Below are 57,671 nucleotides of genomic sequence, written 5' to 3'. Positions count from 1 at the left end.
AAATACTAGCTTTAAATTTGGAAAGTGAGCTAAAAATTCAGCAGATACAACCGGCTTCGATACCAATATGACAATATCAGGATATGTATCTATTAATTGCTTATCAACTGTGATGATCGACGCTGAAAATAAGGCTTCATAATGTGCTTTTTCTTTTTCTGATAAGTCATGCATGATTGCAATCATCTTTAATTACCTCCAAATTATGCCTGCTTAGGCAACAAATGACATTAACGACTCATGCCTATCACCTCTACTTTAGCATGAGCTTGTCAATAGTTTACCATATTCTGACTGCATATGCTTGTCAGGGTGACATCCTATTCGTGGTACATCCAGGGGGAGGATGAACCTGATTATGGCATCAAGTAAGCAAATAACGCTGAGCTATTCGCCTAACTCCTGAATCAAGCCACGCGATGCAACAGGAGTTGAAAAGACAATCTGTGTTTGTGTCTGACCAAACTTTTGTAGTAACCCTATGAAGCCATCTAATTCATCTGTGCTCGGAAAGACAACTTTTAGTAACATCGAATACGGCCCTGTAACACAGTCACACGCCAATACATTAGGACAAGCCTCAATAAATGGATAAAAGGCTGGTTTATCTGTTGGTTTGACTTCTAAGCTCACGTAAGCCTTAATATGATAGCCCATTTTTTTATAGTCTAAAATGCCTTGATAGCCCTGTATAATCCCTTTTCTCTCTAAACGCTGGAGTCTAGCTGATACTGCTGGAGAAGAAATAAAGCAGGTCGCCGCAAGATTTTTTAAAGACGCCCGTCCCTCTTTTTGCAATGTATTTAATAGTGTCATATCGATATCGTCCATATCACCCGTCGCTTTCCATTTTTCGCTTATTTTTTCTTGATTACCTAAAGCTATTCTATCATAATCCAAGCTATAACTTTATTTTCTTAATCAAAAAATACGATATACCGCATTTAGGTCAGCATTTCACTTAAGCTATTGTGACAAACTAGCTGGTATGATAAGCTTTACTCTATTAACTAAATAAACCAAACCTGATAGGGAGACAATTATGACGAGAATTGAAAAAGATAGCCTAGGCACAAGAGCCATTCCTGTATATGCTTACTACGGTATTCATACGCAAAGAGCTAGCGAAAATTTTAAAATCAGTCATCAAAAAATGCACCCCTTGCTGATCAAAAATATGGCTAAAATAAAAAAAGCAGCGGCAATTAGCCATCAACAGAGTAAAGAACTTGATGACCATAAAGCAACTGCTATGATTCAAGCTTGTCAAGATATCATTTCTGGAAAGTTTGCCGATCAATTCATCGTAGATGCCATACAAGGTGGTGCAGGGACTTCAGCAAATATGAATGTCAATGAAGTGATTGCCAATCGGTCACTCGAGATACTTGGTGAAACTCTCGGAAATTATGCAATCATCAACCCTAATGATCATGTCAATCAATCTCAATCAACAAATGACGTCTTCCCGACTGCAGGCAAAATGGCAATTCTAGAGTCACTAGTCCCACTAGAAAACGAACTTCATAAACTAGCTAAAGCGCTTGAGCAAAAATCAGTCGCATTTCAAGATGTGATCAAGGTTGGTCGAACACAACTACAAGATGCATTACCACTGTCATTGGGTGATACCTTTGGTGCTTACCAGCAGGTGATTGCGCGTGAATATCACAGAATCATCTCAGTTAGGTCTGAACTTACAACAGTCAACTTAGGCGGGACTGCTATCGGAACAAGCATGAACGCATCTCATTACTATCTGGATCATGTCGTGCCCATCCTCAACCAAGATTTTTTCATACCACTGAGGCAAGCAGATAACTTAATAGACGCAACACAAAATTTAGATGGTTTCATGCAAGTATCTGGACGACTAAAAGGTATCGCTACGACTATCTCAAAATTAGCAAATGATCTGCGCTTAATGTCAAGTGGCCCACAAGCTGGTTTATCTGAAATCCAGTTGCCTGCCAAACAAGTTGGCTCGTCTATTATGCCTGGTAAAATTAATCCGGTGATTCCGGAGATGGTATCACAAGTCGCCTTTCAAGTAATTGGCAATGACCTTACCGCAACTTTTGCCATTGAAGCTGGACAACTTGAGTTAAATGCTTTTGAGCCAATATTATTTCAAAACATATTATCATCCATTGATTTATTAACCAATGCGATTCGTACCTTGACAACGCATGCCATACAAGACTTACAGGCTAATAAAAGTCAGTGTTATGAGAGCGTGATGTCAAGTGATCTCATGATCACAGCGCTTGCACCATTTCTTTCCTATGCCACTGCTGCAAGCTTAATCAAAGAAGCACGTCTAGCAAAATGCTCTGTGCGAGAATTAGCATTTAAAAAGCAAATCCTACCCGTTGCACAATTGGAAGGCTTACTGAGCATCGATTACTTAATTAAGAAACCCGAGAAACTAGCTATCTAAGTAGACAAAAAGAACGCCTAATCTAGACGTTCTTTCTGTGATAAAAAACTGTTGGAAAGGTATCAGCTTATTTAGCTTTACGTAAGCTACCAAAGATAACACCTGAGAGTACTGCACCAATTGCGATTGCAATTAAATACATGATTGGGTTACTTGTCAAAGCAACTACGAAGATACCACCGTGAGGTGCCATTAATTTGATACCAAGGGCACCAACTAGACCACCTGTTACAGCAGAGCCGATAACAAATGATGGAATCGCACGAGCAGGGTCAGCCGCACCAAATGGAATCGCACCCTCAGTAATAAATGAAAGTCCCATAACAATATTTGTTAAACCAGAGTTTTGTTCTTCTTTAGTGAATTTATTTTTGAAAAGTAATGTTGCAACGAATACTGCAAGAGGCGGTACCATACCACCTGCCATAACAGATGCCATTACGATAGAGCCACCACTTGCTACAGTTGCAGCAAGTGTACCAGTACCAAATACGTAGGCTGTTTTGTTGAATGGTCCACCCATATCAATCGCCATCATACCACCAAGAATGGCACCAAGCACAACTGCATTTGCACCAGAAAGGCTGTTCAGGAAGTTAGTAAGACCACTGTTGATTGCTGCCATTGGAATATTGACAAACAACATCAGGAAACCAGTTATCAACACACCTAGTACTGGGTAGATTAAGATGGAAATAATACCGTTAAGTGAACGTGGCACATTTGAAAAGATTTTTCTTAGGACAAGAATCACACCACCCGCAAGGAAACCACCTACGAGCGCGCCTAGGAAACCTGATGGAACACCAGCAAGTGCCAATGTTTTGTCACCGCCACTAGCAAATGGTATTTTACCAAAAGCTAGGCCATTTGACGCAATCGCACCAGCTACAAAACCAGCTACAAGACCTGGTTTTTCAGCAATAGAGTAGGCGATATAACCTGCAAGAACTGGTAGCATGAAGCCAAATGCTGCACCACCCATTTGTTTGAAGGTTGAAGCAAGTTCATGGTAGCTACCTAAGTGGCTTAATTGATCTTTTGGTACACCCATGGCATTATCAATCAAGAATGCGATTGCAATTGCAATCCCACCACCGATAACGAATGGTAACATACTAGATACACCACTCATCAAGTGTTTGTAGAAAGCTTTACCAAGACTAAGTTTAGCTTCTGAGCTGTCTTCTGTGCTTTCTCCTGTTGCTTTATAACGTGGTAAATTGCCAGATACTGCTTGATTGATCAAGTTTTCTGGCTCACGAATACCCGCTGCAACTGGTTTAGAAATCAATGGTTTACCGTCAAAACGTTCCATCTCAACCGCTTTATCAGCTGCGATGATAACCCCTTTTGCTTTTTTGATGTCATCAGCTGTCAATCTGTTACCAACACCAGATGCCCCGTTGGTTTCAACTTTGATGCTAACACCCATTTCTTTAGCTTGTTTTTTAAGTGCTTCTTCAGCCATATAAGTATGGGCAATACCTGTTGTACATGCTGTTACGGCAACGATAAAGTCTTGATCAGCATTTACTGGTGTGCTAACTTCTTCTACTGCATCTGCTTGGGCAGCATCAAATGTCGCAAGTACATCTGCTGATGTTGTCTTCGTACGAAGTGCATCCGCAAATCCGTCTTTCATAAGATACTTAGATAGTTCAGCAAGTGCTGCTAAATGCGTATCATTAGCCCCTTCTGGAGCAGCAATCATAAAGAATAAATCTGTTGGCTGACCATCAAGTGATTCATAATCAAGACCACCCTCTTTTTTAGCAAATAAGACAACGGCTTCTTTTACAGCTGTATTTTTGCTGTGAGGCATCGCAATACCTTCACCAAGTCCAGTAGACGTGAGCGCTTCACGAGCCAGAATACCAGCTTTAAATTGCTCAAAATCAGTCACATAGCCTGTATCGACTAATTTTTGAACCATTTCTGAAATTGCACCTGCTTTATCAGTTGCAGAGAGCGATAGAATCATCGCGTTACTTTGTAACAAATCCTGAATTTTCATAAGAAAACCTTTCTAAATATACCTGTAATATAATTACAACCCTTAACGTTCTTCAACAACGACTTGCTCGGAGATTTCTTGAATAAACTCAGCAGATGCTAAATCATCAGAGAAAGCTGTCGCGGTACCACATGCGACCCCTTGTCTAAATGCTTTAACTGCATCATGTGATTTTGCAAACTCACCTACGAAACCTGCGATCATCGAATCACCAGCACCAACAGAATTTTTAACCACTCCTTTAACTGCTTTGGCAAAGTAAGTCTTGCCATCTGCGAATAGTAATGCGCCATCTCCGGCCATAGAAATCATGGCATATTTAGCACCATCACTTAACAATTTATGACCATAAGGAATGAGCTCCTCAACAGTCTCGAATTCAACACCATATATGGCACCAAGTTCGTGATTGTTTGGCTTGACAACCAATGGTTGATTGGCCAGTGATTTAACCAATACATCACCTTCGATATCAATCACAAATTCTGCACCTTGTGCTTTGATTTTATTAATGACATCTAGATAAAAGTCTTGACCTAAACTGGCCGGAGCTGACCCAGCTAAGACGACGATATCTGAAGGGGTTAAGACAGCCAATTTTTCAAAGAACTGAGCGCGTTCCGCTTCTGAAATCTGTGGTCCTGCGCCATTAATTTCACTCTCAATATCTGATTTAATCTTCACGTTGATACGTGTATCAGATGCAATATTTACGAAGTCTGTAACGATTGCTTCAGCTTCTAACTTTTCCTTAATGAAATCCCCTGTAAACCCACCAAGAAAGCCAAAAGCTGTCGAATTAGAGTCAATACGTGCTAAGATACGTGAAACATTAATCCCTTTACCACCTGGGAATTTATCATCACTTGTCATCCGGTTGACTTCCCCAACCTTGAACTCTGGTAGTCTGACTAAAAAGTCGATAGATGGATTAAGTGTTACTGTGTAAATCATTGATTTCCTCCGTTATAATGTCAATACTCTTGTCAAATTCTGCAAATTTTGCAAAATAGATTTTTCCTAATTTTGAACTGTCTGCTAGAATAAATTTTTCTTTTGACTGCCCTAGCACAACACGCTTGACTGTCGCTTCTTCTTCATCTGGTGTCGTAATGCCACCATCTCGTGAGATACCGTTTGCCCCGATAAATGCCTTACTAAAATTAAAAGACATGAGTTGCTGGACTGCAAAATTCCCAGTGACTGCATCAGTGGTAGGTTTAACTGCACCACCAATGATAATTGTTTTAATTTTCTTATCCATTAAAGCAGAAGCAGTATGTACTGAATTGGTGACAACTGTCAGATTGTCAAAATCAATCAAAAACTTGGTCATCATCGCCACGGTTGTCCCAGCATCCATAAAAATAACATCATCATGTTTGAGTTTACTAACCGCTTTTTGTGCAATTCTAAGCTTATGTTGCACATTTTTAACCGATTTCTCAGCAACATCTTCTTCATAGCGCAGATGTGATAGACTTTCTGCACCACCATGTAGCCGTCTCAGCTTTTGAGACTTGTCTAGTTCAGTCAAATCACGTCTAATCGTAGACTCACTCGTCGCTAAGACCTGTGACAGCATCTCCAACGTGACGTAGCCTGACCGATCTACAAGGTCTAAAATTTTTTGTTTTCTAGCATTTTTTAGCATGGTACTCCCTTACGATTAAGGCATCTCTAAATTCAGAGAGTTCTGATTAGCGTTATTGTCTTTTAAAAACTTGCTACTGTAACCGTTTGCATTTTTAATTATACAAGCATTAACTATCATTGTCAAGCATTTTCTATCAAAAACTTTCAAAAAAAAGAATTATCTTTCATTTATTAAAATTTGACTAATATTTCCTTAATGAAACATTAGTCCATTTGGCAATCAAAATGACTAAGGGGATCTATAATACCTACAGATACCCTTATGCTTCAAAGTTTATATTAAAGTATATCTGTCATAGACCTGACTTGTTTTTTACTTTTTTCACCTTTTTCTGATATAATATAACTGTTAAGCGGAGGTGGCGGAATGGCAGACGCGCATGCTTCAGGTGCATGTACTCGAAAGAGTGTGAGGGTTCAAATCCCTTTCTCCGCATGGTCAATATAAATAAGGCACATCACTTTCATGTATGTGCCTTATTTTTTTATAAAAAAATGCCTTATCGAGTTAATATCTCAATAAGGCATTTCAATTATTTTTATTTTGTATAGGCTTCAACTAAAGCAGCTACTTCTTCCAAAGTACCACATTCAGTCAAGGCTTTGTTAGCTAATTCTTGCATCTTAACAGTGTCAAGACGTTTCATCAAGCTACGTGTTTGTAGGATTGATGTCGCTGACATTGAAAATTCATCAAGTCCCATACCCACTAGAAGTGGTACAGCGGTTTGATCACCAGCCATTTCGCCACACATACCTGCCCATTTACCTTCAGCATGCGCTGCTTTGATCACATTGTTAATCAAGCGCAAGATTGATGGGTTATAAGGTTGGTAGAGGTAAGCAACTTGTTCATTCATGCGGTCAGCGGCCATCGTATATTGGATGAGGTCGTTTGTACCGATAGAGAAGAAGTCAACTTCTTTAGCGAATTGGTCAGCTAGCATTGCTGCAGCTGGAATTTCGATCATGATACCAACTTGAATATCATCAGCAACAACAACACCTTCGCTGATCAAGTTAGCTTTTTCTTCATCAAAAATCTTTTTAGCTGCACGGAATTCAGTTAGCAAGGCAACCATCGGGAACATGATACGTAATTGACCATGAACTGAGGCACGAAGCAAAGCACGCATTTGCGTACGGAACATCGCGTCCCCACCTGCAGATAGGCTGATACGAAGCGCACGGTAACCAAGGAAAGGATTCATTTCTTTTGGTAGATCGAAATAAGGAAGTTCTTTATCTCCACCGATATCCATCGTACGCACAACAACTGGTTTACCATTCATGCCTTCGAGAACTGCTTTATAAGCATCAAACTGCTCGTCTTCAGTCGGGAAGTCTTGTGAATCCATGTAAAGGAATTCAGTACGGTAGAGGCCAATCGCTTCACCACCATTTTCGTTTACACCAACAACATCTTTAGGTGTACCGATATTAGCTGCAAGCTCAAAGTGTTTGCCATCAGCAGTGCGTGTTTCAGCATCTTTAAGCAATGCCCACTCAGCTTTTTGATCTGCAAACGTTTTACCAGCAGCAATAAAGTCTGCTTGTTCAGTTTCAGTCGGATCAATAATCACTTCACCTGTGATACCATTAACAGCCAAAAGTTGACCATCTGTCACGAGTGTTGTAATATTATTTGTACCAAGAACAGCTGGGATTTCAAGCGTACGTGCCATGATTGCTGAGTGACTTGTACGACCACCAATATTTGTGATAAAGGCTTTAACAAATTTCTTGTCAAGTTGCGCTGTATCAGATGGTGTCAAGTCATGTGCAACAACAATCACTTCCTGGTCAATTGTTGCTGGACTAGGTAGTTTTTTACCAAGAAGGTTTGCAAGCACACGTTTTGTAACGTCTTTAATGTCTGCTGCGCGTTCTTGCATGTATGGATTATCTTCCATACCTTCAAAAATGCCGATAAACATGTCTGTTACTTCTTTGAGCGCTGTCTCCGCGTTTGTTTTCTTAGCACGGATAGTTTCTTTCATTTGACCGATCATTTCTGGATCAGCCAATACCATCAAATGTGCATCAAAAACTGATGCTGCTTCGTTTCCAAGACTATCTACGGCCTTTTCGCGGATAACGTTAAGCTCGCCTGTGCTTGCCTCTAAGGCAGTATCCAAGCGAGCTTCTTCGTTGTCAGTATTTTCGACAGTAACTGTCTCAAATGACAAATCCGGTTGAACCAGTAGATAAGCTTTGGCAACTGCGACACCGCTAGATGCGGCAATACCTGTAAGCTTCTCTGCCATGATTATTCTCCAGCCAATCCTTCTTTAGTCATTGTTTCGCTGATTGCTGCAATTGCGTCGTCAGCGTCAGCGCCTTCTGCTGAAATTGTAACGTCAGCGCCTTGACCAACACCAAGTGACATAACACCCATGATTGATTTAAGGTTAACTGATTTACCTTTATATTCAAGGTTGATGTCAGAAGTGAATTTTGAAGCTGCTTGAACAAGCAATGTTGCTGGACGTGCGTGGATACCTGTTTCAGCTACGATGTGAAAATCTTTAGATGCCATGATTGCATTCTCCTTAGTTTTTTTCGAATTATTTTCTGGCTTGCTAAAAAGCAAAGCCATAACAACATAAGTTTATCACAAAATGAAAAGGTTTGCAATCATAACGTAAGATTTTTTTGTCTTATGATATCTGCACCTTAAAAATCTCTTCGATATCATCAGACTGCAGACAAAAGGGAAAGCCCTTTTTTATTTGTTCAATGTCGTATAGATTTCATTTACCAACGCTGCTGTTTTATCCCAGCCTAAGCATGGATCAGTAATCGACTTCCCATAAACTTCAGGCGTGTCCTGGCGACCATCCTCAATATAAGATTCAATCATGAAGCCACGGACTGTTTGTTTGATTTTGTCATTCCAGTCGCGGTTGATTAAGGTTTGGCGAACAATTCTGATTTGCTCCATGAATTGTTTACCTGAATTATCATGATTGGTATCAACCATGATAAATGGATTTTGAAGGCCTAATTTTTCATATTGGGCGATTGCTTTTAAGAGATTATCGTAGTAGTAATTTGGAACGTTTTCTCCGTATTCATTTGTTGCACCACGTAAGATAACATGGGCAAGCGGATTACCATCTGTATCAACTTCTGAATTACCATATAGGAAATTTTGTTTATTTTGTGCTGCATGAACAGCATTGAACATCACATTAAGATTTCCTGATGTTGGATTTTTCATACCCGTTGGCACATCAATCCCTGAAGCGACAAAGCGGTGTTCTTGATCTTCAACAGAACGTGCGCCAATTGCATGGTAACTCACTAAATCATCTACCATATGTAAGTTAGACGGGTAGAGCATCTCATCTGCCGTTGTCAAACCAGTTTGTGTAATGACTTTATAATGTAAATCACGAACTGCATGGATACCATTAATCAAATCAGGTAATTTCGACGTATCAGGTTGATGCATCAACCCTTTATAGCCGTCTCCATTTGTTCTTGGCTTAGCAGTGTAGACACGCATGACCATAAAAATCTTGTCTTTTACTGCTTCTTGTAAGGCAGCCAAGCGGTGGGCATAATCTAGTACAGCCGTCTCATTATCTGAAGAACATGGCCCAATAACGAGTAGGACACGATCATCTTCACCCTTGATGATGCGCATCAATTCAAGGTCTCGTGCCTCTTTTTTAGCTAATGCGTCATCCGTTAATTTAGCATGTGTTTTAATTTTAGCGATATCGATCGCACTACCTTTTTGATGAATTCCCATTTATCTATTTCCTTCTTATATTTACAAAATTCTGACAAGTAAACCTAAATAAAAAGCTGAAGTAGACTCCAGTTTTCTATAACGGTGCTGATTAAGGACACTGATGAGGCCTATTAGCCTCAGAGTGTCTCATATATTTCATTAATCAATGCGACTGTTTTATCCCATCCTAAACACGGATCTGTGATTGATTTGCCAAATACAACTGGCTCATCTTGTCGGCCATCTTCTAAATACGATTCGATCATAAAGCCTCGAACATATTTATGAATAAGCGGATTCCACTTGCGATTAATTAACGTTTGGCGAATAATTCTGATTTGTTCCAAATACCGTTTCCCTGAATTATCATGATTCGTATCGATCATAATAAATGGATTTTGAAGTCCCATCTTATCATAGCTAGCAATCGCATCTAATAAATTATCAGTGTAGTAGTTCGGAATATTTTTGCCATACTCGTTTAAGGCACCACGTAAAATAGCATGTGCTAACGGATTACCTTGTGTTTCCACTTCTGTTCGGTTAAACAGGAAATTCTGTGGTGATTGGGCAGCATATATGCCGTTAAACATCACACTAAGATTACCAGATGTCGGATTTTTCAGACCAACTGGTACATCAATCCCTGAGGCAACAAACCGGTGTTGTTGATTTTCAACTGACCGTGCACCAACAGCGATATAACTCACTAAATCGTCTACAATACGCAGGTTTTCAGGGTAGAGCATTTCGTCTGCGGTTGTTAATCCTGTTTCAGTAATCACTTTATAGTGTAATTCACGAACAGCCTTAATGCCATTTAGTAAATTCGGTTGTGCCGTTGCATCAGGCTGATGAATCAAGCCCTTATAGCCATCCCCATTTGTACGTGGTTTTGCTGTATAAACGCGCATCACCATGAAAATTTTATCTTTCACTTCTTCTTGAAGTTTAGCTAAGCGATGTGCATAGTCAAGCGCTGCTGCTTCGTTATCAGAAGAACATGGCCCAATCACGAGTAAGATACGGTCATCTTCTCCCTTGATAATGGCTTCGAGTTCGCGGTCACGACCTGCTTTTATCGCTTTAGTGGCTTCAGAGAGTTTACCCAACTCTTTGATATCTGCTATTTCTAGTTTTTTAGAGAGCGCTTTAAATGTCATATTTTTACTTTCAATTTTAAAATAATGTGAATAGGGTTAAACTGTTCTCATTCGACCATGACAATTCTTGAATTTCTTCCCAGAACCACATGGACAAATCTCATTACGTCCAACATTTGAAAAATCAAATTCAGACTCAGCAACTTGCTCTGATCCGACTGTCGTCAAGTTTTCTAGGGAAGCTGTCGTTACGACTTTAGGCGCATTATCTTGTTGGACTGCTGATTGTGGATGAATTTGCGCTTTCATCATTAATCGTGTCACTTCAAATTCAATCGCACCAATCATGTTATTAAACATCGAAAATGCTTCTTGTTGATATTCAACCAAGGGATTATTTTGGGCATAACCACGGAGGCCGACACTTTGACGCATTTGGTCCAATTGGTCAATATGGTCTGACCAATTGGTATCAACTGTCCTAAGAATAACGGCTTGTTGGAAACTCAATTGACGTTCTAAATCAATTAGTTTATCCATTTGTTGACCATAAACGACTTTGACTTTGTCAAAAATTAAGGCCTTGATTTCATCTAGGTTCAAGCTCTCAAGTTCAGTTGCTGTAATCGCACCATCTGATAGTAAGTTACTTTCAACTTGAACGATGAGATCCTGCATACCAGCTTCATCTAATTTACCTAGTGGCGCCTGACCAGCAACTAATCTATCGATTGTTCTATCAAACATGCCAAATAGGTATGGTGTCAAATCAGTTTTAGCTGTAATCACTTCATAACGTTGTTTGTAAACAACCTCACGTTGCTCACGAATGACATCATCGTACTGTAGGACTTGCTTACGAGAGTCATAGTTATTCCCCTCAACGCGTTTTTGTGACGCTTCAATTTGATTCGTGATCATACGAGACTTGATAACCGCATCTTCACCTTCAATTTTGAAACGGTCTAAAACAGCTGCAACCCGTTCACTACCAAAACGACGCATGAGGTCATCTTCCAATGATAGATAAAATTGTGACACACCTGGGTCACCTTGACGACCTGAACGACCACGTAACTGGTTATCAATACGACGGGATTCATGACGCTCAGTCCCGATAACAGCAAGACCACGATAGTCAGCTTCTGGGTGATCAACAACACCAGCACCGAGCTTGATATCCGTACCACGACCGGCCATATTGGTCGCGATTGTTACCGCACCGTTTTGACCAGCATTCATGATGATTTGCGCTTCTCTAAAATGATTCTTAGCATTTAAGACTTCATGTGGAATTCCTGCTTTAACAAGACGTTTAGAAATTAACTCTGATGTCTCCACACCGACTGTACCGATCAGGATAGGTTGTCCTTTTTCATGACGATCTTTTACATCTGCTACGACAGCGGCGAATTTAGACTCGATTGTTGGATACAACAAATCGGAATGGTCAATCCGAATAACTGGCATATTTGTCGGAATCGGAATAATTTGCATATTATAAATTTCGCGGAATTCTTCAGCCTCTGTTTTACCAGTCCCTGACATCCCTGCCAATTTTTTATACATACGGAAATAGTTTTGATAAGTAATAGACGCCATCGTTTTAGATTCATCTTGAATCGGAACAGCTTCTTTGGCTTCAATCGCTTGGTGAAGGCCATCAGAAAAACGTCTACCTTCCATAGCACGACCAGTAAATTGGTCAACAATCAACACTTCTTGATTTTCATCAACCATGTAATCATAGTCAAGTGACATGATATAATTGGCACGTAACGAATTATCCACATAGTGTGTCAAGGCTGCATTTTCAAGATCATAAAGGTTATCGATAGCAAAGAATTTCTCAGCTTTATCGATCCCCTCTTCTGTCAAGCCAATCGTTTTAGACTGTACATCAATCTTATAATCGTCGCCTTCTTCATAGTCTTCACGACCATTTAGTTGTTTAACAAACTGATCCGCACGATAATAAAGTGCACTTGAACTTTCTGCCTGACCCGAAATAATCAAAGGTGTCCTGGCTTCATCAATCAAAATCGAGTCAACTTCATCGACTAAGGCAAAATTAAGCGGACGTTGTGACATCTCTTCAAATGTCGTTACCATGTTATCACGTAGATAATCAAACCCTAACTCTGAGTTAGTCGAGTAGGTAATATCACAGGCATAGGCTTCCTGTTTTTCAGCAGGAGATTTAGTTGAAGAATTAATACCGACTGTAAGGCCTAGCCAGTTATAAAGTTCTCCCATCTCAGTCGCATCACGTGCAGACAGGTATTCATTTACAGTTACAACATGGACTCCCTTACCAGCTATCGCGTTCAGATAAACAGGCATGGTTGCAGTCAAGGTTTTACCTTCACCAGTCCGCATCTCAGGCACATCGCCATTATGTAAGACAATACCACCCATGATTTGAACATGATAAGGAAAAAGACCTAGCACACGTTTCGCACCTTCACGTGCTACAGCAAACGCTTCAGATAGCAACTCATCTAATGTTTCCCCAGCTTCATAACGTGTTTTAAATTCTACTGTTTTCGCTTGGAGGACGTCATCCGGTAAACTTGCATAATCTGCTTCATAAGCCTCAACTTTTTCAGCCATTTTATGTAGTTTTTTTAACTGTTTTTTATCATTTTCAATTATGTTTTGAATAATGTTTGCCATTTTTTCTCCTAGATAGTTGTAACCCCTGTTCTAAAACAGGATACTTCCTTTAATTCTACCATTTTATTAGATTAAGTTCAAACACAAAATAGGCAATCCTCACGTAAAAAGCTATTGTTTTATAAAAATGACAGAAAACAGATAGAAAGAGGCCCTGATAGGATAGTACCTATTTAATGGCATATAAAAAAACCGCCTGAGCGGATTTTTAAATAAATTAATTTGGGTAAATATAAGTCACTGAGCCATTACCAGTAGTTGTTGGATTAAACGCCGGACGGTGGCTGCCTAACGACATATTGCCAGCGTAATTTGATTCAATTACTTCAATGTTACTACCTTGTACACTTGTTACGTAAGCAACGTGACCATAACCACCATCATCAGGACCACCACTCCATGAAGCGATTGCACCAACCTGTGGTGTATAGCCTGTACGGAAACCTGCGGCTGCTGCTGAAGAAGCCCATTGTCCACCATTACCCCAGTTATTACCAGCCCAAGGCGCTGCAATTTTAGCACCCCAAGTACACTGACCAACAGGATATGTATTCGCTCCGCCACCACCATTTGGTTTTGGTGTTGGTGTTGGATTCGGTGTTGGTGTTGGTGCAGGATTCGGTGTTGGTGTCACTGGAACTATAGCTGCTGGCGTATTACTACCACCAGATGCTTGACTTGCTGCTTGAGCTGTTGAGGCTGTCACTTGATCAGTATAGGCTTTTTCAGCTGCTGCTGCTTGAGTTGCTGCTGCTTGTGCTGCTGCTTTTTGCTCTAAAAGTGATGATTTTTCACCTTCAGCAGTTGCACGCTCTGCAGATAAGTTCAACTGAGACACTTTAAGCTCTGCTTGACGTGTATTAAGTGTCTTAGCCTGAGTATCCATTTGGTCTTTTAACTTATAGCCTTCATCAACTTTTGCTTGATTTGATTTAACTGTTTTGACTAAATCAGCTTTCGCCGCTTCTTGCTGTTTCAACATGTCATCATTCGCTTTGACAATCGTTCTCATCGCTGAAATACGTGTCACTGCATCTGATAATGATTTAGAACTAACAACAGCATCTACATATGATGTTGCTGCACCATCTGTTTGAGCTGAGCGTGCTTGTGCTTTAAGAGACTCGTCACGTTGTGCAATCTCTTTGGTCAACTCTTGCGCTTTGGCATCTAGTTTTTTAGACTCATTTAGTAAATCTTCTGTATCTGATTTAAGTTTTGTTTGTTTTGCTGTCAACGTATCAACTTGTGCTTGAATACTCGTCACTTCTGACTGAGCTGTTGTTTCAGCACTCTTCGTCGAGGCAATTTTTGCATCTTGACTGGCGATTTTTGTATCTGTATCATCTGCAGCAACGACGATCGTAGTTGACACAGCTGATAATATAACTGTCGACAATAAGATCGTCGAGATTAGGCTTTTTTTCATATTAAAGTTATTCTCCTCCAAATATACGGTACAATTAGCTTCAAAATTAATTATACGCTTTCATTAGTCGTATGATGTTACAATACTATTACATTTTTTTATATGGCTGTAATGTTCTTTTCCCTTTTGTCACACCATACAATTTCTCTAGTGGAAACTGCAGTATAACAGCAAAGCAGACATTTAAAATGAGACTTGGTGCCATCTCATAGATGATATAATTTCCAAAATTAAACGTTGCCAGTTGAAATAGCAACATGATAGCTGCTGAGAAAAACTCAAAAGCGGTCACGATAATAATAATTGTAAAAATACGGGTTAACCGATTTTCAAACACCGTTTGTCTGATGTTATAGACAAATAGCACAATTAACGGAAACAACAAACTTGCAATCCCATAGACACCTACATAGTAGCTGTCATATACCATACCAATTATGAAAGCAATCAAGACCATATACCGATAGCTATGCTGTAGAATACTATAGGTCAGAAATATTAAGAATAAACTAGATGTTACTGTCATATCTGTGCTACTGAGCGCCTGTGTGATATGACCATCAACTAGCATAAGGCCTAGTAATATCAGGGGCGTGAAAAATTGAAACGAGAATCTACTCACACACGTCCCCCCTCGCTTAGATCACCATCATGCCTATATATATCAGAGAGTCTAGCGTTAACTCTTTTTAGCATCTATTATCTCCTTAAATTACTGTTCCATTCACAACTACACTCAATTCTTATCACTGCTACAAGCATCCCAAAAAGTTAAGTTATTACATCATAAATTATATCTAGAAAAGTATCACTTACTCAAGTATAGCATTTCTTATTGTTTTTTTCTATTGCTACTTTTTGTTGTCCCCCTCTGAATGGTAGCACTTTTTTAAAAAAAGACTCTCCAGACAAGCTAGCATACAATGTAAAATCTAAAAAAACTAGCACTTTCAAATTAGCTAGTTTTTTACTATAAAATGCCTGATCACTCGTCTGAGTTAGTTTCATTTAAACCACGTTTGATAACAAAAACAAACTGAATATTATCAAAACGTCCTGTTGGCTTGACATAGACTTGACGATCTATCCCTTTAGTGTCTTTATTTTCACCAATGATTTCACCGACCGTTAGGTCTGCTGGTGAATTGCCACCAAGTCCTGACGTCATCACCGCATCCCCCTTATTAAAGGTCATATCCGATGACATTTGACTGACGATAAATGCGTTTTGTTGTGCATCATAGCCTGTAATCAACCCATAAGCTGGATTATTTGCTGAACCGAGTCTAACTGGAATTTTATTTTCCAAGGCCTTATCAGATGTCAAGAGTGCTACTTTTGCTGTTGTTTTATTGACCTGAACGATACGACCAACAACGCCACCATTGCTCATGACAATCATATCTTCCTTCAAACCATCTGACTTGCCTTTATCGATTGTCATAACATCATGCCAAGCATTGGGCGTTCTGACAACGACATTTGATGAGATTTTGTCGTAGTTTGTCAGTGTGTTTTCTAATGCAAGCGCTGATTTTAATGCCTTGTTCTCAGCCTTTAAACTGCTAAGTTCAACTGATTCATCCGTTAATTTGGAAACTTGTTTACTCAGGCTAGCATTTTTTTCGTATGTTGTTAACAAATTACTGACATCACTCATCTTGTCTTGAAAAAAATCAAAAGGAATGGCAATCACTTTATCAAGTCCACCTACTGTACCATTAATAGCTAAACTCATAGCTGATGGCGTTTGTTTTGCCTTATAACGCTGTGCTGACACCATGATTGCAACACAGGCACTAATGATCATGATCAGTGCTATGATGATGATTTTACTAAAGTTTATTTTTTTCACTATCTTACTATCTCCACATTGATTGATGAAACTAATCTATCTATTAAACGCTAAGCACTGATGCATGCGGGTTGCTAAAGCTTACCCAGGATACATCACAAGTAGGTCAACTCTATTTACTATCGCCAAATCGTCATGTTCACTTAACTTATTTTATTTTATCAAAATTTGGCAAAATTTGATAGAATAGAGATAAGAAAATTAACGGAGAAAAAATATGATTCCAACTTTTGGCAACAAACTTGACAATGTAGATTATCAAGCACGTTATGGTGTCTATGGTATCGTCGCACGACACAATAATACCGAGATTTGTCTCGTGCAAGCACCGAATGGTGCTTACTTTCTACCTGGTGGTGAAATTGAACTCGGCGAAGATCACAAAAAAGCACTACATCGAGAATTGCATGAGGAGCTGGGCGCTAAGGCTAAACTGGGTAAATTTTTAGGACAAGCAGATGAGTTCTTCTACTCATCTCATCGGGATACCTATTATCATAATCCTGCCTATATCTATGAAACAATTGGTTATGAAATCTTAGGTGCACCATTAGAAGATTTTAATCATATCGACTGGTTTCCTGTCGATCAAGCTATCTTAAAACTTAAAAGAGGCAGCCATAAGTGGGGCGTAACAACTTGGCAAGACTACCTCAATTCACTATAATCAAAAAAACTGTCGGTCGACAGTTTTTTTGATTTATTTTAGTGCTTCTTATAAGCTAACGTATAGAATAAGGAAATCAAAATAGCCCCACCTACAATATTCCCTAGATAAACAGGGATGAAATTACTAATAAAGTCTACCCAAGTGGCATGTCCCATAAAAATCATAAAAGGAATTAAAAAACTATTTGCCACACTATGCTGGAAGCCAATCGCCACAAAGGTCATGACTGGAAACCAGATCGCGAGTATCTTACCTGAAAAATCTTTAGCACCATAACTTAACCAAACAGCCAAGCCTACAAACCAGTTACAGCCAATTCCTGAAAAGAAAGAGGTCAAAAAATTAGCAGTTAGTTTACCTTGTCCAACATGAAGCGCCTCTTTTAGGGCAGCACCAGACGTCAAGGTCCCTGCTAGCACACCGAATGCGTAAGCAACAAAAATTGCACCGACTATATTAGCTAGGGTAATCACTAGCCAGTTTTGCAAAAGCTCAGATAGGGTGACCCGTTTTTTAAAATAACCGACAGCAACTGCCATCATGTTACCCGTGATCAACTCACCCCCCGCAAGTAAAATCACGATTAACCCAACTGGAAAAACAGCTGCACCTGCAAGGCCGCCGCCTACCCGTAGATAAGCCAAATAGCCGAGTGAAATCATCGCGCCACCGATAAATCCCAAAATCATTTTGGTAAGTAGCGGTTTGTTGACTTTAACGACAGCAGTTGCCGCAGTTTGTTCTAAAATCTCTTCCGGTGTGTACATAACCCAAGTATACTCTTTTCTATTCATAAAATCGGCCAACCTAAAACAGTTGCACTTAGTGCTCATATCAGATTATTTTGGCAGCGTAACATGCGCACAACTGCACTATTTTAACCCAATATTTCTGTTAGACCTCTTGTCTCAAACCCAATTTTACCTTATTTTGGAAACGATTACAAGTTATTTTGTGATTATTTTCACACCTTCGCTAGCACTACCAACAATTACTTTTTTGACCATGCCATTAAAGAGACCATGCTCTACGACACCAACTGTTTCATCTAACAAGTTAGCCAGACGTTCGGGATCTTTTATTTCTGCCAAATGCAGATCAATAATATGATTACCCATGTCAGTTACCACAATCTCGCCACTTGCATCCACACGAACAACCGGGTTAAAGCCTAGCTTCTCAAATAGGCGAAACACCTGTCCATAGCCAAATGTCACAACCTCGACTGGTAATGGGAAGGCACCTAGATGTGTCACCATTTTAGCATCGTCTACGATCCAAATATAGTCCCGACTATAAGTGGCAACGATTTTCTCCATCAAAAGGGCAGCACCACCACCTTTTATGCCATTAAGTGCAAGGTCAACTTCATCAGCACCATCAACCGTTAAGTCAATGGCATCCACGTCATCAATATTCTTTAGGGCGATCCCAAGACGACATGCCTGCTCACTTGTGACACTTGACGTCGTGACCCCTACAATCTGCAAGTTTTCTTCGGCAACACGTCTGCCAAGCTCAGCCACAAAAAATGCCGCTGTAGACCCTGTCCCTAGGCCAACAATCATCCCGTCCTTGACAAATTTGGCCGCTTCAACACCAACTAATTTTTTTATATTTTCCATAAGCTCATTATAGCAAAAAGACTTAATTTAGGTAAGCTAAATTAAGTCTTTTATATCCCTATAAATACTGGGCGTATCTTTTGTTTTTATCTATTGTTGTAAGAGATCAAACTGCGATTGATAGAGGTGGTAATAATTCCCTTTCAAGGCCATCAAGCTATCATGATTACCCGATTCTTGAACCCCTCCTTTATCAATATAAAAAATACGATCAGAATTTTTTATGGTTGATAAGCGATGCGCGATGATAAAGGACGTCCGGCCAACCAATAGCCGATCTAGCCCGTCTTGTAACAGACTTTCAGTCTTTGTATCGATACTTGATGTCGCTTCATCCAGAATTAAAATTTTTGGATTGGCTAAAAGTGCACGTGCAAAGGAAATTAATTGTCTTTGACCAGCAGATAAGGTACTGCCGCGTTCTTTCACTTCCGTATGGTAACCATCTCTTAATTCCACGATAAAGTCATGGGCACGGACGACTTTAGCTGCGGCAACCACTTCTGCTTCACTCGCATCTAAGCGACCATACCGAATATTTTCTAAGACTGTCCCAGAAAAGATGAACGTATCTTGTAGCATGACGCCCATTTGTTGTCGCAATGACGTTAAGGTAGCACGACGAATATCGACACCATCTATCAAAATCTCACCGGCATCAATATCATAGAACCGACTGAGTAAGTTAATCACAGTCGTCTTACCGGCACCTGTTGGCCCAACCAAAGCGATCGACTCTCCTGGTGTCACATGAAACGTAATGTCCTTTAAGATTTCTTTGCCTGACTCATAGCCAAATGTCACATGATTAAAAGTAACATCTCCCTTAATAGGTGGTAAGACAAAGGCATCAGGCGCATCCTCAATCTCAGGTTTCACATCCAATGTTTCAAAAATCCGTTCTAAATAAGCTGTTGCTGTAATCAGGGAATTATAGAAATTGCCGATATTAATCACTGGATCCCAAAAGTTCTTGATATAGCCAATAAAAGCAATTAAGGTACCTGTCGAGACCTCTACACCTAACTTTTTAATGCCGATGAAATAGATGAGACAGGTTGTCAAAACTGAAACAGTTTGCACACCTGGCCATAAAAGAAACTGGATATAAATTGCTTTCATCCAGGATGTCCGATATCCCTGACTGACATCAGAAAAAATATTGAAATTTTCATTTTCACGTGAGAATGACTGTGTCACCTTGATTCCTGAAATACTTTCATGGATGTAGGCATTCATATTAGATTGCTTATTACTCAAGTTTTGATAGGCCTTACGCTGGGCATTCTTGATCAGCATGACAAATACAAACAAAACAGGTAGCAAGGCTAAACTGTATAGCGTTAACTTAAAGTCGATGGCAAACATGAATAGCAAGGTCACGACCACACTCAACATATCTGAGATGAGGTTGATCAAGCCATTTGACAATAAATCACTTAAGGAGTTGATGTAGTTGACCACGCGAATTAAAACTTTACCATGGGGACGACTATCAAAGTAAGCGAAGGGTAATTTCTGTAAATGCTCGAAGATATCTGAGCGCATATCTTTTAAGACGTCCTGACCAAGTACCGTGATTGTTCGAATCCGGTAGCGCATGCACCAACCTGTTACGATGACAGATAATGTAAACCCGATTGCCAAAAGTCCTAGCATCCCTAGATTTTTTTGGGGAATGACATCATCTATCACTAATTTAGTGAAGAACGGTCCTAACATGGCTGCGATATTGGCCAGAAAAATAACCGATAATGTCCGATAGACTGTTTTTTTATAGGGCACGATATAGTTAAACAAACGTTTAAAATGTGCAGCATTAAAGGATTCTTCCAGGGTTTCATCGACGTCAAATTTATTTCTAGCCATTAGCTACCTCCTCCCATTTCTATCCCAAAGTTACCGAGTTGTTTATTATAGACATCATAATAATAGCCTTTTTTCGCCAAAAGACTGTCGTGTGTCCCACGCTCTACAATTTTACCATGTGCCATGATAATAATTTCGTCAGCTTCTTTAACAGATGACACACGGTGGGCGATAATAAAGGTTGTCTTATCAGATGTTATTTGGTCTAACTCTTCTTGAATTCTAGTCTCTGTCTCCATATCAACGGCTGACGTTGTATCATCTAAAATCAAGATTGCTGGATCTTTCATCAAGGCACGCGCTAAGGAAATACGTTGCTTTTGACCACCAGATAAGCCAACACCTCGTTCTCCTACAATCGTCTCATAGCCTTCTGGCATCTGCTCAATAAAATGATTGGCATCTGCTATACGCGCCATTTTTCTGACCTCATCACCATCTGCACCTGGTACACCAAATGCAATGTTTTCTGCAATCGTATCAGAAAATAAAAAGATATCTTGCATGACCAGTGCGATATGGTTGCGGAGCTGTCTGACATGCCACTTTCTAGCATCAACACCATCCAGTTTCACCACACCAGAAGTCGGATCATAGAAGCGGGCGATAAGATTAACTAATGTCGATTTACCAGACCCTGTTTCTCCGAGGATACCGATTGTTTGACCAGGTGCGGCCTTTAGAGAGACATGTGATAAAACCTCTGTTTCTGGATCATCAGCAAAATGAAAGGACACATCCTCAAAATCAACATAGCCTTTTAGCGTTTTCGCTGATTTTTCAGATACAAGTGGAATTTTTGTTTCTGAGTCTAACATGTCTCGAATTTTAAAGGATGACGCAACAAATCGTTGGACATCATTGATCAGCCAACCACTCATCCGCATTGGCATATTAATCATCCATAAAACACCGTTAAAGGTAACCAGATTCCCTAGGGTCATCTGACCATTAATCACGAAGTAGCCACCTAAAACAAGCGTAATAATGGCTAGACAGCCTGCCAGAGAGTCTAGAATCGGTAAGTATTTTCTAGACACCTCAGCTGAATCGATGTTACGCTGTCTAAAGTCATCATTGTGGGCATTAAATTTCTCGATTTCAAATGCCTCACGTGTGAATGCTTTGACCACTCTATTGCCACTAATATTCTCCTCCACCATGGAGTTGAGCCTAGAAAAACTCTCACGAATTTCATAAAACAGCGGACTTGCTTGACGCGACATCCTGCTGGTCAGATAGGCAATCAAAGGGGTAACCGCAAGTAGGGCTAACATTAACCGCCAATCAATACTTGCCATCACAACCACTGCTGCGATGAATAATAAAGCATTTTCCAATAAGGTATAAACAACCCACGAAACAAAGTGACGAATGGCATCCGTATCACCTGTCATACGTGCCATAATATCCCCTACTCGCGTTTGATTAAAGAAACCAAAATCCATCTCTTGCAACTTAACATATAAATCCTCACGGATTTTATAAAGTGTATTTTGACCAATCACTTCAAACAAAATCTGATAAGCATAGCGCAAGATAATTCGAAAAACGGTTATCCCAATCATGCCACCTAGAATCGGGAGCAACCACTCTGTTTTCCCTTGATCAATCACGACATCAACTAACTCGCCCCCAAGGAGCGGGAAAATAATAGACAAACCCGACACGATAGCCACGAGTAACACTGCTAAGACGATCCGCCATCTGTAAACTTTGGCATATTGCCAAACCCATTTAATACTATCCATAATACCCCCTCATACTGCCTAATTATGTTGCTTAACTCTAGCTTAAAACAAGTCTCTTCAAAAGAGAATGGTCTTTATTGTCAAAATAGATAGACAAAGTTACCCTACTTACGATTACAAAAAATATGATAAAATAGGCCTATTGACCTATCAAATTACCCCTAACTGAATACCTCATTGCCATCGTAAAGGGAGTCATTATGTTACAGCTAAATACGAAAACGTTCAATCCTGAAATTTTATATGTTTTTGATTATGAAAACATCGGCCCAACTACTAACAAACATCATTGCCATGACTTTTTGGAACTGTCTATTGTGCTAGATGGTAGTGTAGACTATGTGATTGGTGATCAAAAAACGCGCATACCAGAAAAAACACTCTTACTATTTAATCCTGGTGTCTATCATCACGAATCCTACGAAACTGGTATGTCTGCAACACAACTGCATATTGGTTTTCGAAACCTGACACTGCATGGTGTGCCACGTGACCGGTTTCCGTTCACCTCTTCTATTATCAAGTTAACTGACTTTGAAACCCAGTTTTTTGATGTCTGTCAGGCTATCCTGCTAGAAAAAGCGACCGCTTATCCTGGATACGATTTGATGATTAAGGCTCTCGTCATGAAATTAATTGTCCTTATCTTACGAGACTCAGCCACTAGCCAACTTGAAACCAATGCACTCAAGTTATCTTATGAAGCACAAGAGAAGCAAATCATGATTGAGCATATCATCGACTACTTGGAAGCGCATCATGATGAAGAGGTGTCCTTATCTACTTTGTCACAAACACTCTATATGAGCCCCACCTATATTTCTCGGGTATTTAAAGAAGAGACTGGCGAATCTCCGATTAATTACCTGATCAAAATTCGCTTAGCCCGTGCCAAAGCTTTACTAAAGAGCAACGCTAACATTACCGTTAAGGAAGCCGCAAATCAAGTTGGCTATAGCGATGCTTTCTACTTCAGCAAGCTCTTTAAAAAATATTACGGCAAATCCCCGTCCACTTTGCTAAGACGACATAAATAGCCTGTCTATCAGACAAGGCTATTTATTTACTCATATTTTCCGGCATTTGCACGAGATACTTTGCGTACGCGACCTTTAATTTTCTCAGTTTGGAGCGCTTTTAATACCTTACTACCATTGCCATTTAGAATCTCAACAAAAGTAGACACTTCCACGATAGCAATCACACCGATATCATCACCACTAATACCAGGAATACTAGTAATGGCACCGACCACATCACCTGCTCGTAATTTTGTTTTCTTACCTGCATTGATATGGAGTTTCATGATTTCATCTTTAAAGACTGTATTCTTATCTGTTTTCAAGACGAGTTCTCTATTTTGTTTAGCGATAAACGAAGGCAGACGTTTATCAAACAGGCTAACGCTTGGTAACTGCATCTCTGTTATGGTCGCATCAATCCCCGCTTGAACCTGCTCGATTTTAGCAAAATCACTTCGTTGTGCTGCACTAACCAATGAAATTGCTTGTCCCGTTTTTTCGAAACGCGCCGATCTTCCGATACGGTGGGTATAGGCATCAGGATTATCAGGTAGATCATAATTATAGACAACCGCGATATCTGCGACATCTATGCCACGCGCTGCGACGTCTGTCGCAATCAAATAACGGAAATAATTATGTTTAAAATCATTAATCACACGCGTTCGATCGCGTTGCTCCATACCACCATGCAAGGTTTCATTTGGCACTTTTTTCTGCTGTAAGTAGTCTGAAATGGCATCAACTGCAGCTCTGGTATTGGCAAAAATAATAGCCGAGTCTGGATTTTCCATCACCAATAACTGGTATAGATTTTCTAGCTTATCTTCCTTGTCAACTAAATAGAAAGTTTGCTCAATTCGTTTTGATACAGCATTGGTCGCCTTAACCTCAACCAAGATCGGATTTTTTACATAGAAATCCGCGACATCTCTAACTGCCTTCGGTAAAGTCGCTGAAAATAGGGCGACCTGAGGTTTGCTTGGCAACTCTTCAAATATGGCATCAACCTGATCCATAAAGCCCATGCTGAGCATCTCATCTACTTCGTCAAGCACAACAAGCTTAATTAAGTCTAACTGAATCGTCCCTTGCGCGATATGATCTAATAATCTACCCGGCGTCGCAACGACAACATGCGTTCGTTCTTTCAAATTACGAACCTGTGCTTGAAAAGATGAATGCCCGATCAGCGTTTCAACTTTTATCCGTTTGAAACGTCCAACATTAAAAATCTCCTCACTGATTTGCGAGGCAAGTTCACGTGTCGGTGCAAGCACAAGTACTTGCGGGCGACGTTCTTCCCAAACTACTGTTTCAACGATTGGTATGGCAAAAGCGGCCGTTTTACCACTACCCGTCTGTGACTTAACAAGTAAGTCATGTCCCGCTGTCAATTCTGAAATAACAGCTTCTTGTACCTCGGTTGGTTGCGTATATCCTAGAGCAGTCAGTGCCTGCTGTGTTTTTTGGCTTATATTTAATGTATCAAATGTCTTCATCTTGTGATTATACCATGTAACCCCACCAGACCGCAATAGGTCTCACGAAAGGCGGTAGGATGAGAGTTCTTAAAAAACGACCTCCATAGATTTAAACCAAAGAATGGTTTAAACGCAACTCTTTTTTCAGGCAAGGTGCTTTAGACCTAGTCAAATGTAATAATAGATTCGGTCTATTTTGATCATCTACTTCTTTTCTGCTATATCACTTTTAAACTTTAACGCGATACTATACACTTTTAAGCTGAGCCTTGTTTAATTCAGTTTATTCTAATTCCCCTTAAATTTTAGGGGGAGGGATGATACGTGCACGTGATACATTTGGTGAGTCGTCCCCTACCACAGATTACCTTGCATTATATTTAGGGCAAACCTTTTTCGACCGGAGTATCTACACCTTTCCAAAACCTACCGTGAGAAAATAGGTACGAGGTAACGACAAACTTTGCAATAGAAACAAAAGATGACTTTTCTATACTGTTACTGGCTTTTTAGCTTATTTTACACTAAAATTAAGTTAGCATAAAAACGTTACAATAGAACAATCAATATTAATAACGGAGGTGAATTAAAAAATGATACAATTCGAACGTAGGGGCATTCAAATTATAGACTTTATTTTATTTATTATATTTTGTTTATTTTGTATTATTTGCTATATGACTTCAAACAGTTTTTATTTTTTTGTAGGTGATGTTTTTTTGACCATTATGGTTTTTATAGATATTGATATCATTAAGATAAAAAAAATACATAAATTAAACGATGAACAACTAAGAGAGATTAACTATATGCTTACAAAAAAAAGAAAATTTTTAACAATAAGGAAAATAGGGAAATATACAAATTTAGGATATGGAAAATCACAAATAATATACAAGCAATTAGTTGTAGAAGGCATAAATACTTGACCCATACAGGCTAAGATCAATTTTTATCTCATTATAATCTTGTCAATTATGATCAAAGAAACACCTGCCCTACTGGTTTTTATGTTAGGTTCATTATGCCCAAAAATGTAATAGATTACAAAGTCAATTTACCATAATTTAGTATTTTGTAGTCCTGTCACGCGCGTGATCACAATTTTAATAACAAGGAGAAAATAAATGACAACTATAGATAAAAAAGTAACGGCTAAAGTTGTAATCGTGACTATTTTAGGTGTAATAGCTGTTTTACTTGTGCCTATGTTATTGAGTTACTTTAATTAATTCTATTACCGTATATGTGTTCCCAGTCACTAAAACTGGTAGAAAGAAAATATCATGGATAACTTTTACTTAATCATGTGGTTTATATCGTTAGTTCTCTGTTGGATTGCATTCTGGAATGATTGGAAAAACCTATCAAAATTTCAGAAATGGGCGCTTACTTTTAGCTTAGCAATGTGTTTAATTGCTATTTCTCAAACGTGGTTATCTTGACATAAAAATTTAAAACTATGAACACATTAAAAAAAATTTATAATAGCGATTTATACACCTTCGTAATCGTTATATTAGCGCTTTTTTCGCTCTTTGCACCACTTACAGATAGACAAGATTTATATATTGATGTCATTTTTATAGTAGATCTCTTATTATCAACCCTTATTTTTATTAAGTACTTTGATAACAAATCATACAAAGCATATTTTAAACATCATATTTTTGATATTATTTCATGTATGCCTATACAATTTTTAGGTATTTTTAAAACATTTAGATTGGTAAGACTGGTAAGAATATCACGACTTTTCAAATTAAGTCGAACAACTAACCTATCCCGTAAAATTACGATATCTAATCTGTTCAAGTTTGATACATTTAAAGAACTTTTTATCTATTTAACTATCTATCTGATTGCTAGCGCTTATATTTTTAGGGAAATCGAACATGTCTCTATTTTAAATTCAGTTTATTGGGTTGTAACTACAATCACAACAGTTGGTTATGGGGATATTACACCAACTCATGATGTCACAAAAATATTAGCAATGTTCCTGATGGTAATCGGTGTTGCAGTAATGGGATATGTTAACGGTGCCATAATTTCAGCGGTCATGAGCCCATATAAAAAGTAACTAGCACGCGCGTGAACATGATCTTAATAACAAGGAGAAAATAATTGGTAACTGTAAAGAAATACTTGACAGTTCGAAAAGAGGACAACCGTTACCGTGTTACCTTAAATAATACTAAGTTAGATATAATTTACCTATCCATACAACTAATAAACTGATTAACTTTCTATGTGATATACACTATATCTCATTTCTCATACCTCAATTGCCATGCCTGACAATAGGACAAGAGAGAATATGAATATAAAAGAAGTCACAAAAAAAGACGGTACAATGATGTACCGAACTAATTTTTATCTTGGTGTAGATAGGTTGAAGGGAAAAAGTTATCTTTGATAGTTATAAGCTAACTGTGAAAGTTAAGAGTAGCTAATAACTTCTTAAATGTCATACTATGCAAGGTATTATCAATCAGTTGGCTAGATATACTAACTAAAATTTTTGGTTAGTATTTATATAAGTGAAGTCTTTCAATTTTTCACTTATATAAATTTGAAGCTGAACCTTACTATGACTCAGATTATTTTCATGAATAACATTTTTGAATATAAAATAAAATCTACCATTTTTGATAGATTTTTTTATATTGACTATTTTTTGAGTTTATCAACTTGTTTTCACTCTCATACCAAAATATAAATAGACATCACCTTATAACAAGTGAACTGGTATCTCATAATAAATACTCTTTTGAGATTATTATTTCTTATATTTCAACATAGTTATTACACTCAAAATAAATAGGATACAACTGCCAAGTACTCCGTATACTAATGATGCCCCTTGATTATCACCAGTTTCAGGCAATTTATCTTTGTTATTAGTACTTTCTGGAGGAGTTGAAGAATCCGACTTAATAACGTCTTGATTTTGAGTATAAATATAAGTCACTACTTGATTTTGCGATAGAAACTGCCCACTTTTATTCCCTTGAATCTCTTTAAAGGTATAGCCAGAAATATTCTTCTGTTCAGTATCATAAGCATCACCTATATTACCGGATTGGGTAACATCATCTGAAATAGGAATACCATTTATATCAACATACTTAGAAGTAACATTCCCACCAATAACAGGATTTTTAGTATATATATATGTCACTACTTGTTCTTCTGCAGTAAACTGTCCGCTCTTATTCCCTTGGATATTTCTAAAAGTATAACCAGAAATAGCTTTCTGCATTGTATCATATAAATCATCTATATTACCGGATTGGATAACATCATCTGAAATAGGAGTACCATTTATATCGACATACTTAGAAGTAACATTCCCACCATTAACAGCACTTATAGGATTTTTAGTATATATATACGTCAGCTGTTCAACTGAATCTTTTTTAAAAGTTGTAGGATTGGGTTGTGAAACCAACGTGTATCCTTCAAATTCCCTAGGGCTAGAGGGAATCAAATCCCCAGACTCTCCAATAATGGTTGGAGAAGATAATAATTCTATGTTCTTATCTGTTTTATAATGTATTACAGCACCTGGACTATCTGAATAATACGCCCAAGCAAAGTTAGCATTTCGTGGCAAAATATCTAAAGGTTGGAGAGCATAATTATTACCCTGAACCTCATAAGTTGGACTAATCTCTTTTTTCAAAACCGTTTGAACAACATAGTAATTAAAATAGTACATGCTATTATCGATAGTTATCGTTTTTTGGGGTATAGGAAGTCTAACAGGAGACTGTAAACCAGGACCAACGAGTGTATTAGGCCCAGTCAGGGAGCCAGCATTAGTAATAGAATTACCTGAATCATGAGTAAAGTAAGCATTCGTAGAAGTAGATAAACCGAAGTAATCAATTTTGCCATCTCCATTTTGAACTAAATCCATTGGAATAGACACAGAATAGTCATTTGTAACATTGTTTATCTTTAGTATTCTCCCAAGAACATTTGCTTTTTCTGATGATCTAGGAAAATAGGCACTAACAGGATAATCATAATTAAAATTTTCATAATTAATGACATCTCCATTCACCTTTTGCACAGCAAAAAATGTAAAGCAAACTGCAAGTATCGGTAACAGTAAAAAAATTTTTTTCATAACAAATACCCCCTTTATCCTTTTCTAATTATCACATAATAATCTAATATAGTCAATGTTATATAAGGGGTGTATATAAGGCCTAAGCTTAATGAGTACTAGCTGATATACAAAATATGCAATGATCAGATAGCGGTTAAAAAAGTGTTGCCGTATTATTATTGATATCATTCATAAAAATTTTTAACTATTTACTATACCAATAGTACTATCTAAAGTATCTATGATTTAGATTAGACAAAAAATAAGAGCCTTCAATTTTTCTTACTGATAGACTTTTTTATCATAACATTTCTCATTTTTTCCGATATCAGCTTTCTTAAATTACAGCAGCATGAATTCACTTATTGGCGTCAAAAATAGCCGCTATCAACGATAACGACTATTACTATTATTTAGTTTAGGCTATACCTTTGCTTACAAGTTTAGGCTAGAAGTTCTGAAATGGCCTCAGTTACAGGAGTTAATGCATGACCAAGCAAGGTTTCAAAATCAGTACTTGTTACGTCAAGCTCGCCAGCTGAAATATCTGATTGGATGGCCGTTACAATCCCAACTACTTCATCTGGTAAACCAGCAGACACTAAGGCTGCTTTGTAATCAGAGATCGTCATTGAGACCACATCGATCGTTTTACCAGTCGCAGTTTCCAAGGCTTGGTGCAAATCAGCATAGCTTAAACGGGGGCCAGAAAGTTCATAGATATGGTTATCATCGAAAGATTGGACAAGCGCTTGTGCTGCTGCTTCAGCGTATTCTCTTTTCAAGGCCCAACCCACTTTACCTTCACCGCCGGCATAGACAAAGCCTTTTCCAGCAATGGCATCCTGGAAGATACTGAGTTCATTTTCCAAGTACCAGTTATTACGCAAAATCTTATAAGTTAGGCCAGATTGTTTAATCATGGCTTCTGTGGCGATATGGTCAGGTGCCAGTACCGAATGAGACCCCTCAGCATTTGCTAGGCTGGTGTAAACAAGATTTGCAATACCAGCTGCTTTAGCAGCTTCGATGACATGCTTATGTTGCAATTCACGGCTCACGGCTTGACCGGGTGCACCAGAGACAAACATGAGCGTTTCAATCCCAGAAAAAGCCGTAACAAGACTCTCTTTATCTGAATAATCGCCAATACGCACTGCATAGCCTGCTTCAGCAAAAGGCACACCTTTTTCTTCTGAACGCACTAATACTGCTATCTCACCATGAGAAACTGTTTTAGAAAGTGCTTTTAAAACACCATTACCAAGTCCACCTGTTACACCAGTAATTAAATAAGTCATCTGTTAGTCTCCTTTTATTAGTTGTAACTTTTTTAGTTACTTCTTGTCTACATGATATCAAAGGGATAGCGTTCTGTCAACAATTAAGGTTTTGATAACTAAAAAAATCTAGCACACGATTTATTTGACGTGTACTAGACTTGATCTATTATTTTTTCCTGAGCATTGTGAAGGAGGTCTGCGACTGTCTTATTTTTAAGGTAGGTCTCGAGCGCAAGTTGCGCTTGTAGCAGATCATCGTCAAGCAAGCTATGAATCGTTTTGCCAACTGGGCAAGCCGGATTGGGCTGCTCATGAAACTTGAAAAGACCAACTTCTGAAACGACTGCTACTGCTTCATAGACATCAAGATAGGTAATTGTTTTAGGGTCTTTTGAAATGCTAGCACCTCCGCTACCACGTTTAACAGTGACGATGTCGGCTGTTCTGAGTTGTGAAAGCAGCCTGCGAATGATGACAGGATTGACTCCAATAGACCCTGCCATAAATTGACTTGTTACTTTTTCCTCCTTGAAAACATCCATGACCGTTAACATGTGTAGGGCAATAGTAAAGCGACTTGATAGGGGCATAAAATTCTCCAATGTAAAGATTAAAGTTACATTCATTATAGTCAAGGCTAGGGATAATGTCAACTCTTTCACATCTTAAATGTTGCCAACCACTATTAAGCTAATCTAGAGCACCTAAAAAAAGTTGGCATAAAAAGCATAGCTCAACCTATAAGTGTCACTATTTTGATATTGCCTTAAGTCCTTTCTTATATAGATAAATAACAGCAACATACACTAGAGAAGTTATCACAAAAGGGACTTGAACAGGTAAAACTGTAAATAGATAACCATATATCACTTGTCCAACAGGAACTAAACCGATGAACATCGTTGTTAAGATTCCATTCACTCTTCCCGAGAATTGGGCTTCTATTTTTGTCTGTAAAAGCGTCATGATCGCGATATTCAATATACCCTCAACAAAGGATACACAGAAAATAAAGCCTAGATATAGGGCATAGCGATAATCATAGCCGTTCAATCCACTTATGAGTCCTAAAATCAGGACCAAACTGGCTAAAATCTGCATACTTAAAATAAAAAGACGTGCCAAAGAAAGCTTAGCCTTAATGAAACTAAAAATAAAGGGACTAAAAAAAGCTGCTACAATCCCAACTGACTCAATTAATGAAAATTGTGTGTTTGACACTTTAAATATTAATTTGGCAACTACACCATTCCCAACACTAAATAATGGAATAGAAAAAAAGTTCAAAATCATCACACAAATCGCCGTATGCCATAAGAGCTGATTCCCTTTCATATACTGAAATCCCTTAACAAAATCGCTACCGAATTGTTTCAGCGTCTTAGTCTCACTGACCTGTTTAAAGTAGTCGTTTTTCAATAGGTATATCAAGATATTTGACAAAATAAACGACAAACCATTGCATAGTAAGACTGTTTTAATGCCCATTAAACTGTAAACACTAGCACCAATCAACGGAGCGACGACTGCTTGAATCGAATCAGTAAAAGACATGACTGTATATGCCTGTGATAGCTCCTGCTCACCACTTGCAATCAATTTTATGGTGCCTGCACTTGCTGGTGAGTAGCATGCAGCTAGCAAACCCTGACAAATGACCATAGCAAATAACAGAACGAGATTACTTTTATCTAAAAAGATAGTCACTAGACAAATAACACTAAAATTTAAAACATTTAGCAGCAACAATATTTTTTTCTTATTAAACCAATCTGTTAAGACACCAAAAAAAGGGCCGAAAATAACACGTGGCAAGATGGCACTTGCTAACATTAAGGAAAATAATTGACTAGATTTAGTCATGTCTAAAATGTAGATAGCGAGGGCTGCTGCCTGAATTGAACTACCTACAGACGAAATAAAGTCTGATGAAATCAAGTAAAGTAATTGTTTATTTTTCAAAGTACGTTGCTTTCTAAATAATGAAGACTATTCGTTTCCAAGTCCAACTTGATGTTACACTTAAATCCCATCCTATTAAAGCAAAGAAAGACTAACCATGAAGGTTAGCCTTAATCTACTATACGATAAAATTTAAGCAAGTGCGCCCATCGGATCCCATGGTAAAAGGGTCACTGGTTCTGCTTCATATGCTGCTAGTTCTGCTTCACTCAAGAATTCTTTTCTGACAACGATTTGGTAAGTGTACTCATCCATCCAAGCATCTGATGCTGTGAAGTAGCCTTTTTTACCAACTTTATCGCCCCAAGAATTTTCGACTTTCCATTTGACTGACTGACCTGCATCATCCAAATCAACACCTGTCAAGACCATGGCATGTGTCATTAATGACTCAGAATAATCCAAACGGCTGGCTTTATCTTGTGTAAAGTCGATATCCATCGCTGAAAAATCATAGGCATCCATGGTCAAAAGACCATCTGTACGATTTGATTCTTGACCAACGTCACAACCAAACCAAACAGTTTCTCCAGCTTGCATTTGTGCGATTGCTAATTTTTTGAAACGATCCATATCAACATTTAAGTGACGAACATCACGCGCGCCAATTACGTTACCCAAAAACTCAACTGTGTAAGATTTGTTATACGGTTTGTCAGCAGTTGGTGCATTGATGACACTGACATACTCATCGAGATTTAGATTCACAAATTTGTCGTAAAATGCTTGTGGTGTTATCCCTTCAACTTTGTTAAAGTTATTATCTTTATCGCGATATGCAAAGTCAAATTTTTGTGGTGGTAAACCAAGTGTCATGGCAAGATAGTTGAAGATTTCTTGTAACAATTCAGCTTTTTTAGCTGCCACATCGCCACCATTTTTGATCAATTCACGTAAAATTTGCGCGTCTTGACGCAAGATTTTATTCAGATATTGATCAAGTTGGTTACTCGCACTTGATGAAATAGATTCTGGATAAACTTCTTTAGGCACAACGCCATATTTTTGGAAGAGTGCGACAACCATATCCCATTGACCACCATCTTGTTGCGGTACATCAAGTAAGAATTTTAATTTGCGATCGCCAAGTTCAAGATCACTCGTTCCGATAATTTGCTCAAGGAACCAGTTTGATTTTTCATACTTATCCCAAAAGAAGGTATAGGCTTGTGATAATTCAAAATTTTCAAGTTTGAACTCAGTTAACATTTTATGACGAAATGTATTCAAGGCAGCAAACATCCAGCAACGGCCAGATTGTTTTTGATTGCTAACCGGATCATTTGTCAAGTCAACTGAAAAAACAGGTAAATTCGCAGCATGTGACTCGCGGTTCTCAAGTGCATTGAGTAGGCCATTCTTGGTTACAGCATTTTCAACTGCACCAAATTTAGCATTGCTGTTATAGTTCTCAAATAACGATTGTGTAAAATCTTGTGTAAGTTCTGTCATTGTTATCCTCCGACGAATAGTATACCATTTTTCACTGATATATGCCATGATCATGGATATAAGAGAGGACCTCAGCAGGGAGTAGAAAATTAGGCATATTGCCTACTGAGATGCTGTTACGGATGTTGCTTGATGAGATGTCCAAAAGCGGTAAATCAACTAATTGAACAGGATATTTAGGCACAGATAGTATGGCTTGATGTCGGTTCACTGCGACAAATGTTACTAACTTAACTAAGTCATCAATTTTGTACCACTTATCTAAGTAGTCCACCATATCCCCACCAATGATAAAGAAATAGTCATTTTCCGGATGCTCCGTTGTCAACTTTAGCATGGTGTCATAGGTATAAGACTTACCACCGCGCTCGATTTCTGATAGATTAAGTGATAAGTTAGGGTAATTTTCGATTGCTAACGATAGCATATTCACACGATCTTCAGCTGCGATGGTCGTTTTACTATCGATGTGAGGTGGCTCATTTTCCGGCATTAATTGGACTTCATCTAAGCCCAGTCTTTGTTGGACTTGATCTGCAATAAATAGATGCGCATGGTGAACTGGGTTAAAGTTGCCACCTAGAATACCGATCCTCATACCTGCCAAAACGTATCAAAAACAGTAATCGGCAAGTGACGTTTATGTGTTGTTTTCAACCACCAATTTTCAATCACCTGACGTGATTTTTCAACTACTTGACGACCTTCCAGATAGTCATCAATTTGATCATAGGTCACACCTAAGGCAAGCTCATCAGCCAAACCTGGTTTGCCATCTTCCAAATCAGCCGTTGGGACTTTTTCATAGATGGCTGGATCAGCAGCTAAATAAGCAAGTAATTGCTTGCCTTGTCGTTTATTCAGTCTGAAAAGGGGTAAAATATCCGCACCACCATCGCCAAACTTAGTGAAAAATCCTGTAATGTTTTCAGCCGCATGGTCGGTGCCTACGACTGCGCCAGCAGTTGCACCAGCAATGGCATACTGGGTAATCATGCGTTGACGGGCTTTGATATTCCCTTTGTTAAAATCAGAAACCATGATCCCAGCTTCTGCTAAAGCTAAGACTTCCCCATCAACGGCAGCCTTAATATTGACTGTCAGACTTTGATCTGGTTTGATAAATGCAAGTGCACGTTGTGCATCTGCTTCATCATATTGGACACCGTAGGGCAAGCGAATGGCGATAAACTGATAAGCTGAATCACCTGTTTCAGCACGCAAAGACTCAATTGCAAGCTGCGCTAGACGTCCTGCCAAACTTGAGTCTTGTCCCCCTGAAATACCCAAAACCAGTGTTTTCAAAAAAGGGTGTTGTTTTAAATAGGCTTTCAAAAAATCGACTGAACGTGCTACTTCTTCTGCTGGTGAAATAGCTGGCTTAACACCTAATTCTGAGATAATATCATCTTGCAAGGTCATTTGTAAACATCCTTTCTCACTTCATCGATCAGTTTCATTTTATGGTCCCATACCTCTTGTGCCAAATCGACAGGATAGTCCTGAGGATTTAAATCACGCTTATATTCATCCCATAGGTCATCAAGTTTATCGTTAAAATAAGCTTTGATTTCTGATAAACTAGGTAGGTCATAAAGAAGCTGACCCTTGTCAAAAATAGGAACTAAAAGCGGTCTAGCTGTGAAATTTTTCAAGCGCTTATTAATATAAGTATAGGTCGGATGGAACATCACGATTTCGTCTAATTGGTTAGGGTCAACATCTGAAAATGTGATATAGTCCCCTTCTGACTTGTTCTTATCCAAACTGCGAATACGCCAAACTTGTTTTTTACCAGGTGTTGAGACTTTTTCGGCATTACTAGAGAGCTTGATTGTATCTCGCATCTCGCCTGTCTCTGTCTCAATCGACACAATTTTGTAAACCGCACCGAGTGCTGGCTGATCATAGGCCGTGATCAATTTTGTACCCACGCCCCAGACATCTATCTTAGCTTTTTGCATTTTTAGATTCAGAATCGTATTCTCATCTAGATCATTTGACGCATAGATTTTAGCAGCAGTAAACCCTGCATCATCTAGCTGTTCTCTCACTTTTTTGGAAATGTAAGCCATATCTCCAGAGTCGATACGCACACCTTGAAAATGAATCTGATCTCCCATTTCTTTAGCAACTTTAATCGCCGCTGGGACACCGATTTTTAAGGTATCATACGTATCCACTAAGAACACACAGTCACGATGCGTTGTCGCATAGGCTTTAAAGGCATCGTAGTCATTACCATAGGCTTGCACCAGAGAGTGGGCATGTGTGCCAGACACAGGAATACCAAATAACTTGCCTGCTCTCACGTTCGAAGTTGCATCTGCACCACCGATAACAGCAGCCCGTGTTCCCCAAATCGCGGCATCCATTTCTTGCGCCCGTCTTGTCCCAAATTCAAGTAAAGGCGCATCGCCAATAACTGATTTGATACGTGCAGCCTTGGTCGCAATCAGCGTTTGAAAATTGACGATATTCAAAATTGCCGTTTCGACCAACTGACATTGTGCCAAGGGACCTTCAATTTGCATAATCGGTTCATTAGCAAATACCAGGTCACCTTCTTTAGCTGATTTAACATCACAGGTAAAGGTCATCTCTGACAAATAGGTTAAAAAGGATTCTGGATAACCAAGTTCCCGTAAGTAAGTAATATCATCCTTATCAAACTGTAGCCCTTTTAAGTAGTCAATCACACGTTCGAGACCTGCAAAAACAGCATAGCCATTTTTGAAAGGCATGTCCCGAAAGTAAACTTCAAAAACGGCATGACGCTCAGAAATCCCCTTTTCAAAATAAACTTGCATCATATTCAGCTGGTATAGATCTGTATGCAATACTAGATTATCTGTCATCGTCATACCATCGTTTCTAACATCTTAATTAATGTCCGCGCTGATTTTTCTCCGGCATGAATGATAAACTCATCAAAGCTTGTTGCAGCTTGTCCATCTGCTGTATCAGAAATACTGCGCACAACAACAAAGGGTTTACCAAGCGCTGTTGCGGCTTGCGCAATCGAAGCACCTTCCATCTCTACAGCAAGTACATCAGGAAAATGAGACTTGATTTCCAACTGTCGTGCTTTTGATGAAATAAAGGAATCTGATGAGGTGACTAATCCCGTTTTTGCATTAGGATCCGCTTTTTTGAGTTCTGATACAAAATACTTACTGCTATGATAATAGAGGTCTTGTCCAGCCATTTGACCAAATGCATAGCCAAATGCTGTCACATCCACATCATGATAGGCAAGTCTATCCGCAATCACAACATCACCAACGCTCAAGTCAGGGCCAACCCCTCCGGCAGATCCTGTATTAATAATACCATCCACCTTAAACACTTCAGCTAGCAAACTCACTGCAACGGCACTCATGACTTTCCCAATACCTGATTTCACCAGGACAACCTCATGACGGCCTATCGTACCTGTATAGAAAATAAAGCCATGATGGCTGGCTTTTGTCACCTCTTGAATCGCTTGTGTTAGCACTTTAAGTTCTTCATCCATTGCTGCAATAATGCCTAATTTCATGTCTACTCCTCTTCTCCTACATACAAAAAGTACCAAAGTATGTCCGATTTCTATATCCTGTTAATGAACCATGCCATTAGAACTTAAAGACGATAACCATCACAACAATTAATAAAATTGCCAAAATGATGATGGAACGCGTAATTTTCTTACCCCGTTCTTCTCGTTTTTGAGATTCTATTCGGCGACTCTTATAAATCTGGTTCTTTTCCAGCTTTGTTTTTTCAGATGCAAACTTTTTGATTAACTGCGTATCATCTTGTTTAGCCTGAAGCAATTCTTGCTCAAGTCGCTTTTGATTTTGTTTGGCTTCTTTGATGATATCATCTGTCAGTAATGGTCTAGGCATGTGTCTCAAGCTCCCAATATTGAATGGCAATGAGTGTTTTAGCATCCGCAATCTCACCAGATTTTATCATGGCTTTTGCCTCAGCAAGTGTCACCTCGTGCAGTTCAATCGTTTCATCAGCATCTTGTGGGCGCGGATTGTCAACCTTAGTCAGATTTTGTGCTTTATAAAGGTGTAATACTTCGTTACAAAATCCTGGTGCCGTGTAAAACTCACTGATTTTAACAATCGTTGCTGCTGCCATACCAGTCTCTTCTTCAAGTTCACGGACCATCGCAGCTTGCGGGTCACTATTTTCACCCTGTTCAAGCTTGCCCGCAGGAATTTCGTAGATCACTTTTTCAAGTGCCTTTCGAAATTGTCTAACCAGAATCATTTTTTGCTCATCAGTAATGGCAAGTACAGCAACACCACCATTATGAAAGACGAGCTCGCGTTTTGCAGTTTCTGTTTTCCCTGGAAGTGTCACTGTATCATATTTGACATCGATCACCTGTCCTTTAAAGATATCTTCTCGAGTTACTGTTTTTTCTTCAAAGTCTTCAAAATTCATAGCTATCTTATCTCCATTCCACATATAGCTTACCTAATCAGTCTTCATGGTAACTGGGTAAGTTTTTAGCACGACCACTCTTATTTGTCTGGCGCGCTCGACCAAATGCGACATCATCTTGCAAGACATCCGTCGTAATCACAGAACCTGCTGTCGTGATCGCATTCTTACCGATTGATAGTGGTGCAATTAAGGTTGAGTTACTACCGATGAAGGCATAATCTTCAATCTCAGTATTAAATTTATTTTTGCCATCATAATTGACTGTAATCGTACCAGCACCAAAATTAACACCGTCTCCTACAGTTGCATTACCAATATAGGTCAAGTGCCCTGCTTTTGTCCCCACGCCTAACGATGAGGCTTTCACTTCTACGAAATTACCAACATGTACATCTTCATGCAGGACAGTGCTAGGTCTCAGGTGGGCATAAGGGCCGACATTTGCCCCTTCTTTCAGCACTGAGTATTCAACAGTTGAGTTGCGAATTTCTGTATGATGGGCAAGTGTTGCATCCTCAATACGACTGCCTGATGTGATTCGGACGTCTCGGCCAATCACAGTTTTACCTGTAATCACAACATTTGGTTCGATGATCGTATCATAACCAATCTCAACATCTGAATCAATATAGGTCGTTTCAGGATCAATCAAGGTCACACCGTTCACCATATGTTGCTGATTAATCCGGTGACGCATAATCTTTTCTGCTTGCGATAAAGCAATTCTATCATTAACACCAATCGATTCTTCAAAGTCATCTAAGACAAAAGCACCGACTTTTTCATCATTACGCTTCAAAATTTCAATGACATCCGTCAAGTAATACTCACCCTGAGCATTATCTGTTGTGATATTGGATAAGGCATCAAATAAGGCTTGATTATCAAAAACATAAGTGCCTGTATTAATTTCTTGAACTGACTTCTCGAAATCATTTGCATCTTTTTGCTCGACAATTTTAGCAACATGGCCATCTTCACGAATAATACGACCATAGCCTGTCGGATCTTCAGCGATTGCTGTGAGTATCGTTGCTGTCGCATTCTCCGACTGATGGTACTCAAATAAGTCAACTAAACTCTCAGGTCTGATTAAGGGTGTATCTCCTGCGATGACAAGCGTTGTGCCCTTAAGGTCTTTAAGTAATGACTCAGCAATTTTAACGGCATGACCGGTGCCTAGTTGTTCTTCTTGCTTAACATAACCGATATACTCGGGTAGCACACCTAGAACTTCAGTTGCACCATGTCCAACAATCACAATCGTTTTTTCTGGATTAATGGCACGAGTAGCTGATAGAACATGGTTGACCATTGGTTTACCAGTTACCTGATGTAAGACTTTGGGTAAATCAGACTTCATACGAGTCCCTTTACCAGCTGCTAAAATAATTGCGTATTGATTCATAATGACTCCCTTTATGTTGTTAATACAAGGTAGCTAAACGGTCTTATAACACACACTTTGACGCATTTAGGAACACAGGCTAACACCCATCTCTAAAATAATATAATAATAAGCCTATTATACCAATAATCTCTTATTTTGTCTTAAATAATACGGTTCTCATGGCTTTTGTCTCATCTTGTTATTCAATAGGTTATGTAATTAGATCGTCTTAATTTTGTACCATGTTCATATTTAGCCGTTATCAGTCCTTTTGAATTATCAAGTAAACTTATGGTAAAATAGATAAAACAGGGGATTTTAAGTTCACTTTTTATGACACTTCCCTTTATGCATCGACAACTTAATTTAGCTAAACAAAGGAGCACATCATGATTGCTATTGGTTTTATTGGCGCAGGAAAAATGGCATCAGCCATCATAAACGGTTTGGACAAAGATACATTCAGCATTCAAATATCCGGACGTACCCTTGATACCACACAAAAAACTGCTGAGATGTTAGGCATCAAAGCAGCAGCTAGCCATGCTGAGTTGATTGAGAGCTCAGATATTGTTGTGCTTGCTGTTAAACCACATATCATTCCAGATATATTAAGCGCGCATGAGATAAATAAACCGCTTGTGTCAATCGCAGCAGGTATGACCTTGTCTGATTTGGCGTCACTAACCACTAGCAAGCAATCGCTAATCAGAGTCATGCCAAACATTAACGCGGCGATTCAGAAATCAACGACAGGCATCACAAGAAATACCAACGTTTCGGATGACACTTTTGCTACTGTCACCGCTATTTTTGAAAGTATCGGTAGCGTGCATGAACTTTCTGAGAAAGATTTCGGCACCTTCACTGCCCTAGCCGGTAGCTCGCCTGCCTACATCTATATGTTTATAGATGCCATGAGTCGTGCAGGTGTCTTACATGGCATGCCAAAAGATGTGAGCACTAAGATTGTAGCTGAAACAGTCCTTGCAAGTGCTGAGATGTTACTCTCTTCTGATCTCAACCCATGGACCTTGGTTGATAATGTCTCAAGCCCAGGTGGGACAACCGTCGCTGGTGTCGTAAGTTTAGAGCAAAACAACTTTGTCGCAACAGTGATCGATGCCATCACAGCAACAGTTGATAAGAACAAAGCCATGTCTAAGTAAGGCTTACTAGCTGTCTCAATCACTAACCTAAAAACGCTATATCTAGCTGAGATATAGCGTTTTTAATGATGCTTAGCCTAATAAATTGTTAAAAAAAGATGAACCAATGTGATATCGGCTCATCTCTTTTTAACAATTTATTTTACAACTACTGTAGAAGTGATTACTTCTACAGCTTTTTTAGCTGCAATATCATGTTTAAGCATGTCAGTTGGTAAAAGCTTCATCACTTCTTCTTTAGGCATGTTGTATGATTCAGCTAACTCAGAAATTTCAGTATCAATTTCGTCTTGTGTTGTTACAAAGTTTTCAGCAGCTGCTACAGCTTCTATCACGAGGTTTGTACGAACACGTTTATCAGCATCACCTTCAAATTGTGTATGAAGTTGCTCTTCAGATGTCCCTGTTAATTGATAGTACATATCAGCAGAGATACCTTGTTGTTGCATGTTACCAAGGAATTCATTCATGGCACGGTGTACTTCATCATGAACCATTTCACCTGGTAATTCAACGATTTCTGCATTTGCAACAGCTGTTTCAATCGCAGCTGTCTCAACAGCATCTGTATACTGTGTTTCTTTTTCTTCAGTTAATTGTGTTTTATATTTTTCTTTAAGTTCAGCTAATGTTTCAACTTCTTCGTCGATATCTTTAGCTAATTCATCATCAATTTCAGGTACTTCTTTAGCTTTAACTTCATGAATCGTTGTAACAAAGACAGCATCTTTACCAGCTAAATCTTCAGCTTGGTAATCTTCAGGGAAAGTTACTTTCACTTCAATTGTTTCGCCAGCTTTATGACCAACTAATTGCTCTTCATAACCAGGAATAAATGATGCTGAACCAAGTTCTAGGCTGTGGTTTTCTGCAGTACCGCCATCAAAAGCAACGCCGTCAACTTTACCTTCGAAATCAATGACAACAGTGTCACCATTTTCAGCAGCATCTGATTTGATGACTAATTCAGCAAGATTTTTTTGTGCTGCTTCAATTTTAGCATCAACATCAGCATCCGTCACGTTTTTGTCAACATCAACAGAAACTTCAAGGTTTTTATAGTCACCAAGTTTAACTTCAGGTTTTACAATAACGTCAGCTGTAATTTCCCATGCTTCACCTTCATTCATTGATTTAATATCAATTTTAGGTTGCGCAACTGGCTCAATAGCAGCTTCTACTACAGCTGCATCATAGCTTTCAGGTAAAACAGCATTTAATGCTTCTTCATAAAGTGATGCTTCACCATACATTTTGTTAAAAATTGTACGTGATACTTTACCTTTACGGAAACCAGGTACGTTTAGGTTCTTTTTAACTTTATTGAAAGCTGCATCAAGACCTTTTGCAATGAGATCTTGCTCGATTGTAAAAGTTAAGGTCCCGTTATTTACACCAGTTTTTTCAAAACTTGCAGTCATTTGTATTTCTCCTAATTTATAATCTATTTGTGCTTATCTCTAAGGAAATAAATCTTGGCATCCAAAAAGTATAAACGTCAGTTCAACTTGTTTATTTTAGCATAATAATGCCTACAAATCAAGTATTTATATAGCCTGTCAAAGATTGTTGCTTCATATTATTAGCAAAATATTACTTGCCACTCATTTTACTAAAAAAATCATGCCAGATACTTGGTCGGAAAACATCCCCAGGATTTTTACCACCTAGACCGCCATATCCCAGCATAAGGCCTAACACAATCGCAAGCGCCATTAAAATAACAACCAGTAAAATTAATGAAATGCGTAGTCCCAAAAATTTAATCGTCTTTTTAAACATCGTCTTGCCCTTCCAAATGAATGCGTTTAATATCTGCCCCTAAGCTGGCTAATTTCTCATGGAATTTATAGTAGCCACGATCTAAATGCTTCAAATTCCCGACAGTTGTTGTACCATCTGCAACCATACCTAAGAGAATCAAAGCGGCACTAGCACGGAGGTCCGTTGAGCGTACTTCTGCACCCGAAAAATGACTGCCACCTTGAATATTGGCTGTATTTCTTGAAATATCAACAGACAAGCCCATACGACGCATTTCTTCAAGATGTTGGAAACGATTCTCAAAAACGGTTTCGATCATGACAGACTCCCCCTTAGCGATTGCTTGAGCAGCTGTCATCTGTGCTTGCATATCTGTTGGAAAACCGGGGTGAGGTAAGGTTTTAACTGTCACAGGCTTCAACGTTTCAGGCCCGATGATTCTGATGCCATCTTCTTCTTGAATGATCGCTACACCCATTTCAGAGAGCTTCGATAACAAAGGTCTGTTATGTTCACGCACTGCATCAAGAATCAGCACATTCCCCTTGGTTATTGCCGCTGCAACCATAAACGTGCCTGCCTCGATTCTGTCTTGGACAACACTGTGCGATGTGCCATGCATCTTCTCAACACCTTTGATGACGATCGTATCAGTACCAGCACCCTTGACATCGGCACCCATTTTATTTAGCAGGTTAGCTAAGTCAACGATTTCTGGTTCCCGAGCTGCATTTTCTAATACCATGGTACCTTTAGCCAATGTCGCTGCCATCATGATATTTTGCGTCGCCCCAACAGATGGAAAATCCATGTAAAAATGGGCACCGTGAAGTTCAGCCGCTTTTGCTTCGATAAAGCCACCATTTTGTGTGATTTCAGCTCCCATCGCTTGTAAACCACGGATGTGTAGATCAATCGGCCGTGAGCCAATTGTACACCCACCAGGCATAGAGACACGTGCATGACCATTACGTGCAAGAATTGGGCCTAGCACAACAATAGAAGCCCGCATTTGACTCACATATTCATAAGGTGCTTCAATAGCAACGTCTGTCGCTGCTTGTGTGCGCACACGCTTTTTAGCTTCATCAAAAGTTAATGGAATATTGAGGTGTTTAATCACTGCATTCATCGTATAGACGTCACTAAGAATTGGGACATTACAGAGTACTGTCTCTCCTTCAGATGGTAATATTGTTGCTGCTAAAAGCGGTAACACTGCATTTTTAGCACCTTCAATCTCGACTTGACCCTCAAGTTTTGTCTGCCCACCATTGATTATTATTTTATCCATTGCTCTTCTTTCACATTTTATCTTTTACAAAATTATATCATATTTACTTTTTTTGTGTTCATATCATGGACTAACCAAAAAAACGGTAGGTAACCCTCCGTTTTTTGCTGTTAGTTTTGGATAGGGCGACTTAGCATCTCTAATTGCTGCTTTGGAATGGACATCATCATCTGACGGCCTTCAAAAGACATTGGGCTACCATCAAGTTGGACTGTCACATAGCCAAATGGGGCGATCAGTATGGCACCCGCTGCATAATCCCAAGGGGATAAATTACTGAAATACCCCCATATTTTACCATCAAGAATGTTGGTATATTCTATACCGGCACTCCCAATCGCACGAACACCTAATGATTGATGACTCAAGTCTAACAAACCACCCGCATTTGTCCGATACATATAGGTACTGACACCTATCAAACTTTGAGCTAATGGCGCTACCGATAAGCTAATTTGCGCATCATTTTTATAGGTTGCGCTGCCATCTCCCCAATAAAGAGTCTCTTTCATGACATCCAAAATAAGCCCTAGCTTACCAATACCAGACTCATAATAGGCCAGCATGACAGCAAAATTATCTTTTTGCACGATAAAATTTGTTGTCCCATCGATCGGATCTATCACCCAAACGTTGCCGTCATTGATATCATGTCTGACATTATTTTCTTCAGCTAAAATGTGATCACCTGGAAATAACTCCTGAATCTTAGTAATGAGCATATCTTGCACCTCACGGTCAAGATTGGTTACTAAATCATCAAAGTGTGTTTTTTCCGAAATCTCTAAGGTATCAGTCATGTGTGCTTTGATATAAGCACCTGCATGCTTGACGACTTCTTTTGCAAACTCAAGCTTGATATTTAATCGATTGTCGCTCACTAGTTTTAGCCTCCTGTAGGGCTCTATAAGTCGAGTATCCTGATGCTTTTTCAAAGTCACGGTCCATTTGTTTCTCTTGCATTTTCGAAGGGACGACTTCTTTAAATACACGATAAGCAGCTAATAGAGCCGAGCGAGACACACCTGTCTCATAGAATGCTTCAACCTGATTAAAAAACGTGACAACCTGTCCTAATTCTTGGCTTGTCCACCTTAAGTCTAGTGGATATTGATAATTATCTGCCATCATCAAGCTCCCGAACTCATGACATCACGTAATTCTGCTTGTCTATATGACCGTGGTAAAAATGCCCGAATTTCATCTTCATTAAACCCGATTTGCATTCTTTTTTCATCAACAATAATCGGTCTACGTAGTAAACTTGGATGCTCTGAAATCAAAGAAATAAGCTGGTTCATCGTTAATTCATCGACATCAACATTTAACTTTTGAAACACCTTACTTCTGGTCGAGATAATATCTTCTGTTCCATTTTCTGTTTTAGCCAAAATTGACTTTAAGTCTTCTGCTGTCATCGGTTGTGTTAAAATATTATGTTCTTCAAATGGGACACCGTAGCTGTTAAACCACACGCGTGCTTTGCGGCAAGACGTGCAACTCGGTGATAAGTATAAATTGATCATAGTCATCTCACTTCACTTCACTAAATTTAATAAGTTAGTAGTCTCTTCATTATACCAAAATTCTGGTATAATGTAATTATGAATTTTGAACAGATATTACCAATTCTCAAAAGCGGCGGAAAAGCCGTTCGAACAACTGGTTGGGGTGGTGCTGAAAACTTTGTCAAACTCTTTCATACCATCACACTGGAAACAGGCGAAACACTAGATGTGACGCCTTATTTCTTGATTAATGTATCAGGTGAAGGCGAAGGCTACTCTATGTGGAGTCCAACACCATGCGATATTTTAGCAAATGACTGGCAAGTTGTTGCCTAACTGATTTTATCTACAAAGGATAAATCGTTAGCAAGGACAAAATATAGGATATTAGCTCATGAAAAACACACCACATACAGCCCGTCGCATTCTTGTTACGGGCTGTTCTTCAGGAATTGGCCTTGCGCAAGCTGATCTTTTTTTAAAGCATGGAGACACTGTATACGGGATTGACAAGCAAGATCCGATTAATCTCGCTCACCCTAATTTTCATTTTTTCAAAGTAGATTTAGTCACTGACCTGACCCTCGTCTTCTCCAGACTGCCGAATACCTTTGATATTATTTGTAATACCGCAGGTATTTTAGATGATTACAAGCCTTTACTTGAGATATCAGATGACGAGTTTAACACGATTTGGCAGACAAATCTAGGTCCTGTTATTAAACTGACACGCCAGTTTCTACCACAGATGATCGCGCAAAAGTCTGGTATCATCATCAATATGTGCTCCATCGCTAGCTTCGTCGCTGGCGGTGGTGGTGCTGCCTATACGACTGCCAAACACGCATTAGCCGGGTTCACCAGACAATTAGCCCTAGACTATGCTAGATCTGGCGTTCAAATTTTTGGCATCGCACCTGGTGCTATCCAGACCGCAATGACCAAAAAAGATTTTGAATTAGATGATGGCAAAATGGCTGATTGGGTAGCTAACGAAACCCCCGTTGGACGATGGGCAGCACCATCAGAAGTTGCTGATTTGACCTTTTTCTTGGCATCTGGAAAGGCCAGTTATATGCACGGTGAAATCTTGAAAATCGATGGTGGTTGGACACTCAAATAATCCTATGATAAAAACGCACACTGACTTAGCTGATCAGTGTGCGTTTTCTAATAGTGCAACAAAACTTACGAGTTGACGCGCTGATTTGACATCATGAACCCGAAGAAGCTTAGCCCCTCTCCGATACATTTCTGTTGCGGCCACAAGTGACAAGCTAGCACGTTCGTCTTTAGGTAGGTCAAACAGGTACTTGGCCCAGCCTTTATTTGAAACAGCTGTCATAATGGGCCTGCCAAAGACTTTTAACTTGCCTACTGTATTCATCATTGCCAAATCTTGCCTGACATCCGAGTTCTTAGAATAGCCAATTCCCGGATCAAGGGCTATCCGTTGCCGTGCGATACCAGCCTGTTCAATAGCAGTTAGATTTTTAGAAAACCAGCTAATCATATCCCTAGAAATATCATCGGATAGCTCCTGATCACGCGGATTAAACATACTTAGCAAACCAACTTCAGTTTGACTTAGCAACTCAAGTTTTCGAGCGTCATCTGTAAATCCGTTAATATCATTTATAATATCTGCACCAGCTTCAATTGCTGCGACCATGACATCATACTTGTAAGTATCAACAGCAACAACTGCATAGGGGTGTGCTGCTTTTATCCCTTGGATAACAGGGACAATTCGATTGATCTCATCTGCAACTGTCAACTCTGAAAATCCTGGCCTCGTTGATTGACCACCAACCTCGATGATATCCGCGCCTTCTGCTAATTGTTGTGAAGCTTGCAGCAAAGATTCTGCTAGACCACCAACATGTTCTCCATTATAAAATGACTCTGGACTAACGTTTAATATCCCATAGATGATACCTGTTTCTTGCTGAATTTGATGCCCATTGGCTTGCCAACTCACCACATCATCTTGTAATAGCGCAAGTAGCTGTTTTGTTGCCCGACCTCGGTGCTGATAAGTCAATTGCTGTACAACTGTCAGATCAGCGATTGTTTTTCCAGACTCGGTCAGAAAAATTGTATCTAAACCAGCACCAAAGCTACCACTGGCCTTTGAAGCAATCGCGACACCACCTCGTCCCTCAGTGATTAGCAGCTTCTTTTTCGGTGTGATAAGGACAAAAACCGCTGAAAGATAGGCGCTACGGTCATCCCCTGCCTGATATAAGTCTAGGACGTACTGATTTTCTGCCTCAACTGATTGCAAACTTAAAGCCTTAAACTCCCGAGCAGTCGTTAGACCAAAGCGCTCTGGAAAAGCGGATAAGAACATGCCAGAATCATCACCTAGCACATACTCATCTGGTAATAACTCGTGAATAAACAAGGCTTTATGTTTGGCGTTACCTGCTTGATCATCCAAGGTTTCCTCAGGAAATGTTTGCTCTGCGATTAACTCACGATAGTTAATAAGTGAGACGCCATACAGGTGAAAGAATTTAGCGACATCCGCTGTCTTAGCCGAGTTATTAGACGCAAAAATAATCCGATGCGGTAACATCACTTATCACTCACTTTCATCATAAATTCTTGACGCAAAAAAGCATCCGTTTTTAAGTCCCCTTTATAAAGACTCGTTGTCGTAAAGGTCCCAGGTCTATTAATGCCACGCATTTCCATGCACATATGACGAGAGTGGACATGCACTGCAATCCCTTTTGGATGAACAATGCGTTGCATCTCCGAGCAAATCAAGGCCGTTAGATTTTCTTGTACACTTGGTCTACGAGCCGCCCAATCGACTAATCTAGGAATTTTACTCAAGCCAATAATCTCACCATCTGGCACATAACCGACACTTACAGTGCCAAAAAATGGGAGGAGATGGTGCTCACACATGGCATAAAAGGGGATGTCACCCACGATTACCATATCCGCATCCTGGTCTGTTGGAAATAGCTTGTAATTATCAAATTGTGTTTCACCAGTTGATGCAAAAATTTCTGAATAAGCTTTGAATACCCGCTCTGGTGTTTCAAGCAAGCCATCACGCGTTGGATCATCACCAATTGCCTGTAACAATTTCTTCGTGCCACTTTCAATATGCTGTTTGTTTTCTTGGTAGTTTTTTTTCATAAATACTTTCTAATTAGGGCGTTAAGAATAAAAATCAAGCTAGAGATGATGCATCAGATCGTACTAGGTTGCAAGGAATCCTCATTCTGAGCCTATTTACTTGACGGTTGAACACCTTATTAAACTAGCGAATCAAATCTGAAAGCGCAGTCAATACTGAATCGTATCGGCTATCGGTCTAACCCAGTTCTGATCACTTGTCTCCTCTAGCAATTGTTCTGTCTGCTTGATCACCAGGCTATCACGAATCATCTGCGCTGCTTCTAGTAGCGGCTGTAAAACAAAACGGCGATTTGCCATTTCTATATGCGGGATTGTTAATGCTTCTGTTTGATAAGTCACATCGCCAAACCTCAGAATATCTAAATCAATCGTCCGAGGGCCCCAATGAATCGTTTTAACACGCTTCATCTCTTTTTCTATTTGCTGAGTTTGCGCTAGTAAGGTCGTTGGTGCTACCCCATCAGGAACGGTTAAGCTAATGGCGATATTATAGAAATCATCTTGTACAACTTCACCAACTGGTTGTGTTTCATAAACTTTGGACACAGCTGAAATAGCATAAAGCGCTGCTAGTTTATCAACTGCTGTTTGTAGATTAGCCAGTTTATCACCAATGTTCGTCCCAATGCTTAAATAAACCTTAGGCATTATATCCCTCCACCGTAATGATGATATCATCAAAGACCCCTGCAATAGGCACCGAATATTTTTTAACTGATAATTGGATTTTTTCAGCCATCGGTAACTTTTCTAGTAGCAGATTAAGCGCACCGTTAGCTACTGACTCCATGAGATTAAAATTGTGATGTGTCACAAATTCACGAATAATCTCATAAATAGTTGCATAGGAAATTGTCGTTGTTAAGTCATCATCTTTTACTTTGTTCTCAATATCATAATGTACAACTGCATCTATTGAAATTTGTTGTCCAAGTGTCTTTTCTTCAGAAAAAACACCATTGTATGTATAAAAACGCATATTTGTAATTTGAATCTGTCCCATAGTTACTCCTCTAATTTTAGTATCAAAGTTAAACAACGTTCCTCAACACCACTACCATCAATGTCTAACCGAGGTACTGGCGCCAAGTCTTAATCTACGCTATTACTAGTTTATCATATTTTTCAATCAAATTTTACAACTTCACTAATGGCTAACAAAAAAAATCCCAGATAATCTGAGATTTTTTAGATTAACGACGAAGACCAAGTGAAGAGATTAATTCACGGTAACGTGGAATATCTTTTTGACGTAAGTAAGCAAGTAAATTACGACGGTGACCAATTTTTTTCATCAAACCACGGTAAGTAGCGTGGTCTTTTTTATGGTCTTGAATATGGTCATTAAGGTGGTTAATTTCCCAAGTCAATACAGCGATTTGCACTTCTGGTGAACCAGTGTCCCCTTCAGTACGTGCATATTGCTTGATGATTTCAGTTTTTTTCTCTTTTGAGATTGCCATGTGTTTCTCCTTTTTATTGATTGAGCTGGGCTCAATCCTACTTTTATTGCTGTTTCCGTGCCAGACGTTTGGCTGTCGCAAAGCTCAGAAACAGTTGGTACGCTATCTATTATACAGATTTTTTTCTTGCTGTCAACTCATTACGAGCTCGGTTTTGTCGTTGAATCAGTTGATTTAGAACTTGAAGATGGAGAACTTGAAGGATTGGCTTTACTTGCGTCTTCTGCACTCTTAGATTTGGATTCTTCCGCTGATTTAGAAGCGGCATCTTTTGATTCACTCTCTGATTTTGCAACAGAATCTGATGCTGCTTTGCTGGCTGATGTTGCATCAAATTGTAGGACAGTGAGCACGATTTTCGTCCCTTTAACATTGAACGATTGACCTTGTGCTGGCGTAGAGCTAATCACATAGCCATCCGCACTTTGATCTGTCGTTGGTGTAAACTCAATTGTAATATCAGACGCAGCGACACCCATATTTTGCAACTCGGCTTTGACGTTTGCAACAGTCTTGATACTTAAGCCGCCTTGCAAATAAGTCGGCATCGTTATTTGATTCCCTTCTGATACTTCAAAAGTAATATCGCCAGACCCATCCAGGTCAAATAAGCCACCATTTTTAGGCGTCTGTTTGACAACTTTACCAGACTCAACACTATCGGACTTAACGAATTTCTTTTTGATACGTGCTTCATCAACGTTGTATTTAAGAATTAGGTCATCAACCGCTTCATTCACATCTCGGCCAACGTAATTTTTGAGCTTGATAACATTACCACCTTTTGACACATAAAGGTCAATACTAGCCCCTTCTTTTTTCACAGTGCCTGCATCCGGATTGGTATGTGTCACCACGCCCTTACCTAGCTCACTAACTTCAGGGATTTCCCGCCCAACTTTAAGTTTTTTCTTTTGCAGGGTAGCTTTAGCTTCAGACACTGTCATTTTAGCTAGATCTGGCACTTTGACTTCTTTGGGCGTTGTTAGCACAAGGGCAGTAATAATCGTAGCAAGTATCAGACCAATGATGCCAACGACGATAAGCCCTTTAGGGATTCTTTTTTTCTTACCCTTTGCATTCAGTGACTCCAACCCGCTATCTTTATCATTGCTATCTGGATTTTTAGTCACTTTATGGACTAGTTTGTCTGTATTCCCGTTATCAGGAATCATCATCTTAGGTAATACTTTTGTTGCATCAACATCACTAACAAAAGTAAGCTTAGGGTCATGTGCATGCGCCTCACTCAATGCAAGACCTAAATCATTGCTCATCTCAGACGCATTAAGATAGCGGTCTGATAATTTTTTAGCTGTCGCTTTGATCACAACATTCTCTAAGGCTTGTGGAACATTTCTATTTTGATTGATAACACTCGGCAGATTTTCTTGAAAATGCTTCAAGGCGATCGTTACGGCACTATCGCCATCAAATGGAATCTTGCCTGTCAGCATTTCATAGATGATAATACCAATGGCATATAGATCACTCTGCGGCGTGGCATTACTACCTCTTGCCTGCTCTGGACTCAGGTAGTGGACCGAACCAAACATCGAATTAGTCTGCGTTAATGATGTTTCTGATAAGGCCTTGGCAATACCAAAATCTGTTACTTTAGCAGTGCCATCTTTCGTGATGAGGATGTTTTGCGGCTTTAAATCACGGTGAATGATACCACTTCTATGTGCCAAATCCATAGCAACTAGAATTTCAGAGGCAATTCGGACTACTTCTTCATTTGCCAATGGTGCATGTTCATTAATATATTGTTTGAGTGTCAGACCATCTATATATTCCATCACGATATACTGTTGGTCGTCTGCATCCCCTACATCAGAAATCCCTACGATATTGGGATGATTTAACTCAGACATGGCATAAGCTTCACGTTGAAAACGTGCAATTGCTAAACTGTCATTTTCAAAATTTGACCGCAAAATCTTGATAGCTATTTGGCGATTATCTAAGTAGGTATCCTCTGCTAAATAAACATTGGCCATCCCACCACGACCAATTTCTTTAATCACTCGGTAACGATCTGCATAGATTTTTCCAATTTGTATCATCTTACAGGTCCCCTTTATCAAATTTAACTAAAACCACCGTGATATTATCTAATCCACCATTCGCATTTGCTATGCCAACTAGTGTTTCTGCTTGACTAGTCAAGTCTGTATCACTTTGAACAGTTTCAATGATTGCTTCTCCAGAAACCATATTGGTCAACCCATCAGAACTCATGATAATGATATCATCAACATCGATTTCTAAAGTCAATGTATCAACATCCACATCTACTGGTTGCCCAAGGGAGCGCGTAATAATATTTTTATTTGGATGTTTTTCAGCTTCTTCAGCAGTTATTTCACCCGCATCAACTAACTCTTGCACCAAAGAATGATCGCGCGTAATTCGGATCAATTCGCCATTTTTGATAACTTGTGTTCTAGAATCACCCACATGTGCACTGATAATTTGGTGCTTTTGGACGACAACCGCTTCAAGTGTTGTTCCCATCCCTTTATAATCATCTAGCTTCCCTAGATTTGCGATATTTTGATTTTCCGCACGAATTTGTGTTCGCAGCCAAGACTGGATATCACTAGGTGCTGTTTCGCTTGTAAAGTCAGTCTCTGACCATGCTTTACCTAAGTCTTCAACTGCGAGTTTACTTGCGACATTACCGGCTTTATGACCACCCATACCGTCTGCAAGCAGAAAAATCCGCTCACCCTGTAAATTTTCATAGGTGTCGGCATGATCCTGATTGTTGGTGCGTTTTTGCCCAACGTCTGACAAGATACTGTACTTCATGTATGTCCTCATTCAAGTTTTAAGAATAGCAATTAACGCTAATGACATTCTCATAACTATTTAATTTAAAAATAAGTGTCACGATAGTTTTCGATTTAGCTAAACCTAAACAGTAAGTAAAATATGATCAACCCTTACTTTTTACGCAACTTTGCAATAAAGAAGCCATCTGTATGGTAAGCATCTGGTGTAATGAAAAGACAACCATTTTTGACAAGGTCCGACTTTTCATGCGTCAGAGGCACTTGTTCAAACTCAGGATGTTTCGCCAAAAATTTTTCAATTACTTGGTAGTTTTCTTCATCGAAAATAGTGCATGTACTATAAACCATGATACCACTATTGACAAGGGTTTTGCAAGTATTTTCTAGAATGTCAAGCTGCACTTTTTGCAAGTCAGCAAAGTCTGTCGTTTCTTTGCGGTATCGGATATCAGGCTTACGGCGAATTAACCCCAGACCAGAACACGGTGCATCGACTAAAATTTTATCAAAACTATCCGGACCGAATTTTTCAAAACTTTGGCGTGCATCTAATTTTGTTAACCTAATTTTTTCTATTTGGTGTAAGCGTTCCGCATTTTGACGAATGAGTCGTAGCTTATGATCATATAAGTCTAAAGCTTCTATATAGCCTGCTTCTGATAAGTATTCTGCAATATGAACTGTCTTACCACCGGGTGCAGCGCAGGCGTCTAGAATCCTATCTGTTGGTTGTGCATCTAAAACAGTGGCAACCAGTTGACTAGACTCATCTTGTATCGTAATCAGCCCATCATTAAAATCCAGTAAATCTGCAAAGTGACCAGATTCAGCAACGATACCAGTTGGCGAGATTTCTGATAACTCAACATCAAACTCTCTAGCTAATTTATTAAATTCTGTTGTTACATCTGTCAGCGTCGTATTGACTCTAAGACTCGCACGACTTGGTTCTTCTATACTTCTAAATATTTTAACCGTTTTTTCAAATCCGAATGACTTGACGAATTTTTTAGTCAAGTCGATGGGCATAGAATACTGGATAGATAATTTCTCAGTTGAATCTGAAATTTCATCAAATGAACGGAAGTCAGCACGTGTAAAATTACGCAATACGCCATTAACAAATCCTGATAACCGCTGGTCTCCCTGCTTTTTAGCAATTTTAACTGCCTCATCAACTGCTGCTGATGTCGGAATCCTATCCATGTAGATAATCTGATAAACCGTCATCGCTAAAAGATTTTTTACCCACTTCTTTGTTTTTTTAACGTAAGGTTTGGTATACCAATCTAAAGTCAACTTCTTTGAGATTGTGCCATAAACAAGATTAGTCACGAGATTCTTGTCTAATTCTGTCAAATTCTCTGACTTAATTTTTTCATTAAGTGCGATATTGGCATAAGCATTATTGTTTAAGACGTCATTTATGACTGAAAGTGCCACTCGGCGAGGATTGTTACTCAAATTGATCTCCAATATTAATCGTTTTGCCTAATCCGTTTAAAAAATCTTGGATAGACATTTTAGGTTTACCTGCTGGCTGCACAGTATGCAAACTGACTGCCCCTTTTTCGGTTGCAATCACAAGTGTTTTCTTTGTTTTTTCGATAACTTGACCTGGACGCCCAGACCCATCAACCACACTGACATCATGTAATTTAAAACGTGCCCCTTGCCAAGTGGTGTGGGCAACTGGCCATGGTGACATACCACGAACTTGATTGGCAACATCACGTGCAGTGGACTGCCAACTAATTTTTTCTGCTTCCGGTGTAATATTTGGAGAGAAAGTTACCTGATTCTCATCTTGTGGCTCAGGTGATAGTTTACCCGCTAAATAGTCAGGTAAGGTAGCAAGTAATAGATCTCTGCCCACAATACTTAGCCTATCAAACATTGTACCAACATTATCTGCATCCGTAATTGGGATCGCTTTTTGAGATATCATATCCCCAGCATCCATTTTTTTCACCATTTCCATGATGGTGACACCGGCTTCCTCATCACCATTAATAATGGCATAGTGAACTGGCGCACCACCACGGTATTTAGGTAATAAACTTGCGTGTACGTTAACAGCATGTTTGACTGACTGAAGTAATTTTTCAGGCAAAAATTGACCGAAGGCTGCGGTCACAATCATATCAGCACCAAGGGCCATCAATTCAGCCATCTCAGGTGACCCTGATAGTTTTTCAGGTTGATAGACAGGTAACTGATGCCGCAAGGCTGCTTCCTTGACAGGTGTCATCTTAATCTCTTTTTTTCGACCCACTGCACGATCAGGCTGTGTTATGACAGCAAGGACATCGTAACCACTATCAATCAAGCCATCTAAAACTGGAACTGAAAAAGCTGGCGTTCCCATGAAAATTATTTTTGTCATTCACTATTTCTTTCTATTGTTCATATAAAATGCTTATGAAGTCATTATACCACATCTAATTCTACCCTCATAACTGACAGGTATATTTAAACTAAATATAGTTATGTGCACCCCCATATTTTTTAGACGGCTTAACCATAGAAACTTCCTCTATAAATCAGGTAGACCGGTTAACTTCAGAACAATTAATTATAACTAATAAAATAAGATAAACTATTATTTCCGAATACTACCTATTCCACTTGGTTTATAAGAACATCCCTATAGCTTAATTATAATAAATATTTGTGAAAAAAATAATATAACACAATTATACTAAATATTTAGAATATTATGATATAATAATTTCATAATATATATGTTAACCATAGAAAGGACTACTTATGTTAAAAAAAACAGCAACCTTAATCGCCTTAGGCCTTGTTCTCTCAAGTACATCTTTGCCAGCACTGGCAAACACGACTACAGCTACTGAGGAGACTCAAGAACGAAAACAAGACGTTAAAACTCCAGTTACTACGCTCAGTTCATCTGATAAAAAAGACGATACCACTGTCGCAACTAGTGTCCCCATTATACCACCTTCAGAGCCCAACAAGGCAATTCTTCCAGATGCTGCATCAACTTCGGATAGCAAGCAAAATATACAATCGGTTAAAAATATACAGACAAATAACAGTCCCCAGAAACTACAGTCAGCTGCTTTGATGACTGAAAATACAAGCCCTGTTAATCTTTTGAACGATAACGAGTCTCTTGATTCTTGGATGCCAGATACCAACCTTCAAGATTTTCTAGTACAGATCTTGGGAGTTCCCAAGTCACAACTCACAAAAGAACTATTATCTGACACAGACCTACCGGTCAATTATGATAATGGTTTAGGACGAGATTTCTTTTATCTACCATCTTATAAAGGACTAGAATATTTTAAAAGTATTTCTGTAGAATTGTTGGATAGCCAGGATATGGACTCATTGAATTATCTAGAAGCACATCCAATAAACTGGACACCAATGGATTCCCTTCAAAATATGACTATCATTGCACATGGATATCTACCAGCTATATTCCCAAATGGCATAAACATGCAGGACTCTAGAATTCAAGTAGACCCACATAATGTGTATTTTATGAATGATATCTATCTTAATCAACTAAATTATAAATCATTTTATTTGAGCTATTCAAAGCTAAAATTGCTTAATATAGATTTCGCCTCTATTGATCACATCACGAAAGTAAATTTTGAGAGCGGCTCATATACTGCTATACCAACTAAAGATGGCATTCAGTTCACTTTATCTCCTTTTGTGAACTATGCTGACTTAGCAGGAAAAGAATTCATTGAAACTGACAAAAGCATTAACTTCCCTAACGGTCCCTATGCGCTGCTGTCTTATAACGAAGACAGATCAACTAAAGACATTAACTTGCGAATCAATCTTCATTTTGCAAATACTAGTGGAAATGTTACTGTAAACTATATCGATCAAGACAATGTTAAGCTTTCACCCGAACAACTCTTGGTTGGTGGCGTTGGAGAAAACTATCAGACAGAACAACTCGCCTTTCCAGGCTATAGTTTGAAGGAGGTTGCTGGTGCTGTCAGCGGACAGTTCACTGATCAGCCACAAACAGTTACCTATAAATATGTAAAAACACCATTAACCGGTGTAGCAGGCGGCAATATTACGACGAGATATGTAGATACCAACGGCACATCTATTTCAGATGATATTGTGACATCAGGAAATATAGGCGATCCTTACAGTACAGTTAAAAAAGATATAGCTGGTTTCACTTACAAAAACGTAACAGGTAATACTAGCGGACAATTTACTAATCAGCTACAAACTGTAACATATATTTATACTTCGAATAGTGTCCCCTCAACTGGGAGTAACCCAAGTGTAGGAAGTAAAGTTACCACGACTGTCACTAAATCACCTACAAACACCTTACCTCAAACAGGTGAAAATCAAAGTAACTCACCTCTGATTTTACTCCTAGGTTTTGCATCAGTCATACTTGCTGGTACACTATCAGTATTGAAATTAAGAACTAAAAAATAGTAAGCAAAAAATATGAGAATTTCTTCTCATATCAGACTGAAGACAAAATACGTTAAATTT

53 protein-coding genes, 1 tRNA gene and 2 pseudogenes (1 of these 56 running past the window's edge) are annotated in these 57,671 nt (G+C 39.1%); 10 read left to right on the top strand and 46 right to left on the bottom strand.

Annotated features, from left to right (window positions below; genetic code table 11):
- Both RU86_RS02130 and RU86_RS02125 read right to left on the bottom strand, forming a co-directional pair.
- A protein-coding gene (locus RU86_RS02130) for a D-2-hydroxyacid dehydrogenase (protein ID WP_096813825.1) crosses the window boundary here: on the bottom strand, positions 1-186 show its 5' portion. Its footprint begins 750 nt before the window's first position; the window shows 186 of its 936 coding nt (coding positions 1-186); it begins with the start codon at positions 184-186; the stop codon falls past the left edge of the window.
- A gap of 201 nt (positions 187-387) precedes the next feature.
- On the bottom strand, positions 388-831 hold the full coding sequence (locus RU86_RS02125) for an Lrp/AsnC family transcriptional regulator (protein ID WP_096813945.1): 444 nt from the start codon (positions 829-831) through the stop codon (positions 388-390).
- A gap of 211 nt (positions 832-1,042) precedes the next feature.
- Here RU86_RS02125 and RU86_RS02120 point away from each other — a divergent pair, with 211 nt between their 5' ends.
- A complete protein-coding gene (locus RU86_RS02120; RefSeq protein WP_218839028.1) occupies positions 1,043-2,440 on the top strand; it encodes an aspartate ammonia-lyase in 1,398 nt (465 codons plus the stop codon).
- 67 nt (positions 2,441-2,507) lie between these two features.
- Here RU86_RS02120 and RU86_RS02115 read toward each other — a convergent pair whose 3' ends face one another.
- Genes RU86_RS02115 through RU86_RS02105 form a run of 3 tightly spaced genes read right to left on the bottom strand, consistent with a single transcriptional unit; the run spans position 2,508 to position 6,111 of the window.
- The gene (locus tag RU86_RS02115; protein WP_096813822.1) at positions 2,508-4,457 is read right to left on the bottom strand and encodes a PTS fructose transporter subunit IIABC; all 1,950 of its coding nucleotides are present in this window, start codon (positions 4,455-4,457) and stop codon (positions 2,508-2,510) included.
- Between the two features lie 42 nt (positions 4,458-4,499).
- Positions 4,500-5,411: a 1-phosphofructokinase gene (gene pfkB, locus RU86_RS02110; RefSeq protein ID WP_096813820.1), complete on the bottom strand. Its 912-nt coding sequence runs from the start codon at positions 5,409-5,411 to the stop codon at positions 4,500-4,502.
- Positions 5,389-6,111 (bottom strand): DeoR/GlpR family DNA-binding transcription regulator, encoded by a 723-nt coding sequence (locus tag RU86_RS02105; RefSeq protein ID WP_096813819.1) that lies wholly within the window; start codon positions 6,109-6,111, stop codon positions 5,389-5,391. Before RU86_RS02105 ends, pfkB begins: the two co-directional genes overlap by 23 nt.
- Positions 6,112-6,466: 355 nt before the next feature.
- Here RU86_RS02105 and RU86_RS02100 point away from each other — a divergent pair.
- Positions 6,467-6,549 (top strand) — tRNA-Leu (locus tag RU86_RS02100).
- Between the two features lie 103 nt (positions 6,550-6,652).
- On the opposite strand, the gene ptsP is transcribed toward RU86_RS02100, so the two are convergent.
- The 9 genes and pseudogenes from ptsP to mreC all read right to left on the bottom strand — a co-directional run bounded on the left by ptsP (position 6,653) and on the right by mreC (position 16,918).
- On the bottom strand, positions 6,653-8,380 hold the full coding sequence (gene ptsP / locus RU86_RS02095) for a phosphoenolpyruvate--protein phosphotransferase (protein WP_047916218.1): 1,728 nt from the start codon (positions 8,378-8,380) through the stop codon (positions 6,653-6,655).
- A 2-nt stretch (positions 8,381-8,382) separates the two neighbouring features.
- Positions 8,383-8,652, bottom strand: coding sequence for a phosphocarrier protein HPr (locus tag RU86_RS02090; protein WP_047916219.1), 270 nt, complete (start codon positions 8,650-8,652; stop codon positions 8,383-8,385).
- A gap of 189 nt (positions 8,653-8,841) precedes the next feature.
- Complete coding sequence (locus RU86_RS02085; protein ID WP_096813817.1) at positions 8,842-9,873, bottom strand: 3-deoxy-7-phosphoheptulonate synthase; 1,032 nt, start codon at positions 9,871-9,873, stop codon at positions 8,842-8,844.
- Positions 9,874-9,992: 119 nt separating this feature from the next.
- The gene (locus tag RU86_RS02080) at positions 9,993-11,018 is read right to left on the bottom strand and encodes a 3-deoxy-7-phosphoheptulonate synthase (protein ID WP_096813816.1); all 1,026 of its coding nucleotides are present in this window, start codon (positions 11,016-11,018) and stop codon (positions 9,993-9,995) included.
- Positions 11,019-11,054: 36 nt separating this feature from the next.
- Positions 11,055-11,144 (bottom strand): annotated as a pseudogene (locus tag RU86_RS12470) (SEC-C metal-binding domain-containing protein); the annotation flags it as partial.
- Between the two features lie 101 nt (positions 11,145-11,245).
- Positions 11,246-13,634 (bottom strand): annotated as a pseudogene (gene secA, locus RU86_RS02075) (preprotein translocase subunit SecA); the annotation flags it as partial.
- A gap of 217 nt (positions 13,635-13,851) precedes the next feature.
- The gene (pcsB, locus tag RU86_RS02070; protein WP_096813813.1) at positions 13,852-15,063 is read right to left on the bottom strand and encodes a peptidoglycan hydrolase PcsB; all 1,212 of its coding nucleotides are present in this window, start codon (positions 15,061-15,063) and stop codon (positions 13,852-13,854) included.
- Between the two features lie 88 nt (positions 15,064-15,151).
- On the bottom strand, positions 15,152-15,685 hold the full coding sequence (gene mreD / locus RU86_RS02065; protein WP_096813812.1) for a rod shape-determining protein MreD: 534 nt from the start codon (positions 15,683-15,685) through the stop codon (positions 15,152-15,154).
- 363 nt (positions 15,686-16,048) lie between these two features.
- Complete coding sequence (gene mreC / locus RU86_RS02055) at positions 16,049-16,918, bottom strand: rod shape-determining protein MreC (RefSeq protein ID WP_096813810.1); 870 nt, start codon at positions 16,916-16,918, stop codon at positions 16,049-16,051.
- A gap of 217 nt (positions 16,919-17,135) precedes the next feature.
- Here mreC and RU86_RS02050 point away from each other — a divergent pair, with 217 nt between their 5' ends.
- A complete protein-coding gene (locus RU86_RS02050; protein WP_047916226.1) occupies positions 17,136-17,585 on the top strand; it encodes an NUDIX hydrolase in 450 nt (149 codons plus the stop codon).
- Between the two features lie 38 nt (positions 17,586-17,623).
- Here the strand turns inward: RU86_RS02050 and RU86_RS02045 are convergent, their stop codons facing one another.
- From RU86_RS02045 to RU86_RS02030, 4 genes are all read right to left on the bottom strand, one after another.
- Entirely contained in the window at positions 17,624-18,355 is a 732-nt protein-coding gene (locus RU86_RS02045) for a formate/nitrite transporter family protein (protein WP_096813809.1), read from the bottom strand.
- A gap of 180 nt (positions 18,356-18,535) precedes the next feature.
- The gene (gene rpiA / locus RU86_RS02040) at positions 18,536-19,213 is read right to left on the bottom strand and encodes a ribose-5-phosphate isomerase RpiA (RefSeq protein ID WP_096813808.1); all 678 of its coding nucleotides are present in this window, start codon (positions 19,211-19,213) and stop codon (positions 18,536-18,538) included.
- 90 nt (positions 19,214-19,303) lie between these two features.
- Entirely contained in the window at positions 19,304-21,082 is a 1,779-nt protein-coding gene (locus tag RU86_RS02035) for an ABC transporter ATP-binding protein (protein WP_096813807.1), read from the bottom strand.
- Positions 21,082-22,833: an ABC transporter ATP-binding protein gene (locus RU86_RS02030; RefSeq protein WP_096813806.1), complete on the bottom strand. Its 1,752-nt coding sequence runs from the start codon at positions 22,831-22,833 to the stop codon at positions 21,082-21,084. The genes RU86_RS02035 and RU86_RS02030 overlap by 1 nt, the downstream gene beginning before the upstream one ends.
- 200 nt (positions 22,834-23,033) lie before the next feature.
- Between RU86_RS02030 and RU86_RS02025 the strand changes: the two genes are divergently transcribed.
- Positions 23,034-23,870, top strand: coding sequence for a helix-turn-helix domain-containing protein (locus tag RU86_RS02025; protein WP_096813805.1), 837 nt, complete (start codon positions 23,034-23,036; stop codon positions 23,868-23,870).
- A 26-nt stretch (positions 23,871-23,896) separates the two neighbouring features.
- On the opposite strand, the gene RU86_RS02020 is transcribed toward RU86_RS02025, so the two are convergent.
- Positions 23,897-25,357, bottom strand: a complete 1,461-nt coding sequence (locus RU86_RS02020) for a DEAD/DEAH box helicase (protein ID WP_096813804.1) — start codon at positions 25,355-25,357, stop codon at positions 23,897-23,899.
- Positions 25,358-25,932: 575 nt separating this feature from the next.
- Here RU86_RS02020 and RU86_RS02015 point away from each other — a divergent pair.
- Positions 25,933-26,268: a hypothetical protein gene (locus RU86_RS02015; protein WP_096813803.1), complete on the top strand. Its 336-nt coding sequence runs from the start codon at positions 25,933-25,935 to the stop codon at positions 26,266-26,268.
- A gap of 533 nt (positions 26,269-26,801) precedes the next feature.
- Positions 26,802-27,422 (top strand): ion channel, encoded by a 621-nt coding sequence (locus RU86_RS02010; protein WP_096813802.1) that lies wholly within the window; start codon positions 26,802-26,804, stop codon positions 27,420-27,422.
- Between the two features lie 699 nt (positions 27,423-28,121).
- Here the strand turns inward: RU86_RS02010 and RU86_RS11895 are convergent.
- The 12 genes from RU86_RS11895 to glmU form a co-directional block, all read right to left on the bottom strand.
- A complete protein-coding gene (locus RU86_RS11895) occupies positions 28,122-29,477 on the bottom strand; it encodes a MucBP domain-containing protein (RefSeq protein ID WP_143468079.1) in 1,356 nt (451 codons plus the stop codon).
- A 425-nt stretch (positions 29,478-29,902) separates the two neighbouring features.
- Entirely contained in the window at positions 29,903-30,760 is an 858-nt protein-coding gene (locus RU86_RS01995) for an SDR family oxidoreductase (RefSeq protein WP_096813801.1), read from the bottom strand.
- A gap of 134 nt (positions 30,761-30,894) precedes the next feature.
- On the bottom strand, positions 30,895-31,332 hold the full coding sequence (locus RU86_RS01990) for an Rrf2 family transcriptional regulator (RefSeq protein ID WP_096813800.1): 438 nt from the start codon (positions 31,330-31,332) through the stop codon (positions 30,895-30,897).
- A 160-nt stretch (positions 31,333-31,492) separates the two neighbouring features.
- Positions 31,493-32,704: an MFS transporter gene (locus tag RU86_RS01985; protein WP_096813799.1), complete on the bottom strand. Its 1,212-nt coding sequence runs from the start codon at positions 32,702-32,704 to the stop codon at positions 31,493-31,495.
- A gap of 132 nt (positions 32,705-32,836) precedes the next feature.
- Complete coding sequence (gene pepC, locus RU86_RS01980) at positions 32,837-34,156, bottom strand: aminopeptidase C (protein ID WP_096813798.1); 1,320 nt, start codon at positions 34,154-34,156, stop codon at positions 32,837-32,839.
- Positions 34,157-34,187: 31 nt separating this feature from the next.
- Positions 34,188-34,754 carry a nicotinate-nucleotide adenylyltransferase gene (locus RU86_RS01975; protein ID WP_096813797.1) on the bottom strand — a complete coding sequence of 189 codons (567 nt, stop codon included), beginning with the start codon at positions 34,752-34,754 and terminating at the stop codon, positions 34,188-34,190.
- Positions 34,751-35,578 carry an NAD(+) synthase gene (nadE, locus tag RU86_RS01970; protein ID WP_096813796.1) on the bottom strand — a complete coding sequence of 276 codons (828 nt, stop codon included), beginning with the start codon at positions 35,576-35,578 and terminating at the stop codon, positions 34,751-34,753. Before nadE ends, RU86_RS01975 begins: the two co-directional genes overlap by 4 nt.
- Entirely contained in the window at positions 35,575-37,020 is a 1,446-nt protein-coding gene (locus RU86_RS01965; protein ID WP_096813795.1) for a nicotinate phosphoribosyltransferase, read from the bottom strand. The genes nadE and RU86_RS01965 overlap by 4 nt, the downstream gene beginning before the upstream one ends.
- On the bottom strand, positions 37,017-37,697 hold the full coding sequence (locus RU86_RS01960; protein ID WP_096813794.1) for a 5'-methylthioadenosine/adenosylhomocysteine nucleosidase: 681 nt from the start codon (positions 37,695-37,697) through the stop codon (positions 37,017-37,019). Before RU86_RS01960 ends, RU86_RS01965 begins: the two co-directional genes overlap by 4 nt.
- Positions 37,698-37,773: 76 nt before the next feature.
- Positions 37,774-38,046, bottom strand: coding sequence for a cell wall synthase accessory phosphoprotein MacP (gene macP / locus RU86_RS01955; protein ID WP_096813793.1), 273 nt, complete (start codon positions 38,044-38,046; stop codon positions 37,774-37,776).
- Complete coding sequence (locus RU86_RS01950; RefSeq protein WP_096813792.1) at positions 38,039-38,599, bottom strand: NUDIX hydrolase; 561 nt, start codon at positions 38,597-38,599, stop codon at positions 38,039-38,041. The genes macP and RU86_RS01950 overlap by 8 nt, the downstream gene beginning before the upstream one ends.
- Positions 38,600-38,636: 37 nt before the next feature.
- On the bottom strand, positions 38,637-40,010 hold the full coding sequence (glmU, locus tag RU86_RS01945) for a bifunctional UDP-N-acetylglucosamine diphosphorylase/glucosamine-1-phosphate N-acetyltransferase GlmU (RefSeq protein ID WP_096813791.1): 1,374 nt from the start codon (positions 40,008-40,010) through the stop codon (positions 38,637-38,639).
- A 371-nt stretch (positions 40,011-40,381) separates the two neighbouring features.
- Between glmU and proC the strand changes: the two genes are divergently transcribed.
- A complete protein-coding gene (gene proC / locus RU86_RS01940; protein WP_096813790.1) occupies positions 40,382-41,161 on the top strand; it encodes a pyrroline-5-carboxylate reductase in 780 nt (259 codons plus the stop codon).
- Between the two features lie 137 nt (positions 41,162-41,298).
- Here the strand turns inward: proC and tig are convergent, their stop codons facing one another.
- The 6 genes from tig to spx form a co-directional block, all read right to left on the bottom strand.
- Positions 41,299-42,582 (bottom strand): trigger factor, encoded by a 1,284-nt coding sequence (gene tig, locus RU86_RS01935; protein WP_096813789.1) that lies wholly within the window; start codon positions 42,580-42,582, stop codon positions 41,299-41,301.
- A 172-nt stretch (positions 42,583-42,754) separates the two neighbouring features.
- On the bottom strand, positions 42,755-42,943 hold the full coding sequence (locus RU86_RS01930) for a DNA-directed RNA polymerase subunit beta (protein ID WP_096813788.1): 189 nt from the start codon (positions 42,941-42,943) through the stop codon (positions 42,755-42,757).
- Positions 42,936-44,219 carry a UDP-N-acetylglucosamine 1-carboxyvinyltransferase gene (gene murA / locus RU86_RS01925; RefSeq protein WP_096813787.1) on the bottom strand — a complete coding sequence of 428 codons (1,284 nt, stop codon included), beginning with the start codon at positions 44,217-44,219 and terminating at the stop codon, positions 42,936-42,938. The genes RU86_RS01930 and murA overlap by 8 nt, the downstream gene beginning before the upstream one ends.
- 110 nt (positions 44,220-44,329) lie before the next feature.
- Positions 44,330-45,100: an inositol monophosphatase family protein gene (locus tag RU86_RS01920; RefSeq protein ID WP_096813786.1), complete on the bottom strand. Its 771-nt coding sequence runs from the start codon at positions 45,098-45,100 to the stop codon at positions 44,330-44,332.
- Positions 45,069-45,347, bottom strand: a complete 279-nt coding sequence (locus RU86_RS01915; protein WP_096813943.1) for a UPF0223 family protein — start codon at positions 45,345-45,347, stop codon at positions 45,069-45,071. The genes RU86_RS01920 and RU86_RS01915 overlap by 32 nt, the downstream gene beginning before the upstream one ends.
- Before the next feature lie 2 nt (positions 45,348-45,349).
- Positions 45,350-45,745, bottom strand: a complete 396-nt coding sequence (gene spx / locus RU86_RS01910; RefSeq protein ID WP_047916670.1) for a transcriptional regulator Spx — start codon at positions 45,743-45,745, stop codon at positions 45,350-45,352.
- Between the two features lie 78 nt (positions 45,746-45,823).
- Between spx and RU86_RS01905 the strand changes: the two genes are divergently transcribed.
- Complete coding sequence (locus tag RU86_RS01905; RefSeq protein WP_096813785.1) at positions 45,824-46,063, top strand: DUF2829 domain-containing protein; 240 nt, start codon at positions 45,824-45,826, stop codon at positions 46,061-46,063.
- Positions 46,064-46,121: 58 nt separating this feature from the next.
- Positions 46,122-46,850, top strand: coding sequence for a 3-oxoacyl-ACP reductase (locus RU86_RS01900; RefSeq protein WP_096813784.1), 729 nt, complete (start codon positions 46,122-46,124; stop codon positions 46,848-46,850).
- Positions 46,851-46,883: 33 nt separating this feature from the next.
- On the opposite strand, the gene folP is transcribed toward RU86_RS01900, so the two are convergent.
- From folP to fmt, 9 genes are all read right to left on the bottom strand, one after another.
- Positions 46,884-48,308, bottom strand: a complete 1,425-nt coding sequence (folP, locus tag RU86_RS12290) for a dihydropteroate synthase (RefSeq protein ID WP_245810455.1) — start codon at positions 48,306-48,308, stop codon at positions 46,884-46,886.
- Complete coding sequence (folE, locus tag RU86_RS01885; RefSeq protein WP_047916259.1) at positions 48,308-48,883, bottom strand: GTP cyclohydrolase I FolE; 576 nt, start codon at positions 48,881-48,883, stop codon at positions 48,308-48,310. The genes folP and folE overlap by 1 nt, the downstream gene beginning before the upstream one ends.
- A gap of 150 nt (positions 48,884-49,033) precedes the next feature.
- Positions 49,034-49,534, bottom strand: coding sequence for a 2-amino-4-hydroxy-6-hydroxymethyldihydropteridine diphosphokinase (gene folK, locus RU86_RS01880; protein ID WP_096813783.1), 501 nt, complete (start codon positions 49,532-49,534; stop codon positions 49,034-49,036).
- Positions 49,527-49,889: a dihydroneopterin aldolase gene (gene folB, locus RU86_RS01875; RefSeq protein ID WP_096813782.1), complete on the bottom strand. Its 363-nt coding sequence runs from the start codon at positions 49,887-49,889 to the stop codon at positions 49,527-49,529. The genes folK and folB overlap by 8 nt, the downstream gene beginning before the upstream one ends.
- A gap of 190 nt (positions 49,890-50,079) precedes the next feature.
- Positions 50,080-50,349 carry a 30S ribosomal protein S15 gene (gene rpsO / locus RU86_RS01870; protein WP_047916262.1) on the bottom strand — a complete coding sequence of 90 codons (270 nt, stop codon included), beginning with the start codon at positions 50,347-50,349 and terminating at the stop codon, positions 50,080-50,082.
- 140 nt (positions 50,350-50,489) lie between these two features.
- Positions 50,490-52,418, bottom strand: coding sequence for a Stk1 family PASTA domain-containing Ser/Thr kinase (gene pknB, locus RU86_RS01865; RefSeq protein ID WP_096813781.1), 1,929 nt, complete (start codon positions 52,416-52,418; stop codon positions 50,490-50,492).
- Between the two features lies 1 nt (position 52,419).
- Positions 52,420-53,166, bottom strand: a complete 747-nt coding sequence (locus tag RU86_RS01860) for a Stp1/IreP family PP2C-type Ser/Thr phosphatase (protein WP_096813780.1) — start codon at positions 53,164-53,166, stop codon at positions 52,420-52,422.
- A 134-nt stretch (positions 53,167-53,300) separates the two neighbouring features.
- The gene (gene rsmB, locus RU86_RS01855) at positions 53,301-54,614 is read right to left on the bottom strand and encodes a 16S rRNA (cytosine(967)-C(5))-methyltransferase RsmB (protein ID WP_096813779.1); all 1,314 of its coding nucleotides are present in this window, start codon (positions 54,612-54,614) and stop codon (positions 53,301-53,303) included.
- Positions 54,607-55,536 (bottom strand): methionyl-tRNA formyltransferase, encoded by a 930-nt coding sequence (gene fmt / locus RU86_RS01850; RefSeq protein WP_096813778.1) that lies wholly within the window; start codon positions 55,534-55,536, stop codon positions 54,607-54,609. Before fmt ends, rsmB begins: the two co-directional genes overlap by 8 nt.
- Positions 55,537-55,919: 383 nt before the next feature.
- Here fmt and RU86_RS01845 point away from each other — a divergent pair, with 383 nt between their 5' ends.
- Positions 55,920-57,611 carry a MucBP domain-containing protein gene (locus tag RU86_RS01845; protein ID WP_096813777.1) on the top strand — a complete coding sequence of 564 codons (1,692 nt, stop codon included), beginning with the start codon at positions 55,920-55,922 and terminating at the stop codon, positions 57,609-57,611.
- The last annotated feature ends 60 nt before the right edge of the window (positions 57,612-57,671 follow it).

Origin of the sequence: Pseudolactococcus piscium, from assembly GCF_002441695.1 — a bacterium.
In the GTDB taxonomy this organism is placed as follows: Bacteria; Bacillota; Bacilli; order Lactobacillales; family Streptococcaceae; genus Pseudolactococcus; species Pseudolactococcus piscium.
Note: the sequence above shows the minus strand (reverse complement) of the source record. Positions and strands in the feature narration are given on the sequence as shown.

Bases quoted from the DNA above. Each gene is read 5' to 3' on its own strand.
- RU86_RS01900 (WP_096813784.1), top strand. From the start codon at position 46,122: ATGAAAAACACACCACATACAGCCCGTCGCATTCTTGTTACGGGCTGT.
- RU86_RS01930 (WP_096813788.1), bottom strand. From the start codon at position 42,943: ATGTTTAAAAAGACGATTAAATTTTTGGGACTACGCATTTCATTAATT.
- RU86_RS02080 (WP_096813816.1), bottom strand. From the start codon at position 11,018: ATGACATTTAAAGCGCTCTCTAAAAAACTAGAAATAGCAGATATCAAA.
- fmt (WP_096813778.1), bottom strand. From the start codon at position 55,536: ATGACAAAAATAATTTTCATGGGAACGCCAGCTTTTTCAGTTCCAGTT.
- folP (WP_245810455.1), bottom strand. From the start codon at position 48,308: ATGTTACCGCATCGGATTATTTTTGCGTCTAATAACTCGGCTAAGACA.
- RU86_RS11895 (WP_143468079.1), bottom strand. From the start codon at position 29,477: ATGAAAAAAATTTTTTTACTGTTACCGATACTTGCAGTTTGCTTTACA.
- RU86_RS01990 (WP_096813800.1), bottom strand. From the start codon at position 31,332: ATGCCCCTATCAAGTCGCTTTACTATTGCCCTACACATGTTAACGGTC.
- RU86_RS02025 (WP_096813805.1), top strand. From the start codon at position 23,034: ATGTTACAGCTAAATACGAAAACGTTCAATCCTGAAATTTTATATGTT.
- proC (WP_096813790.1), top strand. From the start codon at position 40,382: ATGATTGCTATTGGTTTTATTGGCGCAGGAAAAATGGCATCAGCCATC.
- RU86_RS02020 (WP_096813804.1), bottom strand. From the start codon at position 25,357: ATGAAGACATTTGATACATTAAATATAAGCCAAAAAACACAGCAGGCA.
- RU86_RS01960 (WP_096813794.1), bottom strand. From the start codon at position 37,697: ATGAAATTAGGCATTATTGCAGCAATGGATGAAGAACTTAAAGTGCTA.
- RU86_RS02030 (WP_096813806.1), bottom strand. From the start codon at position 22,833: ATGGATAGTATTAAATGGGTTTGGCAATATGCCAAAGTTTACAGATGG.
- RU86_RS01965 (WP_096813795.1), bottom strand. From the start codon at position 37,020: ATGACGATGACAGATAATCTAGTATTGCATACAGATCTATACCAGCTG.
- glmU (WP_096813791.1), bottom strand. From the start codon at position 40,010: ATGAATCAATACGCAATTATTTTAGCAGCTGGTAAAGGGACTCGTATG.
- tig (WP_096813789.1), bottom strand. From the start codon at position 42,582: ATGACTGCAAGTTTTGAAAAAACTGGTGTAAATAACGGGACCTTAACT.
- spx (WP_047916670.1), bottom strand. From the start codon at position 45,745: ATGATCAATTTATACTTATCACCGAGTTGCACGTCTTGCCGCAAAGCA.
- pepC (WP_096813798.1), bottom strand. From the start codon at position 34,156: ATGACAGAACTTACACAAGATTTTACACAATCGTTATTTGAGAACTAT.
- nadE (WP_096813796.1), bottom strand. From the start codon at position 35,578: ATGACCTTGCAAGATGATATTATCTCAGAATTAGGTGTTAAGCCAGCT.
- rpsO (WP_047916262.1), bottom strand. From the start codon at position 50,349: ATGGCAATCTCAAAAGAGAAAAAAACTGAAATCATCAAGCAATATGCA.
- RU86_RS02105 (WP_096813819.1), bottom strand. From the start codon at position 6,111: ATGCTAAAAAATGCTAGAAAACAAAAAATTTTAGACCTTGTAGATCGG.
- RU86_RS02045 (WP_096813809.1), bottom strand. From the start codon at position 18,355: ATGTACACACCGGAAGAGATTTTAGAACAAACTGCGGCAACTGCTGTC.
- RU86_RS02115 (WP_096813822.1), bottom strand. From the start codon at position 4,457: ATGAAAATTCAGGATTTGTTACAAAGTAACGCGATGATTCTATCGCTC.
- RU86_RS02010 (WP_096813802.1), top strand. From the start codon at position 26,802: ATGAACACATTAAAAAAAATTTATAATAGCGATTTATACACCTTCGTA.
- RU86_RS01860 (WP_096813780.1), bottom strand. From the start codon at position 53,166: ATGAAGTACAGTATCTTGTCAGACGTTGGGCAAAAACGCACCAACAAT.
- RU86_RS01995 (WP_096813801.1), bottom strand. From the start codon at position 30,760: ATGACTTATTTAATTACTGGTGTAACAGGTGGACTTGGTAATGGTGTT.
- folK (WP_096813783.1), bottom strand. From the start codon at position 49,534: ATGCCTAAGGTTTATTTAAGCATTGGGACGAACATTGGTGATAAACTG.
- RU86_RS02050 (WP_047916226.1), top strand. From the start codon at position 17,136: ATGATTCCAACTTTTGGCAACAAACTTGACAATGTAGATTATCAAGCA.
- pknB (WP_096813781.1), bottom strand. From the start codon at position 52,418: ATGATACAAATTGGAAAAATCTATGCAGATCGTTACCGAGTGATTAAA.
- folB (WP_096813782.1), bottom strand. From the start codon at position 49,889: ATGGGACAGATTCAAATTACAAATATGCGTTTTTATACATACAATGGT.
- murA (WP_096813787.1), bottom strand. From the start codon at position 44,219: ATGGATAAAATAATAATCAATGGTGGGCAGACAAAACTTGAGGGTCAA.
- macP (WP_096813793.1), bottom strand. From the start codon at position 38,046: ATGCCTAGACCATTACTGACAGATGATATCATCAAAGAAGCCAAACAA.
- RU86_RS01915 (WP_096813943.1), bottom strand. From the start codon at position 45,347: ATGGCAGATAATTATCAATATCCACTAGACTTAAGGTGGACAAGCCAA.
- RU86_RS02085 (WP_096813817.1), bottom strand. From the start codon at position 9,873: ATGGGAATTCATCAAAAAGGTAGTGCGATCGATATCGCTAAAATTAAA.
- rpiA (WP_096813808.1), bottom strand. From the start codon at position 19,213: ATGGAAAATATAAAAAAATTAGTTGGTGTTGAAGCGGCCAAATTTGTC.
- RU86_RS02120 (WP_218839028.1), top strand. From the start codon at position 1,043: ATGACGAGAATTGAAAAAGATAGCCTAGGCACAAGAGCCATTCCTGTA.
- folE (WP_047916259.1), bottom strand. From the start codon at position 48,883: ATGAAAAAAAACTACCAAGAAAACAAACAGCATATTGAAAGTGGCACG.
- RU86_RS02125 (WP_096813945.1), bottom strand. From the start codon at position 831: ATGGACGATATCGATATGACACTATTAAATACATTGCAAAAAGAGGGA.
- RU86_RS01950 (WP_096813792.1), bottom strand. From the start codon at position 38,599: ATGAATTTTGAAGACTTTGAAGAAAAAACAGTAACTCGAGAAGATATC.
- ptsP (WP_047916218.1), bottom strand. From the start codon at position 8,380: ATGGCAGAGAAGCTTACAGGTATTGCCGCATCTAGCGGTGTCGCAGTT.
- RU86_RS02090 (WP_047916219.1), bottom strand. From the start codon at position 8,652: ATGGCATCTAAAGATTTTCACATCGTAGCTGAAACAGGTATCCACGCA.
- pcsB (WP_096813813.1), bottom strand. From the start codon at position 15,063: ATGAAAAAAAGCCTAATCTCGACGATCTTATTGTCGACAGTTATATTA.
- RU86_RS02035 (WP_096813807.1), bottom strand. From the start codon at position 21,082: ATGGCTAGAAATAAATTTGACGTCGATGAAACCCTGGAAGAATCCTTT.
- pfkB (WP_096813820.1), bottom strand. From the start codon at position 5,411: ATGATTTACACAGTAACACTTAATCCATCTATCGACTTTTTAGTCAGA.
- RU86_RS01975 (WP_096813797.1), bottom strand. From the start codon at position 34,754: ATGAGGATCGGTATTCTAGGTGGCAACTTTAACCCAGTTCACCATGCG.
- RU86_RS01845 (WP_096813777.1), top strand. From the start codon at position 55,920: ATGTTAAAAAAAACAGCAACCTTAATCGCCTTAGGCCTTGTTCTCTCA.
- RU86_RS01905 (WP_096813785.1), top strand. From the start codon at position 45,824: ATGAATTTTGAACAGATATTACCAATTCTCAAAAGCGGCGGAAAAGCC.
- RU86_RS02015 (WP_096813803.1), top strand. From the start codon at position 25,933: ATGATACAATTCGAACGTAGGGGCATTCAAATTATAGACTTTATTTTA.